Source organism: Cognataquiflexum aquatile (genome assembly GCF_003316845.1).
Classification (GTDB): Bacteria; Bacteroidota; Bacteroidia; order Cytophagales; family Cyclobacteriaceae; genus Cognataquiflexum; species Cognataquiflexum aquatile.
The window spans coordinates 692056-749726 of record NZ_QMIK01000001.1; the positions used below are offsets into that span (position 1 = coordinate 692056).

The following is a 57671-nucleotide window of genomic DNA, read 5'->3' on the forward strand; positions in this document are numbered from 1 at the left end:
TAGAATCCTGCGAAGAGCGCCGTGATTTTTGGATCATGCTTAGGGCCATTGCCGGAGTTTCCGATACCAAAGAACTTCCTAAAGAAGATGTGGAAAGCAAAGTCCGCGCTGAAGTAGTCAGCAGGATTGCAAGAGGCTTGATGAAAATGGCCGGAGATGACGGCGCAGGTATCATGGACTTGGTACAGGAAGAACCAAAGGCAAATGTCAATGGCGCTCCAAAAGCTGCTGCCACAGGTGACGCTATGGCACCTTGGATCGAAACTGAACTTTGCACTTCCTGCGATGAATGCACCAAGCTCAATCCAAACATATTCGCCTACAACAACGACAAGAAAGCCTTTATCAAAAATCCAGAAGGCGGAAGCTACATGGACCTGGTCAAAGCTGCTGAAAAATGCACTGCAGGTGTAATCCATCCGGGATTGCCTGCTGACAGGAATTTTGCCGATGCTGAAAAATGGGTCAAAAGGGGAGAAAAATTCAACTGATACCGTGCTGAATCTTCAATCACATACCTTCCGACACGGGGTTCATCCCCCGGAAAACAAAGAGGAGACAAATAAATTGCCCATCCGGCAGTTTCCTTTCTCTCCTCTGATCATCCTTCCCATGCAGCAGCATATCGGAGCTCCTTCGCGCATCATTGTGAAGGAAGGCCAGGAAGTGGTGAGGGGGCAACTTTTGGCAGAAGCCAATGGCTATATGTCCGTGCCGGTTCATGCTCCTGTTTCAGGAAAAATCAGAAAAATAGCCAAAGTCCCTGTCATATCCGGACAGATGACAGAAGGCATATACATCGAGACTTTCCACTTTTCGGGACAGGAAGTCATTGAAGGCGCTCCGATAGCCTTTGACAAAGCAAACCCCGAACAAATCCTCAAAGGCATCCAAGACGCCGGGATTGTGGGTTTGGGAGGTGCGGCATTTCCCACCCATGTCAAACTCAAAATCCCGGAAGGAAAGGTCTGCGACCATCTGATCATCAACGGCATCGAATGCGAGCCTTACCTGACCACTGACCACCGTGTCATGCTCGAGCAGGCCAATGATATCTACACAGGTATCCGCTATCTGATCAAAGCCACAGGGGCCAAAGAGGTCATCATTGGCATTGAAGGAAACAAGCAGGATGCTGCAGACCATTTGTCCAAACTCATTCCTGCAGACCTTCCTGTGAGGGTACAGGTAGTTCCTGTCAAATATCCCCAAGGGGCCGAAAAAATGCTGATCACTTCTTTGCTCGGCAAGGAAGTTCCTTCAGGAGGCCTACCGATAGATGTGAAAGCTGTCGTGGTCAACGTGGCCACCACTGCTGAGATTGGCAGGCTGCTGCCGCATGGTCAGGGAATCCAAGAGCGGGTGATTACGATCACCGGTCCGGGAGTGAAGAAAAAAGGCAATTACCTGATCCCCGTCGGAACACCTTTGCGGTATGTTCTCGAGCAGGTCGGCGCAGCCGAAAACATCAGTGAAGTCTATATGGGCGGTCCGATGATGGGCGTTGCTGTTTCCAACCTGGATATTTCCATTGTCAAAGGAACATCAGGTATTGTGGTTTTTGGGGAGGACAATATCCCGAAAACAGAAAAAATATTTCCCTGCATCAAGTGTGGGGCCTGTGTGGATGCCTGTCCCATTTCTTTGAATCCATCGAAATTGGGCATTTTGGCAAAGTCAGAAGGGTATGATACCATGGCCGAGGAATTCCATTTGATGGATTGCTTCGAATGCGGCTCCTGTTCCTTTGTCTGCCCGTCCAATATCCCGCTTGTACAGTATTTCAGGCTGTCCAAAGGGATCATCAGAAAACGCAACGCCGAAAAAACTGCCAAAGCCAATGTTTAGCAAAACCCTACATATCAGCACTTCTCCGCACATCCGACAAGGAATGAGTACGGATATGATCATGCGGAATGTGGTCTATGCCATGATGCCACTTGTCATATTTGCAGTAGTTTCATTTGGTTTGAATGCACTTTTGGTCATCATCACCGCAGTCGCTTCGAGCGTCTTGACAGAACATGCCCTTTGCCGTTGGTCAGGAAAATCCTCTACTGTTTCGGATTGGTCGGCAGTCATCACAGGCATTTTGCTGGGACTGACATTGCCCCCGATCTTTCCGCTTTGGATGACATTCCTCGGAGGGGTCGTTTCGATCGCAATAGGAAAGTTTGTATTTGGAGGATTGGGCAGCAATGCCTTCAATCCGGCTTTGGTCGGAAGGGCTTTTTTACAAGCCGCATTTCCGGTCGCCATCACAACTTGGCATCCCTCCTTTTTGGAAGGAAGATTCTACAGCATTTCAAAGTCAGTAGCCGCTTTCCCGTTTTCTACCCCTGTGGTAGATGGGATTTCGGGAGCTACTCCCCTATCGGCTTTCAAGTTTGACAAAGTCACAGCGGATACAGCAGACCTTGCTTTTGGATTCATCAGCGGATCCTCGGGAGAAACTTCTGCTGTCCTGATCATTCTCGGAGGAATCTATTTGGCAGTAAGGAAAATGATGAACTGGAGAATTCCCGTCGCCATTCTTACTACAGTATTTGTCTTAAGCGGAATACTTTATCTCATTGATAACCAGACCTATCCTTCACCTCAATTCATGCTCTTTTCCGGTGGATTGATGTTGGGTGCGGTCTTTATGGCAACGGATATGGTCGGTTCGCCGATCACTTCAAGAGGTGTGGTTATTTATGGCGCTTTTATCGGACTGATAGTCGTCGTCATACGGATTTGGGGCGGACTTCCCGAAGGTGTGATGTATGCCATCCTACTGGGAAATGCACTTACCCCACACATTGACAACCTGATCAGGCCAAGGGTTTACGGTACCAAAAAGACCAAATCATGAGCGCAAACAAAACCATATCGACCCAACCCAACCCCACCGAAGGCAGCAAGAAAATGCTGATCGCGATGGTAGGCATCGGGGTTATCTGTGCTTTGCTCATTGTCTTGAGTTATGAAGGCACCAAAGAAAGGATCGAAATCCTCAAGGCAGAAGCACTCGAAAAAGCAGTATTCAAAGTTGTGCCGGGGATCTCAAAGACAAGAATTTTTGAATTGACGGCAGAAGGAACATTCGTGCCCTCAGATGGAAAAGACAGGAGCAAGACCCTTGTCTATGCAGGTTATGACGATTCGGATGTCTTCAAAGGTATCGCCATCGAAGCAAGCGGACAGGGCTATGCAGACATCCTCCGTATCCTGTATGGCTATGACCCGGAGACGCAAACTGTGGTAGGATTTTATGTTTTGGAAAGTAAAGAAACGCCGGGATTGGGAGACAAAATCGAAAAGGATGAAACCTTCCTCGCCAATTTCAAAGCACTGACATTGGCACTAGCAGAAGATTTGAGTAAAATTCAAAACCCTGTCGTGCCTGTGAAATCAGGCATGAAGAAAAACCCATGGGAAGTGGAAGGCATCACGGGTGCCACCATTTCGTCCCGTGCCATCGGCAATATCATCGGCGAGAGTTCAGTAAAGATGATCCCACTGATTTATAGCCAAAAAGAGACTTTCAAATCGGCACCAAACCCCGAATCCAAATGACACCAACAAAAATCGCAGACTTGAAAGCTGTTCCCAGCACCACCGATGAATTCATCAAAGGGCTGTGGCGTGAAAATCCTGTCTTTGTGCAGGTTTTGGGGATGTGTCCGACATTGGCAGTTTCCAACTCCGCCATCAACGCACTTGCGATGGGATTGGCCACGGCTTTTGTATTGGTGATGTCAAACATCCTGATCTCCTCGCTCCGCAATTTTATCCCGAAGCAAGTCCGAATGGCCTCTTATATCCTGATTATCGCCACTTTCGTCACGATAGTAGAATATGGCATTCAGGCCATCAGCGTGGAATTACACAAGAATCTTGGGGCATTCATTTCTCTGATCGTCGTCAACTGTATCATCCTGAGCAGGGCTGAAGCCTTTGCCTCCAAAAATACCATCTGGAAATCGGCCATAGATGGCTTGGGAATGGGATTGGGATTTGTACTTGCCTTGTCCTGCCTTGGAGCTGTCCGGGAAATTTTGGGAAATGCCAGCATCTTCGGGATCACGGTTTTACCGGAATCCTTTCAGGAATGGATCATCATGATCCTTCCGGCAGGTGGCTTTTTCACTTTGGCCTTTTGGCTTTTCCTTTTCAATTATTTTAAACTTAAAAAAGCAAAAGCATGAAATCTGAATCCCTTTGGTACATTTTCATCAATGCGAGTCTGATCAACAACTTTGTGCTCGCCTATTTTCTCGGAATCTGTCCCTTTCTCGGAGTTTCGGGAAAAATGGAAACTGCCACAAAAATGGGCGCTGCCGTGACCTTCGTGATGATCATCAGTTCAATCTGTGCTTTTGGTATCAATAAGTTATTGACAGCCATCAATGCGCCTTTTCTATTGCTCATCAGCTACATCGTCGTCATTGCCGCCACTGTTCAGCTGGTGGAAATGGTCATCAAAAAAATGAGTCCGGCGCTCTTTCGTTCCTTGGGGATTTTCCTCCCTTTGATCACGACCAACTGCGCCATATTGGCCGTAGCGCTGTTTCAGACAGCCAAAGGATATAGTTTCTTCGGCAGTCTAGCCTTCGCATTTGGAGGGGGAATTGGTTTTACCCTTGCTCTGATCCTAATGGCGGGAATCAGGGAGCAACTTGATTTTGCCGATGTGCCAAAAGTCGTCAGAGGTACCGTGATCACTTTGCTGATCGCGGGGATCTTGTCATTGACATTTATGGGATTTTCGGGATTGGGATCTTAGGGTTCAGTTAGCTGTATTCAGTTAGTAGTGGTCAGTAAATGGTAAGAAGTAGAAGGTAAAAAGTAAAAGGTAAAAAGGGGGAAGTGGGAAGTAACGAGTGGTCAGTAAATGGTAAGAAGTAAAAGGTAAAAAGTGGGAAGTAAGAAGTGGGAAGTTTGACCGATGTCAGATGACCGATGAAGGTAAGAAGTAGACAGTAAAAAGGACAGTAAGCAAATACAAAAATGGAAACAGTTTGGAGTTTTGTGATCGGGATTTTGGGATTGGTGGGGATGATGCTGCTTTGGGTGTTGGTCCAATCCCATTGGCGAAAAACCTTCTCTGAAAACATCTCAGATGAAGATGTCCTCGCAGAAAGAAGAAGCTGCGGCAATTGTGGCTGTGTGAAGGTGTGTGAGAGGAAGAGTAAACAGTGATCAGTAGGCAGTTTGCAATTTCTCAGTCCTCGGTCGACAGTCGACAGTCCACGGTGATCAGTAAGCAGTTTTCAGTAGGCAGTGGGTAGTATTCAGTGGGCAGTTTTCAGTCCACGGTCCATGGTCGACGGTCGACGGTAGTGTAGTGTTCAGTGGTCAGTTTACTGCGGTCAGTTTACAGTGGTCAGTATTCAGGGGACAGTCGACAGAGAATAATTGAAAGTAGATAAAAAGAATAAGAATTGAAGAAAACGGGCAGTGGACAATGGACTGTCGACCGTTGACAAATAACCATTAACCAAAAAATAAATGACTTTGGTCTGTGGACTATGGACTAACGTCAATAAACCATAATAACGGGCTGTGGACTATGGACTATGGACCGTGGACTTTCATTCAATAAGAGCAAACTAAATAGTAAAAACCAAACTTCTAAATAGCACAACAATGACCTACTTATCAGATCTCAATACAAAAACGCAATACAAAGCCAAAGTCAGGAAAACCAAGCGCCTGACTCCTGCCAATACAGAGGAAATCCGTGAAATCATGCTTGAGGTGGAGGATCCTGAATTCCAATGTCAGGTTGACCAAAGCTTTGGCGTGCTCGTGAAGCATGCCAGCGAATTTGGAAATGAATACCACCACCGCCTCTACTCTGTGGCCGATATTCCTTCCAAAAAAGATGGTAAAACACAACTCACCATGTTGGTCAAAAGATGCTCCTATGTGGATGACTTCAACGGCGAACTGTACCAAGGCGTAGGCTCTAGCTACCTCTGTGATAGGGAAGTTGGCGATTTCATCACCGTGACAGGGCCTTTTGAACTGCCATTCAAAATCCCTGCAGACAAAAATGCCAACCTGATCCTGATCGGAATGGGAACCGGCATTGCACCGTTCAGGGCTTTTGTGAAGCATATTTATGCAGATGTGAAAGACTGGAAAGGAAAGATCCGATTGTTCTACGGCGCAAAAAGCGGTTTGGAACTCCTGTACCTCAATGACAAAGATGGCGACCTGACGAGCTACTATGATGAAGCCACTTTCGAAGCCTTCAGTGCTTTGAGCCCAAGGCCACATTGGGAAGATCCTATCTCCTTGGATGCAGCGATCGAGGAAAGGGCTGAAGAGGTTTTGGAAATGCTCTCCTACAGCAATACCTACATCTACATCGCAGGATATGAAAAAGTCAAAGAAAACCTCAACAAGGCTTTTATCAATATCATGGGTTCAAAGGAAAAGTGGGAAAACAGAAAAGCAGAGCTGATCGCAGGGAAGAAGTGGGCGGAGGTGATCTACTAATGAGGTGAATCTGAAAATGAGTCCACGGTCCACGGTCGACAGACCACAGTGGATTAGTTGAAAGTAGATAATAGATATTAATTGATATTGGATATTAAGGGATATTCTACAGGAAGACAGGAGACGGAAGACGGAAGTTTGGTGGTATTTAGTCCACGGTCAACAGTCAATAGTCCACGGCTGGATTGGCCAAAAGTATATAATAGATACTAATGGATATTGGATATTTATGGATATTAAATAAATGGGGCATCATCCCAAATTCCTTATTCTGAATTAGATATTAATGGATATTGGATATTGATGGATGCTTGATAAGCGAAACTTTCATCTGATATCCCCTATTCTATGCTTCTGACGCTTGATATTAAGAACAAGAATTGAAGTCCAAATGATGCGGCCATGGACCGTGGACTATGGACCGTGGACCTTTTCCCAATAACCATTAACAAATAACCACACACCAAATGACCATCATAACAGCCTTACTCGCACTCGGCGGACTGACGCTTCTCTTGGCACTGATGCTGATCGTGGCCAATACCAAACTCTATGTCTATGAGGATCCAAGGGTAGATGAGGTCGAAAGCATGCTTCCCCACGCCAACTGCGGTGCCTGCGGGTATCCTGGATGCCGGCCTTTTGCGGAAGCCTTGGTCAAAGGAGATATGCTACCAGGAAAATGTACCGTCAGCAGTGAAGATGGCCGAAAAGCCATTGCTTCCTACCTCGGCGTAGATGCAGGTGCGGAAGAAAAACGGGTGGCAAGATTGGCTTGTGCGGGCGGTATCAATGTCGCCGTCAACCGTGCCAAATATGAAGGTCTGTCAAGTTGCCGGGGTGCAGCCCTGATTTCGGGCGGTGGCAAGGGATGTTCCTGGGGTTGTCTCGGACATGGAGACTGCGAGACGGTCTGCGATTTTGATGCGATATCGATGAATGAATTTGGGCTTCCCGTGGTCGACGAAGCCAAGTGTACCGCCTGCGGAGACTGTGTGGAAGTGTGTCCCAAGGACCTTTTTTCACTCCATCCCATCAGCCAAAGGCTTTGGGTGGCCTGCAAAAGTCAGGAAGCAGGCGACGGCGTTCTCGAAGACTGCGAAGTCGGCTGTACCGCCTGCGGCAAATGCGCCATGGATGCACCCGATCTCATTACCATGAAGTACAACCTTCCGGTAATCAACTATTCCGGAAGACATCAGACACAGCTTCCCATCCAACGCTGCCCTACCGGTGCCATCGTATGGTTGGATGAAAAAGCAGGTCCCATCAAAGGCCCCGAAGCCAAAAAGATTATACGGAAGGGGAAATTGAGAATGGGGGAAAGTTGAGTTATTTCATGGTAGATTCGAATTTGTCAATTCGCCATGGTCAGTGTCGTCACTGACCATTTTTATGCCATACTGAGATCACTGTATATTTTAGCACAACTTGTCCTGCTTCTGCATAAGTTCAATTAGATTTTTTTGTGGGCATAGGAAATCGATCCCAAAATTTTACAGCTACTTTTTTTCTTAGCAAAAAAAGTAGCCAAAAAAGCCAAGACGGCGGAATCCTATCCACGCACAAGGCCGGGGCCGGCCCGGTCCGCCGTCATTCCTCCCCGAATTGAACAAATGAGGTTCAGTTTTAATAAGAAAATTCCGAAATTAGTCGGTACGTGCAACGAAACGGATACCCATAATAATTTAAAACAATGGGAAGAATTAAAAAGGAATTATTATGGAAACTAAAGAACAGCTGAAAGACGAGCGGGATAGAATAGTAAAAGGCCTAGAAGAAACCTATAGAAGGCTTATCGAATTTAAAAAGCAAAAGAACAGTCCGATGATTGTGGTTAGGAATGGTAAAATTGTAGCCGTTGACCCAAATGAAATAATGCCAACAGTATTATATAAGCGTAATGGTGGGATTAACGGCTAAAAATAGCGCATTTTATTTTTTAATTCACTTGTCCTTGAGAAGGATGAAAAAGCAGGTCCCATAGCCAAAAAATCATACGGTTATAAATTCTCCCTAACCTCAAGGGCTCATCAGCGTGGCCCCAGAAGTAACTCAAGGGTAACTCAGACACGGAGTATCCCTACCTCAGACACGGAGTATCCCTAGCTAGGACACGGAGTATCGGTAAGGGAAGGGTTACGGAAGGTATACTTAAGTATAGGGGAAGGATAACGTTGCTATAGATGGGGAGAGTCGTTGGGTGGGCTTGAATGATTCTTATTCTCCCCTACCGGTGCCATCTTATGGCTGGATGAAAAAGCAGGTCCAATAAGCCAAAAAAAGCATCCGTAAGGGCAAGCTGAAATTAGGGGAATTTAGGCTCAATTCAAACTGGAAATTTTAAAGTCCTCAATTTTATCCAGAATTAAAGTCTAACTTTAAAGATATGTACTTGTTGAAAACCATCTTTTTTATTTTATGTATCGTAGTGACAATGCCAAAGATCCAGGCACAGCATCACATCAAATTCCCCGATTATACTAAATCTTTACTATTGGAGTCAAAAGTTGATACAACAGCCAATGTTAACTTTGCCGACTTTGATGGCGACGGTCATCTTGATATTCTTTTGGTAAAAGGAAGGCATTGGCCCATAATTGACAAGGTTCTTCTTGGAAACGGGCGGGGTGAAATAAAAAACGCTTATGATCTTAGTGATATAGCAGACCGGTCATATACCGGTGGTGTGGCTGATTTCAATGGGGATGGATTTCAGGATATTGCTGTAAGCAATGATTCCCCAAATCGAAAATTGGTTTACTTCAATGATGGGAAAGGTAATTTTACAATAGGATCTGAATTTGGTCTTCCTAAATGGCCAACACGGAATTTATCCATCGCCGATATCAACAAAGATGGATTGCCTGATATTATTTTGGCAAACAGAGGTAATTCTTCAAGCTCAAATTACATCTGCCTAAACAAAGGAAAAGGACAGTTTGATGCAGATTGTATCTCATTTGCTCCTTATCCTTCCACCACCATAACTCCTTTTGATCTGAATCATGATGGATATATTGATTTGATCGTCCCTCATCGAAACGGTGGTCAGAGTTATGTATATCTTGGAAGTTCGGATATGACTTATTCGGACAACCAACGCATTCCATTTGGAACATCGGATGCAACCATCCGTGTAGCTGCTGCTGAAGATTTTGATGGTGATGGTATACTAGATATCGTAGCTATAGACGAAAACAAAGGAGTAACGCTCTATCTTGGTCAAAGAGGTCAAACTTTTTCTGCAGGTGTTTCTATAGCTGATTCAAAAGTCATTCCCTACGCATTAGCGGTTTCGGATATGAATAATGATGGAAAAATTGATATCATCGTGGGACATGTAGGAGCGCCATCTATAGTGTTTTTTAATGATGGGACAGCTCGAAAATTTACATCCATTCCCTTTGGTGATTCAATGGGTACAGTATATGGATTGGCAGTCGGTGATTTTAATGAAGACGGAATGCCGGACATCGCTGCTGCACGGTCAGAGGCTCCAAGTGTATTATATTTTGGTAACATACTATCAAAATAAAGCTTTAGCCAATTGGGAATTTAGGCCCGATCCAAACTGGAAATTTTATAAATCCTTATTTTTCCCAACGAATTTTTTCAATCCAAATTTAGGTCAATGGATTGGTTTTATAGGTTTTTAGTTATATGTTTAGGGAGGTTAAAACCCTGTATGATTTGGATTAAATAGGTTTATTAAAATTTAAAAACGCTTAAACTAAATAAATGGCAGATAACAGACCAGACTTTTCCAAGTATTTGGCACATTTCACAACCGCAAGAAAGCCTGTTGCTGCTGATAAAGGAAATCCAGCAGTTTCAGTTTCAAAAGGAAAGGATGCTTATCAAAGACTTATATCTATTTTAGATCAAAAAAAAATTGTTGCCTCAAATTTACCTTGGACAGGTAGGCAAGCAGTATGTTTTACAGAATGTCCTTGGTCGAGCCTTATTGATCATTCCAAAGCATATTCGCCTTATGGAATTGGTTTCAGTAAACCTTTCATTTTTGGTACCGGAGGTGGGCCTGCCTATTACGTTCGAAAAGACCATTGGGACAAACAAGAATGGGATAACCATATACAAACTTTTGTTACTCCATTTTGGCCTATCTATAGGACAAAAAAGCAAAAAGATAATATTAAATTTTCTACGGTTGACTATACCCACGAACGTGAATGGAGAGTTCCTCACGACCTCGTCTTTGAATATAACCAGATTGAATTTATAGTTGTGAAAAACTATGAAGACATGGCTAAATTTCCACAAAACCTAAAAGATGCAATTGGACGTGAAAAATTTATAATAATGGAAATTTACACGAATATTGAAAAATTATGGCCTGTTCATAATTTAGGTCAGTGATTAGATAAATACCCCCTAATCGGTGTATTATAGCGATTAATGGTGGGACTGGGTGGTGGTTTGTAATTCCACACCCCTAGGTATAGAATAACGTTTGGTTTGTTTGGACTGGGTGGGATTTGTAATTCCACCCCACTCTGGAATCATTTAAGCATTGAAACCAAAGAATAAGATAAATATTCTCAACAATAGAAATCAGTCTACTTTAAATTAACTGTTCGTTGTTAAAGCGAAACGATTATTTATAAACTCACTTCTACATCCTTTGGATTTTTGTGCTTATTTGGAAAATTAATAATAAGAGATGAAGCCTTTGAAATTGAAGTTTAAAATACAATTACATAATCATGAAAATGAAACCCCCAACCAAATTAAGGGACCAGGGTTTCATCGATTTTTACCCAATGGTAGGTATGATAGAATTGAGTGTAAATTATCAAAACTCAATGGCAAAATATCATTTTGGTTTGAACAGCGAGGTGTTTTGTATGAAAATTTCATTAGGTATGATCCAGAAAAAAAACTTAAAGAAAAGCAAGTTATATCTAGACAAGGGATTCTCGATGGTGGGGAACTTTTTGGCGAATTAGAATTGCTCAATCTTTCGGAAAATGTATATGCAGCACTATCAAATAATAGTTTTGGAAATCATGACTATATATCTTTAGGAAAAAAGGTGGTAAATGAAATTACTGAACATTCAATTCTTTTCATAAACATACTAAGAAATGTTTTCAAACAATATTGGATTAGCGAATTAGAAGTTTGGGATTCTCAATCAAAATCATTAGGAGCTTACTGTAAATGGAATTTGTCTTTGAAATTTTCATTAAACAATGGTAGAACTTGGTCAGAATTTATCCCAGATGCTGAAAAACATATTTTAAAATTTGATTCTCAGATATCATTTAATTATTCAGGTTTTATTTCAAAGAGTGATTGGCTTTTAATTAAAAAACTTTTTCTAGCAGGCTATGAAACCTCGATAGCTTCTGTTTTTATTTCTAAAGCCCACGAAACCTGCCAAAATGGAGATCTTAAAAATGCTTTCATCGGAGCCGTGACAGCTCTTGAGATTGCACTTGAGCAGAAAATTAAAAAAAATCCGAATCTCAGTAAAATAGTTTTAGAAAGTATCCAAAGCTTTAAATCGTTACCTCTAAAAAGTCAGTTTGGAATCTTTGCTTTAGAGCTAAAAAGTTTGGAATCTTCAGAAATCGAAACGTCAATTCAGGCTATCAATATTAGGAATAAAGTTGTCCATGATGGATATGTACCTTTAAAATCAGAGACTTTAATTCTCTATTCACTTTTAACCTCCATATCAAAAATAATTGGTGAACCTGTAACCAAGTTCCCCTCAAATAAAGGTCAAAATGCAATTCAGAGCATTGATAATTGGGAAAAAAAAGATGACCTCTGCTAGGGCTAACATAGCTTCTTGTGCTACCACTTGGTGGATGTCTATAGCTATCGGCATGTAATTCCACCCTAAAGGTGCCATCGTTTGGTTGGATGAAAAAGCAGGCCCCGCCTAGGTGTAATTTAACGTTTGATGCTACGACTGGGTGGGATTTGTAATTCCACCCTTTTATCCTTCCAATTTGTAATTGGATTCAAAAAAGAAAGCTATAATCGAAAAATAATTTTTGGTTAATTGAAATGCAAATTCTTATGCTCAGAACCATCCTAATTCCCGTTGCTTTTTAAATTGAAATATTGATAATTAATCCTCAGATTTTATGATCGAATTAGAGCAATCAATTGAAAATACACTAGAGACTTCTGATTTATCAGAAATAAATATCGATCTAGCTGAAGTAACATTAGATTTATTTTTGAATGATGGTGTTTTAAAAGATTTACCTATTGTTAGCTCAATAATGGGTTTTGTTTAAATGGGGATAAAAACCCAAGAATGGCTATTTTTAAAAAAAATACTAAAATTTTTTACTCAATTAGATTCAACTACAAAAAAAGAAAGGTCAGATTTTATTTCAAAGGTTGAAAGAAATGAGATATATAATAAAAAGGTGGGATTAGCTATCTTGTTAATACTCGATAAGTTGGAAGACCTTGAAAAGCCTGAAATTATTGGAAAGTTGTTTGCAGCTAGTGTAAAAGGTGAAATTGATTACCAAATGTTCTTACGGTTATCTTACCTAGTGCAAAAACTCTTTATTCCTGATTTAAATTATTTGAGGAAAATTAATGAAGGTTCTGAAGTTGATTTTGAGAAGCAAGAAGAACTATATCTATCCGGATTTATGCTTACTTTAGAATCAGATGGGGTAAATTTTGATGGTAGAAGTGACCTGGGTATCAGCCCTTATACAAAGATTCTTTTAAGTATAATTGATAAAAAATAAACATCCACGGTGGATAGATCATTTGATGAAGGATTCGTGAATTTCCAAATCCAAGATCACATTCAGACTTTTTAAGGATTCCAAATTTCTTTTTCAATAGCCCCCAGCCTGCGTGGAAACTCAATGATTGTCCCCTTCTCTGTTTATTTGATAGCTTAAGGGTTCCCGTAATCCAAAAACTGGCTGCCATCAATTTTTTAACGTTAAAACCCAACACAGATCTTCCGCTTTTTACCTATCTTGAACATTTTATTGAATTCCTTCACCTGCACTGCGTTAACATCCCGATCCATTATGCTCAATTCTAAAAGAACAAGAAAGCTAAAATGAAAGAATCTATAAAACAATCAATTAAAGATACAAACATGCATTTTTCAATTGCGTGTTTATATGTTGATGGGGAATGTGACACGCATTTAAGAAAAAACGTGGAACCTGGATACTATTTTTTTAATGAATGGTGTGAGTTAAAAGACGGAAAAGTAAGTCTTTCAGAAATTAGACGTCCCGAAGAGAATTTTTTTGTTAGCAATATTAGTATTCAAGCTATAGTTGGCAAAAATGGAAGTGGAAAGAGTTCTATACTTGAATTAATGTACAGAATAATCAATAATCTTACGTTTCATCTTGTAAAAAAACAGAAAAGACGAGCAGCAGAAGTTTTATATCATATTGAAGGATTAAATGCAGATTTATATTTTGTTAAAGGAAACACACTAGGCTCAATAATTTGCAAAGGTGATTTTATTGGATTTTGTTTTGGCGATTATAAAATTTCATTCGGGAGTAAAAGATCTGATTTTTCAGATTTTACATTTCATGAGAATATTAAAAATGAAGAGCTAATTGAAATAGGCAAAATGTTTTTCTATTCAATAGTAACTAACTATTCCTTGCAATCATTTATAGATTTTGATTATAAAACGGAACGATCTACTAGATTTCAATCAAATGAGAAAAGTGGAATTGACTCTAGTGCAATTTGGATTAATAGTTTATTTCATAAGAACGATGGTTACTTAACTCCAATAGTACTTAATCCTTACAGGCATAATGGTACTATTGATTTAAGAAAAGAATACCAACTTACTAACTCCCGTTTATCGTCAATTCTAATAGAATCTAAACGAAATAAAAGAGAATTTATTGAAGGCTATCAATTAAACAGTATTGAATATAAATATGAGCCTTTAATTATTTTATCAAAGTTTAACTACGAAAAAAATAAGAATATAAATTTGGAGGACCTTATTTTAAAATTTTTAAACCTAGATAAGAGAAGTTTTACATCTATAATATTAAGAGAATATGGTTTGAAATCAAACCCATCAGAAGTTGAACCGCATATTGTTTCTAAGATCTATTTGGTGTACAAAACACTTAGCATTGCGTCTAAATATCCTAGTTTTAGTAGTTTTAATAGATTTGATAATATTAGTAAATTTGAAGATATTGCTGATGATAATGATGAAAGAGATTTAATTGCACTAGTAAAAGAAATAAAAAAATATAAGTCTCATATTACTTTAAAAATTAGACAAACCTTAAAATATCTTGATTGGTCGCATCAAAATCTCAGCACACCACTTCAACCAGATTTTGATTTTACCTATAATGAGTATGTTGAGAGATTGGTTTTAAATAAGCCACTAAAAGGACTTGATGAAATAACTGAACATTTACCGCCACCTTTTTTTAGCTTCAATATAAAATTAGAAAAGACTAACCTAGAAGATGGCAAACCTAATGTACCTATTTTATTCCAAAGAATGAGCTCTGGCGAAAGGCAGTTCATTTATACAATGAGTACTTTTGTTTACCACATCAAAAACATTTTATCAATTCAACAAAGTAACCGTGTTAGATATCGAAGTATAAACTTAATACTTGATGAAGTTGAATTATGCTTTCATCCCGAATACCAAAGGTTGTTTGTTGATAATTTGATAAGGACGATACAACGTCTAAAACTAAATACACATTGTTCATTTAATATTATAATTGCAACTCATTCGCCTTTTGTTTTATCAGATATCCCAATGTGTAATATATTGCACCTCAAAAATGGTATTGTACAAAGTAAAGAACAATTCAAGAATCCATTTGGCGCAAACATTAATGATATTCTTTATCAAAGTTTCTTTTTAGAAAACGGATTTATTGGTGAATATGCGCGAAAAAAAATATTAAAGGTTATTGAACAACTAAATAAACCCCTTCAATCAATAATTAATGAAAAGGAAAATATAAAAGAAACAATTTCATTCGTTGGTGAACCACTTATTCAAAAACAATTACAAAGCTTATACAATGAGAAATTTAATGAGCAAGATGAAAAAGATATTGTTATTGAGAAATTAAGAAAAGAAATTGAACAATTACAAAAAAGATAATGAGAAGAATCTTTATAAGTTCTAATATTTTACAATTAGCAGAAGATTATAAAAATAATCTTTTTAAAAAGAGAAACGCTAACTTTAATAAACCTATTAACAGCGATGGGATTTCTGGCAATTTAATTGAATTGGAACATTTTCTTAGGTTTGATTGTGTTCTTCCATTGTATGCGGATTATGTGCAAACAATAATTGATAATTATTCTGAGATAATTACGCTTCAGCCAAATGATTTTCAAAAATACAACAATGATAATTTCAACTTAACTCAAGAAAATTTAGCCACCACAGTTACTCCACCAGCCGGAAATACAAGATTTGAGAGAAAGCAATTATATGATTTGATTTTGGACGCGATGCGTTATGATGCAGTACGCGACAAAGAGTATCTGTCATACATTAAAAAAATTGGAATTAAATCCTGCATATATTGCAATGCCCAATTTTCAATCACTACAGAAGCAACCAATGGTCGGCTTTCAGGTAAGTATGAACTAGATCATTTTTTCCCAAAATCAAAATATCCTTTTTTGTCAACCTCGTTTTTTAACCTATTACTGTGCTGTTCACATTGCAATAAAAGTAAATCTGATCGGACCGCATTATTTAATCTGTACGTTACCGAATATAATTTAATTGAGCCATTCTCTTTCTCACTAGATAAAAGGTCTATTTTGCGTTATTTACTTACGCAGAACGAAGCAGAATTGGTTATCATATTTAATAGCATAGACTTGAATCTAAAGGAAAACCACGAAGATTTTTTTCATATCACAGAATTATACAGTCAACACAAAGATATTGTTGAAGAAATAATCTGGAAATCTAGAATATATAACAAGAGCTATAAGGATAGTCTTTCTGGTTCCTTCACAAAACTATTTCCAAATACATCAAATTTCAATCGTTTTATTTTAGGTAACTATGATAATCCAAAAGAAATTCATAAACGACCTATGTCAAAATTAGCACAGGATATTGGAAGACAATTAGGTGTAATTTGATAAAGAAAGAACGAGGGCATAACAGCACTTGCCATGCTGGAGAAAATGATGGGAGCGGGATATAAATTACTAGGATGTTTTTTAGGAGGACCATATTTAAGTAATTTTAAATATTTCAACCCCCATCTGAGTGTAGTATAGCGTCTTATGCTACGACTGGGTGGAATTTGCATACCCAGAGTTGGGTGTAGTCAAACTTTTGATGTTACGACCGGGTAAATTCCGTACAGCAGTCGGAAGTAATTCCACCCTTCTCATTTTACTTTTTCCATTCCTCAACTCCCTCAAAATTTCCAACAGAAGCCTCAAAATAGTAACAGTTATTGTCCATTCCCTGCAAATGACGGGTAAATGACGGGTAAAAGCGGCGTCATTTGATTTCATACCGCTCGTTAAACGTGTAACATTGCGATGAGAACAAATTGGTTTGCAACTTCCGGAAAATGGTCGACGACTGACAACATTCCACCAGAAACAACCTATTGACAGCCTTGCCGGCAGGAGCCATTTCCATCGCATCATCAAATTCTCTCAATTGTATCCTTTTAAATAAATTCTGATTTATGAAAATGAAAATAGCAGGTGTAATCATATTGCTTATAATAGCAGCTCTACTCTTTTTGGGTTCACGCACACCCAGCTTATCTGTCAATCACGGGAAAATGGATACCCGCCTATTTTTGGGTGACGGTGCCAACCAACCTCTGATCGTTGCCTTTGGTGGAGGCTCAGGAGGAAACGACTGGGAACGAAATTATTTAAAGGGTAAACGTGATTCTTTAGTTTCACAAGGTTTTGCTGTGCTGGCAATTGGATATTTTAATACAGAAAACTCCCCCGGATCATTGGATCGCATTTCACTCAACGCTATTGCAGATACGATTATGAGTATTGCCGGACGTACCGCACAACTTGACACGGGCCGCATCATACTGATGGGTGCTTCCAAAGGAGGCGAATTGGTGTTGAATCTTGCCAGTCGGTACCCTCGCTTCAAAGGCGTGATTGCACTTTCAACTTCCAATGTAAGTTTTCCCGCCCATACTGTATCTGCAAATACGTCCTCGTGGATGTACAATGACAAGGAAGTAAATTATGTACCTGCTCAGTTCAAAACAATATGGCCTGCTTTAAAGGGAGATTTGCATGGCGCTTTTTCAATGATGTTAGAAGACACAGAGGCAGTTTCCCAAGCTGAAATTGAAGTCGAGAAAATCAACGGACCGATTCTGATTATTTCTGCTGATCAGGATGAGCAATGGCCTGCGACAAAAATGTCTGAACAGCTTGTGGAGCGATTGGGGCGAAAAAACTTTGGACACCCATTTGAGCATATTATAGTAAAGGGTGGGCACATCGAGCCACTCAATCACTTTGATAAGGTATATGCGTTTCTGGATAAGATAAAGTAGATGAATATCAGACTATGAAAAAAATACTCCTTCCTGTTTTAATTACCGTGCTGCTCATGCTCCTATGGGCCGGTATTGTAATTTTTGGCACTATTGACGGTTGGTTTCATCAACCCATCGCCAAATCAAATACATCTCAATCCTTTCTTGAAGCCGTTGATAATGAACTTGATAAACAATTCGTAGGGAATTTTGCAATGGCGATTATGAGCCGTGGAACCGTTGAACAAGAGAAATTTCATTCAGTGGGAAAATCCGTTGACAGAAATTCGGTTTTTCAGGTTTCGTCATTAAGCAAGTGGGTATCTGCTTTTGGAATCATGAAGCTGGTAGAAGATGGTAGGCTTGATTTAGATGCACCCGTAAACAAATTCCTTACAAGATGGCAATTACCACCGGGTAGTTTCAATAACGAAGAAGTGACTGTACGAAGACTGTTAAGTCATACGGCGGGACTTACCGACGGACTCGGCTATTCCGGTTTTGAAGCAGGCAGACCGGTACAATCCATTGAACAATCATTGACCAAAGCAGCCGATGCCGATAAGGGAATCAGTGGAGAAGTACGTGTTGGGATTCAGCCGGGCAGCGAGTTTAAATATTCGGGTGGTGGCTATACAATCCTCCAACTAGTGGTAGAAGAAGTGACCGGACAATCATTTGCTTCTTATATGAAGGAAGCAATATTTGATCCTTTAAATATGCTGCAATCTTCCTATACTTGGGAAGACTCATCAGACTATAAATTGGCAGAGTTTTATAACAGTGATGGAAGCAAAGCGGGGCATTACCGCTATACTTCTCTTGCCGCTACCTCATTGTATACTTCATTATCTGATATGGAATTATTCTTTCAGGCGCACCTTAAAGGTAAAAATAGCGAGCCGCCCGGGAGAAATGTGGTTAAGCCGGAGACCATAGAAAAAATGAGAGAACCTCATGGACAATCAATGGGAGTGGACATTTGGGGTCTGGGAACAGTGCTTTACGCAACCACTGAAGATAACGATTTCATCATAGGCCATGATGGAAAAAGTAATCCACCCATAAATACAGCGATACGATTAAATCCGGAAACAGGAGACGGGATCATCATTCTTGAAACCGGAAATCCTATAGTGGCTACAAAACTTGCCAGTGAGTGGGTATTCTGGAAAACCGGAAAAGTAGATACGTTCCTTTTTCCGATGTTAATAGACGGGATGGTTTGGATGATTACCATAGGATGGGCAATTATATTAGTTGTAACCATTGCCATTGGTATAGTGAGAAGGTTTAAAATGAAATAAGGATGGGTCCCATCTCCCCTGCTGGGTGTAGTATTACTTTTGGTCTGGATTGGGAGGATGCCGATAGCTATCGGTATGTAATCCCACCCTTCTATCCTTCCTTCCACGATAGCAATCGGGATGCAATTGGAATTCTTTCTTATTGTTCCAGCTTCTTGCCTACAACTTTTCAATTCAATTTCCAGCTTTTATTTCAAACCCATAAATGCGGTTTATAGAAATATGATGATAGTCTGAAACCAAATACAACTAAATTTATTACTTTTAGAAGGACTGAAAAAAAGATATTCTAAAAAAACAGCAGGGACTTTTTCAGAGTCTGAAGTAGGTAGCAATTGTAAATGACGACACAGTGAAACAGTCAATAATAATCATCTTGACTTTAGGACTTTTCTCTTGCAATTATGTAGAGAAGAGACAAAAAGCATTTGATGAGACAACAAGCCATAAAGACACTAAAATTCAAACACCCAATGACAGTTTAGTTTATTTCTTAGTAGACGACTATCCAGTTACAGATGAGATGTTAAAGGACAAGACCTTTAACAATTCGACTTACTTAAAACAAGTTGGAGAAGTTTATTCGTTAGAAAAAGCTTGGTTTACAAATGACAGACTGAAACAAACTTTAGTATTTCAGCTTTACACAGACTATCACAGAATGGAAACTTACCATTTTATGAACACTGACATACCAAGAAGCATTGTTGAGAAAATGGAATTAAGCATTGCTGAAGGCAAGTTTAAAAATATGTTTAATTCAGCGACAAGCGAACAAAAGATAAATTCATTTGATGGATTTATAAAATTAAGTGAGAAGATTGACGAAAATTATTTTCGGACACAAAAAGGTATAAAATTAGGTTCAGACAAAGAAGAGCTTATAAAACTGTATGACAAGCCCGACTCGACTTTAACAGAACAAGATTTTGAAGTTCTAAAATGGAGTTTTACCGGTGACTACAATCTGACCGGTGATTTCGCTTCGACAACACCAAATGATTTGAAGAAAAAAATGGTAGCCAAAGACAGTTTTGGGCATATTGTTACAGCTTACTTTAAAGACAATAAATTAGTAGGACAAATTATAGAGAATGACATACCATAAAGAAAAAACAACTGTATACAATGTATTTGCGTCAGACGGGTGTGTCTCGTACTGAAAAAGTTTACAGATTAGGCGACTAATTCATACTTCCCCAAGCTGCAAAACATTAATAAACAAAAAATGAGACTGATGAAAAATATTGGCATTTCTTTAACCTTGTTCTTTTTGAGTTTCAATATTCAAGCTCAAACAAATGATACTATTTGGTTAGATAAAAAGTGGAAAGAATCAATAAGAGATAGTGCAAATTATTATAGAATTACAAAATTTGACTCATTAAGCGAAAGGTTTATTGTAAAAGATTACTACAAAAACGGTGATTTACAAATGCATGGTAGTTATATCTCGCTGTCGCCTAAGGTTATGGATGGTACTTTCACTTGGTACTATCCGGATAAAAAAATTAAACATAGATATGTTGAGGATAAACTTTTTAGAATTATTGAATGGAATTCAAAAGGTGAAGTAATTCGTGATGAAGAAAACAAAACAATGGTGAAAACAGTCGAATATGTTGATGGAGAGCCAATTTATGAAATAAAATTAATCGAATCTGCACCTGAGTTCCCCGGAGGATATGAAGAATTAGTGAAGTTTCTCTCAAAAAATCTTATTTATCCGGAAAAATCGAGAAAAAAGGGAATCCAAGGACAGGTAATTATTAAATTCGTTGTTGATAAAAATGGCGAAATTATTAATGAATCCATTTTTAAAAGTGTTGATCAATTGCTTGACAATGAAGCTTTAAGGGTAGTTAAAAAAATGCCAAAATGGAAGCCCGGAATACAAGATGGTAAACATGTTAATGTTTGGTGTCAATTACCAATTAAATTTACACTATAAAATTACGCTTGTTAATAAATAGTATAGCTAATTCAGATTTCAGCGATTCGCAATTATTTATAATTAATAAATAAAGTCGGGGTTATCAGAAAGTACCCACCTGGTCGTGAAGAAGGCCTGATTTTACGGTTGGGTGGAATTTGCCTACCCGGCACCTGGCCCAAGGCTAATTCCGATAGCTATCGGAACCAAAGGGATCATTTCAAAAAGCCTTGTCCTAACTTTTTTTCTTCCATCCAAGAGCCATCGGGATGCAATTGGAATTACCAAATTCAATCCCCCTCTTATACTTCCAATTAAAAATTGGATTTTTTATCCTGTAACCCGAACATAAAAGAGATTTCGGAAAATTTGAATTACAAATTCAGAAAAAATAAAAAGGTGTAGATAGTACCTACACGTAGCTGTAGAAATAAATCAATGAAACCGGTAAATTTTGAAAGAAGAATTGACTTGAACCTCTGTCTAAGTTTAGCAGTTCTTACCATGCCGCTAATCTTGAAAATCTATATCTTTAAAAATCCGGAGTAAATTTGAAGGATGCAGCTCCGAATACCATTCTCCAAACTATATCACCAAAAAGCCATTAACCCTTTATAGGAATGAAGAGAATATTGAAAATAGTGCTTTGGACCTTGGTCCTACTTCTGGTGGTAACGGGGAGCTTGGCATATTATGTAAGCAGACAGATGGGCAGTTTGGATTCCTTAGAAGACCGCAAGGCAAGGTTCTCCGGGCTGTCGTATTATGATGCAGATGCCGATGCATTTATAAGTCCGGAGACATTGCCTTATTATCCGGAACAGACCACCGGAGGCGATTCAGGTCCTGCGCGGTTTTTTAAAAGATCCCCAAATGCCCCTGAGTTTACGCTACCCAAAAAGACGGTTACCAAATCTGATTTTTCAGAAACCCCTTCGGATTTTGCTGCCTATTGGTTGGGGCACTCGACATTTATCCTGGAACTTGACGGGAAGCGGATCTTATTCGATCCGGTTTTCGAAAATGGAGGTCCCCTACCGTTTATTTTGAGAAGGTTTGATTCCTCTCCCATCAAAAGAGAGGAACTGCCTGAGATTGATATCGTGGTCATCACCCATGACCATTACGATCATTTGGAGGCGGCTACCATCAGATACCTGGCATCTATAAACACAGAATTTATCGTGCCCTTGGGTGTAGGAAGCAGGTTGGAAGGCTGGGGTATTCAGAAAAACAACATCAGCGAGTTGGGTTGGCATGAGGCCAAGACTGTTGGTTCTTTGCAAATCACTGCCCTTCCGGGAATCCACTACACGAGCAGGAGTTTTGATGATAGGAATAAAACCCTTTGGGCTTCTTTTGCCATTAAGGGTGATGAGAAAAACCTTTTTGTAAGTGGCGATACCGGCTACGGCACGCACCTGAAAGACTTAGGAGAAAAATACGGTCCTTTCGACCTGGCTTTTGTGGAAATAGATGGCTGGAACAAAGGATGGCCTTTGACCCACCTTTTTCCTGATCAGGCAGTTCAGTTATGTCAGGATATCAACACCCAAGTTATGTTTCCCATACATTGGGGCGTCTTTGATCTAGCCATGCACCCTTGGGATGAATCCATCAAAATGGTAGCTGAAATGGCGGCAGCTAAAAACCTCCAGTTGGTGACGCCCCTTATGGGTGAAAAAGTCATACCCGGCCTTAGCCCAACAAATCGTTGGTGGGAAATTCCAAAGGGGGGCAGCTAACTGGTCGAAAGGTGATTATGGTGTAGAATTTAATTGGATTCCGAACGCATCTTATCTTCAATATTTTTCAGGTTCAATAAAAATATTTTGTTTAAAGATATATATTTATTGTTTTTCAATAAATATTTATTATGTTTGTGACATCAATTTAAACTTTAACCAAAATGTCAAAAAACAGCAACTTCGTATTCATCGTCCTCCATATAGTAGCTTGGATGATTTTCGTTGGCCTGTGTATAGAGGCCGGCGCATTGATTGTAAATTTTGTTTACAGTCTCTTCAAGCCTGAAATTATCGCTTACCTGTATGAGAAACTGGACTTAAGTGACATGTATGCCCGCAGCAAATGGGCTTATTTCGGAATGTATTCTTTTATCATGGTCATCTCGGTTTTGAAGGCTATCATGTTCTATATCGTGATCAGATTGCTTATGAAGCTTGATCTCTCAAAGCCATTCAGCAGTTTTGTTTCAGAACAGATTACACTGATCAGCTACTTTACTTTTTCCATAGGAATATTGAGTTATATAGCCCGGCAAACGGCTAAAAACCTGCTGCATCGGGGATATGAAATCGACCAACTCGATAGGTTTTGGGTAGACAGTCAGGCTTTTATTTTGATGGCAGCGGTCATCTACGTCATTGCGACGATATTCAAAAAGGGAATTGAATTACAAAACGACCAAGACTTAACCGTATAAACCATGCCGATCATTGTGAATTTGGATGTAATGATGGCAAAGCGGAAAATGTCGCTCAATGAATTGTCAGAAAAAGTGGACCTGACACTTTCCAATCTCTCGATCTTAAAAACCGGGAAAGCGAAAGCCATACGTTTCAGTACTTTGGAAGCAATCTGCCATGCTTTGGACTGCCAACCGGGAGATATTCTGGAATTTGTGGAAGACAAATAAAATGTGACGACAGCAAATCAAAAGAGAATTTATCATCGTTTCGATAAATACTAAATTGAAATGAAAAGAATCATTAAAAATATCATCATTCAACTGGCAAGCAAGCCAAGGATTTTGTTTTTGGTGGATAGCGTGGGGGCATTGCTCACCACGCTTTCCTTGATTGTGGTCTTAAGAACTTTCCATGAATTGATCGGAATGCCCCTGTCGGTGTTGCCTTATCTTTCGATCCTATCTGCCTGTTTTTGTATTTATTCGGCTTCCTGCTTTCTCTTCTTAAAACAGAATTGGGTGCCGTTTATCCGGATAATTGGGATTGCCAATTTGCTCTATTGTGTCTTGACTTTGGGGCTTGTCCTAGTTTATTTTCCGCAGCTTACACCGTTTGGGATTGTGTACTTTTTGGGGGAAATAATGATAGTGGGTGTTCTTGTGTATATCGAACTCCATGTTGCGACGGCAATTAAGAGAAAAAGTGGAAGTCTCTAACAGCTAGACTGTCAATTCCACTTATTCATTTCAGATTTTTTTAAAGCTATCCAATTGCAAAAGTTTTCAGCTTCGGCTTGATAAATAGTGCAGGGATAGAATTGGAAATACCGCCAAAAAATTTATCTTTAAATAAAGAAAAACATCAGCATTCTTATTGATATCGATTCATTTTGAGTGGATATCGATATTTTTTTGTTTCACACATTGTTTCCTCACGATTTTAAAAAGATATCATGGCTGACCAAAAAGATTTAGATTATACCTATACCACTATCGATGAAATCTTCCGCCTCAGCATGGGAGAAACAGGAGATTACAGTGGCGCCAAATACGATGGTGATTTTTCGATGACCTTGGAAGAGGCCCAAAAAGCAAAGCACAAATTTATCGCCGACAGTCTGCATATCAAAAAGGGCAGCAAAGTCCTCGACATGGCCTGTGGTTGGGCGCCTTTTACTAGGTATATCACAGATGAAATAGGTGCGGTAAGCATCGGTTTGACGCTCTCACAGGGTCAGGCAAATGCATGTCAAAAGAATGGATATAATGTTTTGGTGAAAGATTGCCGTTATGTGAAGCCGGAGGACTTTGGGGTTTTTGACGCCATCACCTGTATCGGTGGACTGGAACATTTCTGTTCGGTGGAAGATTGGAAAGCGGGCAAGCAGGAACAGGTATATCGTGACTTTTTCAAAACGGTGTATGATTTGCTGCCTGTTGGGGGAAGGTATTACATGCAGACAATGGTATTCAGCAAGAATATGGTCGATTTTGAAGAAATGGATGTGAATGCAGAAAAAGGTTCTCCGGCCCATGTTATGGCCTTGATGGTAAAACAATTTCCCGGTTCATGGCTTCCCTACGGTCCCGAAATGGTGATCAATTGTGCCCTGCCTGGATTTAAATTGATTTCCAAAAGCAGCGGAAGACTGGATTATATTGAAACCATTACCCAATGGCGCAAAAAATTCAGAAAGTTTCATCCCAAAAAATATTGGCTCTATCTCTCGCTACTCCCGAGGTATTTTACGGATAAAGAATTCAGGCACTTGGTTGAAGTTTTCAAAATAAGTCCAAATAAGGTTTGTTTTGAAAAGGAGGTCATGGATCATTACCGGTTGGTATTTGAAAAAGTGTAGGTTTTTTTTTGAATCTATTTAAGCCCCGAAGTGGGCGAAATAACAATAGCCATGGGCAAGGTGCTTCTCTGAACTTCATACATACCCAAATTTTCATGCACTGTGGCCCATGGTAAAGAATGGGAACGATTAAGGGATTTCGGTCACGAATCTTCTAAAAAGGAGAACTCTCAATACCGAAATGGCTGGGATTAATTTACAAAGTAAGGACTTTTGGATTACAGCCCCGAAGCGGGCGCAATAACAATAGCCATGGGCAAGGTGCTTCATTGAATCCTTTACTTTGGAAAGTCTATTTGCACCGCAGCCCATGGTAAATTTTAAGGGCGATTGGTATTTCGGTCAAGAATCTTCTAAAAAGGAGAATTCTCAATACCGAAATGGCTGGGATTAATTTACCAAGTAAGGCCAATTGGATTACAACCCCGAAGCGGGCGAAATAACAATAGCCATGGGCAAGGTGCTTCTCTGAACTTCATACTCACTCAAATTTTCATGCACCGCAGCCCATGGTTAAGAATGGGAACTATTAAGGAATTTCGGTCACGAATCTTCTAAAAAGGAGAATCTCCAATACCGAAATGACTGGGATTAATTTACAAAGCAAGGACTTTTGGATTAGAGCCCCGAAGCGGGCGCAATAACGGTAGCCATGGGCAAGGTGCTTCTCTGAACTTCATACTTACTCAAATTTTCATGCACCGCGGCCCATGGTAAAGAATGGGAACGATTAAGGAATTTCGGTCACGAATCTTCTAATTAGGGTAATTTACAATACCGAAATGGTAGAAAAATCTTATCGTTCTATTTCCTCAATCAATATGAATAAATGATACATGTCTATTTCTTGTGTCACTTTTTGTCATGATACAAAAAGTAACCAAAAAAATCTAGCGCAATAATCCTCCCCCTACACAAACCCCCGCCGGCCCGGAATTGCGCTTCCTCCCCGCTAGTGTTTCATTATGGGATTTTTTCCAAAGTGTAGGTTTCTGGAAACTATTTCTAAAGATAGTTACAGCCCCGAAGCGGGCGCAATAACAATAGCCATGGGCAAGGTGCTTTACTGAATTTTTTACTTTGGAATGTCTAAATGCACCGTAGCCCATGGTAAGTTTTAAGGGCGATTGGTATTTCGGTCACGAATCTTCTAAGTAGGGTAATTTCATTACCGAAATGGTTAGGATTAATTTACAAAACAAGGACTTTTGGATTACAGCCCCGAAGCGGGCGCAATAACAATAGCTATAGGCAAGGTGCTTCACTGAATCCTGTACTTTGGAAAATCTATTTGCACCGCAGCCCATGGTATGAATTGGAATGATTTGCCCAAATACCCGTCTCAATACCCCACCGCTGACCCATCCTCACTCGACGAATCGGCGGCACCGATATATACTTTTAGCTTGGGATCGTAAGTGATTCCCATCAATACACCTAGGTTATTGACGCCACGGAGTTTGTGTCCCATCTGCTCCAAAGCATTCCGGGTATCGGGGGAAAGAAGGTGTCTTTCATAGACCAACATATCGGGAAGCCATTGGTGGTTGATTTTCATGGCTTCGATGGCTTTGTCGATCCGCATGTTGTATTCCAAGACATTGAGCACTGTTTGAAAAACCGTATTGATGATCGTCCTTCCTCCCGGACTTCCGATGATCAGGTAGGGTTTGCCGTCTTTGGAAACGATGGTTGGCGTCATGCTTGACAACATCCGTTTTTCCGGGGCGATAAGATTGGGATTGGATCCGATCTGTCCACGGCTGTTGGTCACTCCGGCTACGGGGTTGAAATCCCCCATTTCATTGTTGAAGATGAAACCGAGTTTGGAGGAACCCATCCCTACCCCATAGGAATTTTCGAGGGTATAGGTCAGGGAAACGGCATTGCCCTCTTTGTCCACCACCGAAAAGTGAGTTGTACTGCTGCCGTCATAGAGTTGCCCAAACTTGGATGAATCGCTCAATGAAGCCTTATTCATGTCAATATTCTCAAACCGTTTTTTGGCAAATTCCTTGGACATCAACCGATCCAAAGGGATCTCAGGATTGAAATCAGGATCACCAAGATGCTCTGCCCGATCGGCAAAAGCCCTTCGCATCGCTTCAGCTACCAAATGCACATAAGCCGTTGAATTGAATTCTATTTTTTGGAGGTCTGCCTGTTCCATCAGGTTCATCATCTCGATCAGGGCAACTCCACCCGAACTTGGAGGTGGCATGGAATAAATCTCGTAGCTTTTGTAGGTTCCTTTGACAGGTTTGCGCTCAATGGCGGTATATCTTGCCAAATCTTCCTTGGTGATGATCCCTCCTTTTGCTTTCATGTAGGCTTCTATTTCTTCGGCAACTTCACCCTTATAGAATCCATCCTGACCTTTGTCCCGGATCAAAGCTAGGGTATTGGCCAAAGCAGGTTGCGTCCATATTTCCCCCGGTTGGATGATCTCCCCTGCCCCATTGCGGAAATAATTGGTCATGATATCATAGGAATCATCCCAATCTTCCATATCCAAAGCCACTTTGTACAATCCCCAAGTCATGGGGAAACCATTTTTGGCAAGGTCGACAGCAGGCTGCACCAATTCTGCCCAAGGCAATTTTCCGTATTTTTGGTGGGCAAGGTAAAGTCCTGCGACAGTGCCCGGCACGCCTGCTGCTTTTAAGCCATTGTGGTTTGCATTTTCGATAAGGTTACCTGCGGCATCCTGAAACATGTCAGGAGTGGCTTTGAGGGGCGCTTTTTCCCTAAAGTCAAATGTGGTGACATCGCCGTCTGACCTCATAAAAACAATAAAACCTCCCCCACCGATGTTGCCAGCCTCAGGATGGGTCACCGCCAAAGCAAAAGCTGTCGCAATACTCGCATCGATGGCATTCCCCCCCTTTTTCAAAATGTCGATTCCCACTTCCGAAGCAAGGACATTGTCTGAAACGACCATGCCGTTTTTGCCATAGGTCTGGGCATGGAGGTAGAATGGAGTAAAAAAGAGGGAGGCTAAACAGAGGATTGGGAGTATAATGGATTTGAAGTTTTTCATATTTGGGAAAGGCTATTTAGAATTTTCTTGCGCTACAGTTAAAACTCAGTTTCAAGGATAATTGTAACCATTGATTTCAATTTGGGTAAGTCACTTTGGATGATTTCCCAAACAGCAGTCATTTTGATATTAAAATATTCATGAGCAATCATATTTCTGAAAGATTTGACCTTATACCATGGATAGTCATACTTTTCCAGTTTTTTGGATTCAACATAATCGATTGACTCTCCGATTACAATAAATTGCATCAATACCGCGTCTTGCACCAGTCCGTTATCGCAAAAAGTTGTCAGGTTCTCCCCTTCAACATATTTCTCAATTTCTAAAATGGCTTTAAGGATTTGTTCCAACCTCTTTTGACTATCCAAATGCCTATCTTTCATATATCAGCTTTAGATCCTCTTTTACATGTTCGAAAATATAAGGCTTGAAAGAATCGATAAATCCGACGTCAACTTTTCGGTTGATGATTTTTTCTAATTCATGTTGTATTTCCACTAAATCAAAATAGGAAAAAGACTGATCTGCCTGTACAGCAATGTCCACATCGCTTTTGGGTCCATCGTCTTTCCGGGCAAAGGATCCATAAATCCATGCCTTTTCTATTTTTTGAAATTTGCTGATACCATCTTGGATCTTCTTCAATATTTCATTGCGGTCGATTTTTTGAAATGCCGAATATGCAGCCCGCTCCTCCGCCACCTTCAAAGCTTCCAAACCTATCTCCTCATCTGCCACCTCATACAATACCTTGTCAGCCAACCATGCCAACATCAAATCCTTTTCAGGAACATTGAAATAGGCAGCAAGTTTGATCACTAAATCCCTGCTTGGCTTCCTTAATCCGCGCTCGATTTTACTCACAATGGCCTGATCAATATCGAGATAAGCCGCCACAGTGCGAAGAGGTAATTCCTTTTCCTCTCTCAATTTTCTGATGGTTTCTCCGAGGCTTAGCATTTTTTCCTTAATATTTGACAAAAATTATTTTGACTAATTTTGTCAAAAATATATAAAAAATTTAAAAATTCCTCACAGTTATTAACCTATTGTACTTTGTCCAACAACAGTACCGTTTGCAACATTACATTGGCTCCGTATGCCATTTCTTCAGGTGAGGAATATTCTTTGGGATTGTGGCTGATGCCGTCTTTGCTTGGGATAAAGACAAGGCCGATCGGCCCCAATTTACCCATTTCCTGCACGTCATGACCGGCACCGCTTTGCATTTTGATATAGGATATGCCTAGAGATTGTGCTGCCTGCAGCATTTTATCCTGGATTTCCTTGCTGGCGATAGTGGGTGTTGCACCTGGACTAAGGTATTCAAATTTGATTTCGGTTTTGGTTTCTTTGGCGATCTGTGCCGCTCTTTTTTCAATATCCGCAAACATTTTCATGATCTTTTCTGAAGAAAGGTCCCGCATCTGCAGGCTCATTTCGACCTTTCCCGGAATGATATTGGGTGCGCCTGAAGGCACGGAGATTTTGCCCACACTACCTACTTGGGATCCTTCATAGCTATTGACCACTTCATTGACAGCAAGCACAAGTTTGGAGGCCGCTATCAGTGCATCCTGGCGGTCATTCATGGGCGTACTTCCTGCATGGTTGGCCATCCCGGTGACAGTGATGTCCCATTCTTCGATACCAACAATGCCTTCGACAATGGCCACTTCGACCCCGCGGCTTTCCAATACTTTGCTCTGCTCGATATGGATTTCAATAAACGCTGCCAAATCGCCAGGCTTCCGGACTACCTCCCCCAACCTATCCGGATTGCCTCCGATGGCCCTGATTCCTTCCTCCAGTGTCAATCCACTGGAAGACTTTTGGGACAAAGATTCCTTTTTCAAATTACCGGTCAATGCCCTGCTGCCAACCAATCCGCCTTCTTCATTTTGGAAAATAATCACTTCCAAAGGATGGTCAGTAATAATCTTATTTTCATTGAGAACTTCGATGATTTCCAGCGCTGTAATTGAACCGTACGCGCCGTCATAGTTTCCCCCATTGGGCACCATGTCGATATGGGAACCAAAGGCAATGGGTTTTTTGGAAGGATCTTTCCCGGCTCTTTTGCCAATGATATTGCCTGCAAAATCAATGCGCACTTCTAACCCCGCTTTTCGCATCAGGTCCATAAAATAGGCCCTTCCTTCAATATCCCCTTGGCTGTAGGCTACACGATAGTTTTCACCTTTTTCATTTTTCCCAAACTTGGCCAATTCAAAAATTCTTTGTTCAATACGTTTCTCATTGACCTTGACTTGAGCAAATATTGAAAAAGCAAACAAGACCAAAATGATTGTCAGTAATATTGATTTCATACATAAAGAATTTTTCATTTTCCCCTTTTGCTTTTTTGTAGTTTCAATTGAAAATCACCTTTTCAGAATCGTTTGGATATCTCTTGACAATAGGTATTGATTGAACTTCGGGATCTCTTGGTCCATCAATCTTTTATATTGTACCTGAATATCATCAAGCTGTTTCCTGAATTGGCCATAGACTTCCATCTGTTGATTAGTCGGCCTAAAATCTGCCCCAAAACCTCCAACATCACTTGCCAATGCGCTTATCCTTCCATAAAGTTTCATCGGATTACGGAAGGCATCTTCTCTTGCACCGGTCAAGTTTACATCAAACAACATTCCTTCCACTTCCAGGATTTTATCTTCAAGTTCTTTTGCCTTAGAAGCTATTTGTTTATCGTCATTCATCAATGTCAATTGGGCAAGCTCATTGCGGATGATTTCAATCTCATTGATTGCTGTTACCACTTCATTCATTGCCGCATTCAGTTTCAAAGAGAATTCAACTTGTTTTTGAATGTCTTCCATTGTTCCTGCAGTATTTGGGTCCTTGATGACCTTTCCCATCTGACTGAAAGTTTGTCCGTCAACAGTTATCCTGATTTCATATTCTCCGGGAATAACCCGTGGCCCAAACTGTCCGCGATAAAGATCCAAATCCCAAGTAACAAGTGGCCTGAATTCCCTGCCTTCCAATTTTACCCAAGGTTTATCCTGTGGCGCAACCAATAATTTTGGTTGGAGCGTAGGTTCATGACGCAAATCCCACCAAACCCTGTTTACGCCTGAATCTTTTCTACCATTGATGGTTCTGACTTGATTTCCGTCTTTATCAAAAATTTCCACTTTGACGTCTTTTGCCGGATTTTTCAAATAATAATTGATATCCATGCCATATGGGGGATTTGATCCCGTGGTCATGGTTCGGCCTTCCGTTTTGATACCTTGAACTTCCTGAAACCTGTAAGCAGGCCGCTGATCGAAGAGATGTACCTCCTTTGCCAAAACCTCCTGATTCAATTCTTGGATTGACCCAATGTTATCCAAAATATAGAATCCTCTTCCATAGGTACCAATGACCATGTCATTGAATTCCTCTTGGATTGTCAACCAATAAATCGGTACCGGTGGTAGGTTATTCCTAAGTCTGAACCAGGATTTGCCATCGTCCTTTGAAATGTAGAGACCTTTGTCTGTACCTGCATATAACAGACCTTTGACTTTTGGGTCTTCTCGGGTGACATGTACAAAACTTGATTCTGAGCGTTCTATTCCCCCACTGATTTTTTCCCAAGTCTTTCCGTAATCAGATGTTTTAAAAATATAGGGATCAAAGTCTCCCAACTGATGTGCATCGACTGTTACATAGGCCGTACCGGTCTCATGCCGGGATGGCTCAATGCTGGAAATTGTCCCAAGCTCAGGTTTTCCTATTATGTTTTCTGTGACATCTGTCCAGGTTTTGCCGCCGTCTCTGGTCAACTGAACCAAACCATCATTGCTTCCGGTCCAAATGAGTCCGTCTTCAATTTTTGATTCGGCAATGGCAAAAAGAACCGAGGCATCAAAAGTCATGAGGTTATCTGTCGCAATTCCTCCTGAAGACTGCTGATGGGATTTGTCGTTTCGGGTGAGGTCCGGGCTGATGATTTTCCAGCTTTGCCCATAATCTTCTGTCATATGTACAAACTGACTTCCAACATAGACACGTTTGTGGTTATGAGGACTGATAAAAATCGGAAAGGACCAATGCCATCTGTAGCGCATGTCCTTTGGAGCCCAACCATATCCTGCTTCCGGCCAAACGCGAACGTCCCGGGCATGTCCTGTACGCATGTCGTATACCTGCAGTCCACCATCATAGCATCCCGACCAAACTATATGGTTGTCTACAGGGTCAGGGATGGCCCACCCACTCTCACAACCTCCGACAGCCTGCCAGAGTCCAAGCGGAATACTTCCTTGACGGCTATTGCTTGGGCCACGGTAAGAATAGCCATCCTGCCGGTTTCCATAGACATTGTAAGGAATCTGATTATCAGTCCATACATGGTACATTTGGGCATTGGGAAAAACATGCTGTTTGTAAGTTTTCTGTTTGTTCCATGTCACTCCAAGTCCTCCGTCATGTGCGACCAGGATTCGGTCAGGATTTAAAGGATCAACCCAGATATCATGGTTGTCCCCTCCTGCCCTATAGCCTGCGACAGCGAGACTTTTGCCTCCGTCCTTAGAGGTACTGAATTTTACAGAAGCAAAGTAAATTTCATCAGGATCATCTGTGGAAACCCTCAATTTTGTGTAGTAAGGGGCACGCTCATTGATGTCATGATTGATCATGGTCAGTTCCCAAGTATCTCCGCCATCAATCGATTTCCAAAGTTGGGGACTGTCCATTTCAAATAAGGCATAGACCACATTAGGATTGCTGTATGCTAAGGCGACTGAGGTTTTGCCGACAGGATTGTCTTTTCCACCGGGCAATCCCTTTTCTTTCAAGGCCTCCCAGGTAGCTCCTCCATCTTTACTCCTGTAGATTCCGCCTCCTGTACCTCCGCTGTTTAACCCCCATGTTTTGATATCTATTGACCAAAAAGCCGCAAATATAATCTCAGGATTCTGTGGGTTTAATGCCAAATCTACAGCACCGGTATGCTCATCGACAAAAAGTACATTTTCCCAAGTCTTTCCACCATCTGTGGTTTTATAAACTCCCCTGTCCTTTTGTGGACCATAGGTATGGCCCAAAGCTGCTACATAGACGATATCCGGATTTCTGGGATGTACCACAATCTGTCCGATACGTGATGTTTCTTTCAGACCCATGTGTTGGAAACTTTTGCCGGCATCAGTGGATTTATAGATCCCATTTCCCATCGCATGGGCCGGACGGATGAGGAAAGTTTCCCCTGTTCCTGCCCATACCTGATTGGGATCCGAAGGTGCCAATGCCAATGCTGAAACAGAAGATATATCCTGGTCATCAAAAATAGACCGCCATGTTGTCCCCCCATCTTCTGTTTTGAAAAGACCCCCTGAAGCCATACCGACATACATGACCATGAGGTTGTTTGGTTCGCCGACAGCAGCAATGGTACGGTTACCATCAGGTCCTATAAATCTGAAATCAAGCTGATTTAAATACTCGGCATGATTGGTCTGCTGCGCAATACCAAGAGTAGGTAAAAGGAGAAAACAAATGAGAAAATGTTTAAAACTATTCATTTTTGATACTTTCATTTTATAAATTCGAACACATGAGAATTTTAATTTGATCTGGGTCAAAGGATTGAATATACCTGAATTTGAATTAAAAGTAAGAACCGTATCCTATATTTAGATATCATTCTTTGGTTAAACCGAAGATCATTTTTAATCCTTCAAATGGTAAGAATTTCTACAGGACAAACTCAAAAGTAGCTCAACCACCATTTATCCTTATTGCTCTGCTTATAGCTGTCAAACTTTTTGCAAAGAGGAAATAACACCAGAATCACTGAAATCCAGACAACATATACTACCCAAAGCGGAAACCCGTAGCCGGGAATCGGATTTTCGATTGCTCCCCATGCCGCCAAAACCATGTTGATCTCCCATTCAAAACCCGTAAGCATCGCCAATCCGATAGCAATCAGATGAATCAGATAAATGTGGATGATATAGAAAAAAAACGGAACCCTACCGAAGGTGCAGATAAAATCCACAAGCTTTCCTTTCCACTTTTCCGAATTGGCCAAAAGGAGTAGTGTCCCTCCCAAAGTCATCAAGAGAAACAATAGTGAAGGAGGGTATTTGGTGGGATTCAGGAATGAAACCAGATCCTGACTGGGTCTATCATACTGCTGAAACAGGACAGGATCTCCATATACATTGGTCCACCTCAGCACTACAAAAAGAATAATGGCACTTATCCCGATCAAATTAAATGTCTGTCTCCTTTTTGAACTGTCCACTGACTTGTCGTAAAAGTCACCGAAGCAAAACCCAAGCGACATCACTGCAATCCAAGGTATGATCGGATATCCCACCACAAACATTAGGTTTTCTGAAAGCATGAAAATATTGAGTTTGTGAAATAATGCCCAAGCAATTGAGTTGTCCAAACTGATAGGATCAAGAAGGTTATGTCCAAAAATGAGGATAAGGCTAAAAATCAAAATGACTTTGCGGGGTAAGTAAACCAAACCCGCCAAGACGATCATGCTGATTCCCAATGACCAGATGACCTGTAAAAGAATGATTCCAAAACTTAGATCAAAAAGCCACCCAAAATTGATCACGGTAAGCTCAATAAATACAAGCCAAAGTCCCCTTTTGAGGAGAAATCCCGACAATTCGTTTTTTGGTTTTCTCTTGCCGATCATAAATGCAGAAAGTCCTGCGAGAAAACTGAAAGCAGGCGCACAGAAATGCGTGACCCATCTGGTGAAGAAAATGGCCAAAGTTGTTTGTTCAGGATCCGCCGGGTCAAATAGGAAAGCGGAGGCATGGACATAATCCCGCACATGGTCCAATGCCATGATGAGCATCGCCAAACCTTTGACAAGATCAATAGAGGAAATTCTTTGGTTGGGGTTGGAAATTGTGGTCATCGGGGATTGTAAGTGACATCAAAAGACAGGTGAATTTTGGATTTTTGGCAACAAAGTGGTGCCGGATTATTTCTTATTCCACTGCAAAATGACTTCTGTAATCAATAGCGGAATGACCCAAGAAACCCAGCCCAAAGTCGGACCCCTTTCCACGAAAGTTCCCAACTCGATAATAGAAGGCATGGCGGCCAGCCATCTGAATATCACAAAAGCAAAAGTCACCACATAGCTCCGGATCATCCATTCCTTATGCTGCTGGATTCTCTTTCTTTTGATGGAAATAAATGCCATTGCAGCGGTACAAAACCATGCAAAAGCCAGCATTTGAAGTGCAAAGGCCCAGGTCCAGTGAATAGCCAAGGCTGTGGTCCAGGCTAGAGAAGTGGAACTGATGGTTCCGATCAGAATTGCTGTCAAATACAACTTTCCCATCCATCTGTGAACCTTCAGGTACCTGTTCCTAAACCCTGCCCAGAACTGAAAGGGTCCCAATACCAGAGCTAGCAAACCGCCTGTGATATGTCCGACCAAAGGCCACTTCATTCCCCAAAATCTGCCATAGACTTTCTCATCCAATCCGAAATAGGGTAAGGCGTCATTTAAAACAAATTTTCCGGCGAAAATGATAAGAAAACCCCAAGCCAACAGCATCAGCCAGGCTTTAGGTTTATTGGGGACGAGGGTGAGGGTTTTGGCCATATGATTTTTGCGATTTGGTATTCTCCCAAAAAGACTTGGGCAGTTTAGGATATAATTCCCTACTTGTTGATTTTATTGTTTTTGGATTTAAAAGATGGAATGGAATCGTGGGTTCACTTAGGTTGATTAACGGGGTAAAGTCAGAAACCTGAAAGGTTCTATTTTAAAGCATCATGTAATTTTTTTGTATCCACATACTGTTGAAAAGCCACCACTTTCCCGTCTTTCAAAGTCCAGAAATGCGCCACTTGGGCATTGTAGTAATTTCCATTCTTGCCTTTGGCATCATAGCGTAAAGTGGCCAATACCTTGTCATTGAGCATCCCGTGAAGTTCAATATCCTTCAAGTTGAAATATTCATGCTCCTGCATTATCCGGCCAAAAACGCCATTCAGGACCGCCTCAGGTCCTATGTAAGGATTCCCCTCTGCGTAGGAATTACTTTCTGCTTCGTTCCAAACTATTTTGGAATCCATACTACCGAGAACTGTCGGGATATCACCGACAGCAAATGCTTTGTAAAGTCCATCTATGATAGACATGTTCGTATTTGCCATTTTTATATTGTTTTTAAGGGTTAACTATTGAGTTTTTTGTTTTATAAATTGCATCATTTATGCACTTCCAATTCAATTTCAATCAAAAATTCGGATAAGGCCAAGCCTTTAATTTCTAGCCAAGAACCTGTCGGAAACTGCTTAGTATAGATTGAATTCCGGTAACCTGCATGCTCCAAGAAGGCCGGCATATCTGTGGTAAAAACATTTTCAACTACCACATCCTCGAATGTACATCCATAGTGCTTCAGGACTTTGTCCAAATCGGAGTAGCAATTTTTCATCTGTTGGAGAAAATCACCCACTGCCGTCGGCCCACCTTCATCATCCATGCTGACTGCGCCGGATACTTTGATGCTGTTTCCAATCTTTACGGCATGGGAATATCCGTAGGCTTTTTCTACCTCAGGTCGGAGGCAGAAATACTCGGGCTTTTCTGATGACATGGATATTGTTTTGGTTTTAGCTTAGAATCTACCTTTTGATATTTGGATGTAAAAACCATCAAGGACGAAGCATTACTAATTCTGTCCCAATCGATGGATTTATTTCCCCAATAAAAAAAAAGGGCTTCGGCAAAAAGGAAATCCCTCAATGCCTCTGCCCAATTTTTATCAACTATTTTGTGAATAACTCAGATGGTTTCCCAATTTCCAATTTGGAATACTTTCTGACTTTTTTTATTTACTCGGTCTACTGATGTCTTTATCAAGCGTGTAGATATAGTTCCAGGTATTTTGAAGTGAGGACCGAAAGGCTGCCTGAAGTTCATCCCTTTTGGCCTTTCCTGCGCTTTTTTCAACCGTTTGCCAAACTGCCTCCTGAATTATGTCCATGGCAGCATAATCTTTATATGGCATCACATGGTGAAAACTTGGACTTTCTGGTCCCCCAGTCTGCCATTGATACCAATAACCGCGAGTGGCTAGTCCTGCACTTTTACGAATTGCTTCCACTTCTTTTACTACTTCCATCAGCTTGTGTCCGTTTTGGGGATCCAGGTCATAGAAACTCACCCTGATCATATCTTCTGTAAGTGGGGTTTCTCTGCTGATTCCGAGCTGGAAACGGGTCACGTGCGAAGTTGCTTTCTCCACATGGGGATTGATCAGCGTCCGGGCAAGGTCTTGGCAACTTTTTCCTGACTCATCGGTTTTGTCCATTTCAGCCCAGTTGGCCATATCTGAAGCAAGTACAAAGACACTTCCTTCTCCCTGCTGTCTTTGCCACATCCTCCAAGTCCAGTCCCCTTTGTTTTGCAAATAACAGGCTTTCCATGCCTTGATGCCTTCCCTAAACTGCATTTCATGCCCAGGCTTGATGGTAAATTCAGTTACATTCATTAAGGGACCGAGCGGTTCGGTTTGGGCGATTGAGGCAGACAAGAATGCCCAGTTAAGGACTATTCCCATTGACAGGATGATTACATAATTCATTCTTTTTTTCATGGATATTTTGGTTAAGGTGGTTTTAACTATTTTTTAATTGATTAAAAATCATGATTCAATGTCAATTAATTTTATCTCTTTTCAGAAGCGTTTAGGACGAACATATCCCAAAATTGTCCCAATACATTGATTCATTTTCCCGCAATGAAAAAATAACCTGAATACTTTCCTTCGAATACCATATTGGCCTTTTGGTTTTTTTGGAGCCACTTTGGTTTAGAAATGAAGGGAAAGAGTTAAAAAAAAACTGAGCGGATATTGCAACATACCCGCTCAGTTTTAAGAATTAATGGAGAAATTACTGACTGAAATTAATTTTGTGCCGGACCGTTATTACTGATATCCCTTACGCAGATATACTTTCCATCGCGCTTTTCCCAGATCGCCATATAGTTACCTGAGGAAACAACTTTACCTGAAGCGTCTTTACGGGTGGTTTGGCCCACTTCAGTGATTGTGTTTTCATCCCCAAAAACATCTAGGACTTCGTAAGTAACCGTATGGCCTGCAGGTCTTTTAGCCATGCCTGACTCAAGTTCTTTTTGAATGGCAGCTTTACCTACCGCTACGGGGCTACCAGTTCCCATACTTACTGCATCGTCACTGTAGAAAGCAAGCAAAGCAGAAACATCACCTGCATTATCAGCGGCAGCCCAAGCAGTTTCCAATGCTTGGATTTCAGCTTTGATGGCAGCCATATCGGGCTCAGCGGCAACTGTCGGTGCCATTTCTTCCGGAGCAGCCGCTTCTTCAGGAGCGGGTGAGCTACAGGCAACACTAAATAGAGCGAGGGCGACACAGGCTATTGCTGTGCGAAAATAGTTTTTCATGGTTATTTTGGTTGTTGTTTAGTGCCTACTTTGGTCGGTTTTCGGCTTTCCCGTTTTTTGTTTTTTGAATCCTTAAGATCAATTAGCCATAACGCTCATTTATCGTGGCAAATAGTCTAAGCATGACTACCCAATTCTTTTTTAAATGGCGGTTTTTGCAGATAACTTAACCGTCTCCACACCCATTCCATCGGCCCAAAATGGAAATATTTGAGCCATATCGGACTTAGTATCATTTGAAATATCCAGATGGAAAAAACCACATATAGCAATTCGAAACGCTCAAGTTTTCCAAACAAGCCGAATCCAACTCCTGTAAAAACAAACATGCAAATGACAGAATGCATCAGGTAATTTGTGAGCGCCATTTTGCCGACAGCGGCCAAACTGTGCTTTAGCCATCCCAGTATCGGAATCTTGGAAAACATCATGATCATTCCGATATGACCCATAGCCACAGGAACACGTCCGAGATCGTAGGTCATATTGGTTTTTGAAAATCCGAGATAAGAAAAGTCACTTTCAATGATTGAGCTGATTTCATAGAAGTTGACCAAGAACCCAACTCCATATCCAAACAAAACCATAAGACTATAAAATCCATAGGGTTTTTCACCCGAAAGGACCCTCCATTTAAACAGCGCCATTCCCAACAGCATCATGGGCAAGATGTCCCAAAGATCATATCTGTAGGGGAAAAAAGTATTGAAAAAAGTATTGATCGGTGCCAAATAAATGACCACATCGACATATCCTTTCCGCATACTTTCATGTTCAAAATCGATAAATTCCTGAGAACGCTCATACTGCTTTTGCTCCCACCGGCTTACCGCATCTTTCATTGGTTTGGTGAGCGGTGTTCCTTGGTCTTTATATGTTTCAGCCAAAGCCACTTGCTCTATCATGGCCACATCCTTACGATAATCAACATAACTCCAGAGAGAGCCAATGGAAAATAAAAAGACAGCAATCAGGACAAGGTATCTGGAACTGATTTTTCTAAAAGAATATACAAAAAAACCCATTAGGGCATATTCGTAAAGAATCTCACCTCTCCATAACAATAAATATCCATGGACCAAACCAAAAAACAACAGCCAAAGCAGTCTTCGGAAATAGATATCCGCTGCCTTGATACCTGCATTTTTTTTCTCAAACCTATCCAAAAGAATATACATCCCAACACCAAATAGAAGAGAAAACAAGGCACGCATCGTACCTTCAAAAAATAGGTTTGAGGCTATCCAGGCGCCAAGATTCCAACCTTCTGCCCCACCTGAAACAGTGGGGTCATTGTATGCCCCGGAAAGGCCAAATCCATTGATATTCATCAATAGGATTCCGCAAAGGACAATGCCGCGCATGACATCCAAGGAAGTGACGCGCTCCGACAATTCAATGGGCGCTAGGCCTCCATCAATGTTTATATCTTTCATAAAATTCGGTTCCGTAAGTATTTAAAATAAAAAAAGGACAACCGGGGTATATGCAACTATTGGTCGATTCATTGCATCCCCCCGATTATCCCATTTAAGGGATTCAGACCTTATGTCTGAATCTACCTCGATCGTTCAAAAAAGGGTCACTCTCAACAAAAAATATAAATTAATCATGGCTTATAAATTGGAATCAGACGCTTTACTTTTCTGAAGGGGACTTTGGCTAGCAATCAGCTTCGTCCTGACATCTCATGTATTCCAACCTGAGTTGGTTTATTTTCCCTAAGGGGGTATTTAGGTATTGGTGGTTATTCATTTTCTTAAGCTTACCTGCCATATCAAGAATTAATTCTCTCTTTATTCTAAGACGCAACCAATTAAAGCGTGATACTGAAAAAAAAGAAATGACCTAGGACGAACGACCGTTTATATTGTCCGAATGCCATCTAAAAATTTCCGAATGAAAAACAGGGAAATAATATTCGGGGATTTTGGCTGAATTGACCTATTTAAAATATTATATTTCAGAGATGAAAAAAATATTTTCCCTTTTGTTTTTTTTGATCACTCTCCATGTAGAGGCTCAGCTATATTATAAAAACGGGAAAATAGAGTATCTACAGGTTTTTGTCGATACGGATGATTTTGGGGCTGATTACCTAGACCGCCTTGAAGCCGGTCTCAAAGAAATCAAAGTGGATACGCTTAAAATCAAAGTCATAAATGACTTGGGGTATTTTTACCACACAAGAAATCTTAAGAAATCATTGTCAATCATCAATCAGGGACTTGAGGAGGCAAGGCGGATGAGTGACAAATATTGGGAAGGAAAACTTCAGGTTTCCCAAGGGGCCATTTTATTGAGACAGGATGAGTTGGATTGGGCAGAGATTGTACTCAAAAGTGCGATCGATAAAATCCCTGAAGAAGAAAGTTGGCTGCTTTACACCAACTTGGGTTATGTTTTTGAAAGAAGGGGAAACCTTGGGGAAGCTTTTGAATATGCCGCCAAAACATTGAAAATAGGAGAAAAATACAGGGATGAAAAGGCGATTGCCATGGCTTATTCAGATATGAGCAATCTTTTTTGGAAACAGAAAAAATATGAAATCGGCCTGGAATATGGATTGAAGTCTTTGGAGATTTTTGAAAAAAGAAACCTGAAAGACCTTGATTATGATTTTACACTTCATGTGGTGGGCAACAATCTGATTGAGCTCCAGAGGTATGATGAAGCCCGCGGATATTTTATGAAATCAATCGCTATAGGAGAGAAATATGGATTTTACAACAACCTGAGCGATACCTACATTGCGCTATCGGATCTATACAATAAGTCCGGAGATTATCTTGAAGCTGAAAAATCAGGATTGGAAGCTTTGAAATATGCCGAATTATTGGAAAATGATTTTATGATCATGCGGTCCTTGCTTTCTTTGGGAAAATCCAACAACAGCATCGGCCATTTTCCCCATGCCATTGAGTTTTTGGAAAAAAGCATTCTTGTCGCTTCGAATGACTTCGGAGACAAATATTACCTCGGGCTTGTATACAATGAACTGAGCAAGGCCTATGAAGGGGATAAAAAGTTTGCCAAAGCCTTGGAAGCCAACAGAAAGTATGATGAACTCAAACAAAGTGTTTTCACCACCGAGGCGGATCAGAGGATTTCCCAATTGCAGACCGAAATGGATGTCTCCCAAAAAGAGCACACCATCAACCTGCAGCAGGCAAGGTTAGAAAAACATAAAATCCTTCAGACCTTCATCCTGATACTTTCCGGACTTTTGGTTGTCATCTTAGCCATTCTTTTTATCGTAATGAGGCGACGCAAAAATTATAACCTGCTTTTGGAAAAACAGAATCTTGAGAAGGAGTATTTATTGAAAGAAATCCACCATCGGGTAAAAAACAACCTAGAGACAATTTCCAGCCTCTTGGCCCTACAGACCGCCAAGATAGAAAATAAAGAATTTCTAAGTATCATGGAACAAACCCAAAACAGGGTTCACAGCATAGGATTGATCCATCAGAAACTGTATCAGGGCAAAGACATCAAATCAATAGAAATGAGGGATTTTTTCCTGACTTTGGGTGAGTACATCATTGATACCTTCAATGCCTCAAACCGAATTGAGCTTTATTGCGAAATGGAACCCTTGGGTTTGGATATAGATCGGGCAATTCCTATCGGATTGATTGTCAATGAATTGCTATCAAACTCCCTCAAGTATGCTTTTCCAAATGGAAACCATGGAAGGATCAACATCGCTTTATCTGAAAAAAATTCTCACCTCATTCTTCATTTTTCCGACAACGGAATAGGTATTGGAGAAAAACCGGAAATCCGTGGATCGGGATTCGGCACCCAATTGATCAATCTGCTGACCCAGCAGCTTGATGGAAAAATGACTTTATTTACCAATTCAGGAACAGAAATCTTCTTTGAATTCCAAACCCAAAAAGCAGCATGAGCCATACCACCCGAATTTTAATTGTAGAAGATGACATGATTATAGCAGCCAACATTGGCTTGCAACTCAGCAATCTGGGATATGAAGTGACCGGACTGGAATCAAGAGGAGAAGAAGCAGTGCACCATGCTTTGGAAAACAAACCGGACATCATTTTGATGGACATACAGTTAAAGGGCAAAATGAGTGGCATTGATGCCGCTAAAGCCATCAAAAAGTTAATCGACATTCCCGTGATTTACCTGACAGCCAATGTGGATGATGCGAGTTTCACCAAGGCAAAAGAAACACATCCTTTTGCATTTATCTCAAAACCATTCAAGAAACTCGATCTTGAAAGAACCATCGCCTTGGTAGAGGAAAAAATCAAAGAGAAAAATCAGGAGATCCTTTCCACTGAAAATTCATTCGAATACCAGGGGGACAGGATTTTTATCCGAAACCAAAATAAACTAGTCAAAGTCTTGTTGGATGAAATCCTTTACATCGAGGCCGAAAGGAACTATTGTAATATATATCTTACTAACCTCACTTATTTGATTGTCAGTCCATTAAACAAACTTTGTGAAAAAATGGACCAAAAAAATTTCATCAGAATCCACAGGTCCTACGTAGTCAATTTCTCAAAACTTGATGCAGTCGCTGATTCACATGTGGAAATTCAGGGTAAATTGATTCCTGTGGGAAAACAGTTTAAAGAAGACCTGCACCGATTATTGAATAAGGTTTAAGAAAATCACTTTTTATCCTGCTGCCAAAATCCCCCCGTCTATAGTAAAAGCACTTCCAGTAATCCAGGATGAGTCGTCACTCGCGAGAAAAAGAGCAAGTTTAGAAACGTCTGCCGGCAAGCCTAATCTTTTGAGCAAAGTAGCTTTTCCTGCATTGGCAACTGCTTGGGCGGGGTCAGGAAATGCAATAGCAGAAGCATGGATAAAAGGCGTATCTACAGGACCGGGGCACATGGTATTGACACGGACTGTGGGACCATAATCCACTGCAACCTGTCTGGCCAATGCCAATAAAGCTGCTTTGGAAGCACAGTAGGCGGGATGGTTTGGGAAAGATTTATAGGCGGCAATCGAAGAATTGACCACCACAGTGGCAGATGGCCTTTTGAGCATTTCAGGCAAGGCAAATTTCAAAAGATAAAAGACCGAATCCACATTGGTTCTGAATGTGATGTCCCAATCTGAGGGCTCCAATTCCGTCACGGAACCCAAACCAAGCATTCCGGCATTGGCCACCAAGCCATCCAATTGTCCAAATGACTTTATTGCCAATTCGACCAACTGCTTATTGTAATCCTTTTCACCGACATCCCCGGCTAAAAATTCAGCCTTTCCACCATTTTCCTCTATTCCTTCTGATAAAATCTTTCCTTTGGATTCATCCCTCCCACTCAGGACCAGGTTTGCACCTTCTTTTGCAAAATCCAAAGCAAGGGCCCTGCCCATTCCGCTTGTAGCCCCTGTGATGATAAATGTTTTTTGGTGGAATTTCATGGCTTAATTCCTTTGTCTGATGTTTGAAAAACTAAATCAAAAATATGCGGGATTTTGCTTCTTTATCAACCACCAAAATAAATTATAATTTTATATCCATAGTATCTGTATTAAATTCTGAAATTTCTTAGCTTTAAAAAGCTTTGACTTTTTTGGAGAAAAAAGAAAAGGTGAATTCAAACCCATTTTAACCATGAAGCCTACCAATACCAAAGACCCTGAATACTACCATAAAGTAGTAGATTGCCAATACGCCTGCCCCGCCCATACCCCGGTTCCGGAATATATCCGGCTTATCGCTGCCGAAAAATTCACTGAAGCCTACATGGTCAACTGGGAATCCAATGTTTTTCCGGGTGTACTCGGAAGAACCTGTGACCGACCCTGCGAACCGGCTTGCCGGAGGGTAAGGGTCGAAGAGGAACCTGTTGCCATCTGCAGACTCAAAAGAGTCGCTGCAGACAACAAAGGCGATGTCAAACAGCACATGCCGCAAGGTCCATTTCCATCCAATGGAAAAAAAATCGCCCTGATCGGCGGCGGTCCTGCATCGCTTACGGTGGCGAGGGATCTGGCTCCATTGGGCTATGAAATCCACCTTTTTGATGAGCAGAAAGCAGGCGGAGGAATGATGCGCAGTCAGATTCCGTCTTTCAGGCTTCCCGAAGAAGTGCTCAATGAAGAAGTCAATTTTATCCTTGATCTTGGGATCCATACCCAATTTATGACCTATGTCAAAAGCCTCAAAGAAGTACTCGGAGGAGGATATGATGCGGTTTTTGTTGGGACAGGTGCACCAAAAGGCAGAGACTTACCAAAATTGCCCGGAAGAAAAGAAGCTGATAAAAATATCCATATAGGGATCGAATGGTTGGCTGGAGTGGCATTTGAACATATCAAATCCATTTCCCAAAAAGTCATCGTTCTTGGAGGTGGCAATACCGCAATGGACTGCTGCAGAACCTCCAGAAGGTTGGGAGGTAAAGAGGTGAAAGTAGTCGTCCGAAGCCCATTTGATGAAATGAAGGCCTCCCCTTGGGAAAAAGAAGATGCCCTCCATGAGGACATCAATATTATTGATAACCATGTTCCGCTGAGTTTTGAAGTCAAAGACGGTAAACTCATCGGGATGAAATTCCAGAAGGTAAAACCTGTCTATGATGAAAACGGCAAAAGACAACTTCTTCCAACGGAAGAAGACGATGTTTTCATTGAAGCCGATGAAGTGCTGATCGCAATAGGCCAGGAAAACAGTTTCCCTTGGATAGAAAGAAACATAGGACTGGAATTTGACCAATGGGGAATGCCTGTAGTGGACGAGCGCACATTTCAATCCACCAACCCCAAAGTATTCTTTGGCGGTGACTCCGCCTTCGGACCAAAAAATGTCATCACAGCCGTTGCCCATGGCCATCATGCCGCAGTATCGATCCACCTTTTTTGTGAAGGATTGGATGTGCATGACAGACCTTCTCCCTACACTAACCTTGTCAGCCAAAAGATGGGAATCCATGAGTGGATTTATGACAGCAGTGTAGCAATTGACCAAAGGCATATTGTACCCCAAGCCAAGAAATCCCAAACCCTCAAAGACAGAAAAAAAGAAGTCGAATTGGGGTTTGACATCGCAACCGCATATAAAGAAACCCAAAGATGCCTCAACTGTGACGTGCAGACCGTTTTTACAGAGGACAGGTGCATAGAATGTGATGCCTGTATGGACGTATGTCCAACTTCCTGTATTACTTTCACTGTCAATGCAGAAGAATCCGACCTTAGGCAGAATCTCCTGGTTCCTGCAGAAAATCTTACACAGGATTTATTGGTTTCCAAAGAGCTGAAAACAGGACGTGTTATGGTCAAGGATGAAGATGTATGCCTACACTGTGGACTTTGTGCAGAAAGGTGCCCAACCTCCGCATGGGATATGCAAAAATTCCTATACTCCACGACCAAAGCCAATCAAATGATCACCCCTTTTCCATCAATAGAAAAATGATCCACGCCATCAATGATTTCATAGTCCGGTTTGCCAACGTGAATGGTACCGGATCTGCTAGTGCCAATTTCCTTTTTGCCAAAGCAATTTTTAGGATGGGAATACCTGTCACTCCAAAAAATATATTCCCTTCCAATATTCAGGGACTTCCTACCTGGTATGAAGTCCGTGTGAGTGAAAAGGGGTATTTAGGGAGAAGAGAAGGCATTGACATTTTGGTCTCTGTCAATCCCCAAAGTATGGCACAAGATGTAAAAAGTGTCAAACCAGGAGGATTCTTTATGTACGACAGTACCAAAAGACTTACTCCTCCCTACATCAGGGAAGACATCCATTACCTTGGGGTGCCGATGATGGAAATGTCCAATGAGGCCTTTTCTGACCCGAGAAAAAGGCAACTCTTGAAAAACATCATTTATGTTGGCGCGCTGGCCCAGCTATTGGATATGGATTTCCAAGAACTAGAAAAACTCATCGGCGAGCAGTTTGAAGGCAAGCCACAATTGATAGAAGCCAACCTCCAAGCCTTAAAATTAGGAATGGACTATGTGAAGGTCAATTTTGATTACCCCTTGATGTTTAGGCTGGAAAGAAGAAACCTGATTAAGGACAAAATCCTGGTAGATGGCAACACCGCGTGTGGCCTTGGAGCGGTCTACGGAGGTGCCACCGTCATGGCTTGGTATCCGATCACGCCTTCCACTTCGGTGGCGGAGGCGTTTGAACATTATTGTGAAGAATACAGGACCGATCCTGACTCAGGCGAAAAAAGATTTGCCATCATCCAAGCCGAGGATGAACTCGCTGCCATGGGGATGGTTATCGGTGCCAATTGGAACGGTGCCCGGGGATTTACTGCTACCAGCGGTCCGGGAGTCTCCTTGATGAATGAGTTCCTGGGTTTGGCTTACTTTGCCGAGGTACCTGCTGTCCTCATAGATGTCCAAAGAACCGGACCCAGTACAGGCATGCCCACTAGAACACAACAATCGGACATTCTACTTGCTGCCTATGCTTCCCATGGGGATACCAAACATGTCTTGGTTTTCCCCGCTACTCCGCATGAATGTTTTGAGTTGACAGCAGAAAGTTTTGACCTCGCCGAGCGCCTGCAGACACCGATCATGGTAATGACAGATCTGGACCTTGGCATGAATGACCACATCAGTGAACCGTTTCATTGGGATCAAAAAAGAAAGTACGACAGGGGAAAAGTACTCAATGCGGAGGAATTGGAGCATATTGGCCGATTTGGAAGATATCTGGATGTGGATGGTGACGGCATTCCTTACAGGACCTATCCGGGCACGCATCCTACCAAAGGCTCCTTCTTTACCAGAGGAACTTCACGGGATGAATACGCTGCCTATACCGAAGATGGTGCTGCATACAAAAGAAACATGGACCGATTGATGGTCAAATGGGAAACGGCGAAGAAAGTCGTTCCGAAAGCCCATTTGTACCAAAAGGAAAACAAGTCAGAAATCGGGATTTTATTTTATGGAACATCCACTTTTTCGGCAGAGGAAGCTAAAGACATTTTGGAAGAAAATGGAATCATAGTAGATGCGATCAGAATCAGAGCCTTTCCTTTTGGGGAAGAGGTGGTTCAATTTATCCATTCCCATTCGACTGTTTTTGTCATCGAACAAAACAGGGATGCACAGCTGCGCAGTATGATGATCATGGAACTTGAAACCAATCCGACCAAATTGATCCCCGTTTTGAATTATGATGGTATGCCGATCACGGCTGACGCCATCAAAAACCAAATTTTAAAGCATTTAAACCTAGAAAATACCCAACACCATGAGTTATCTAAAACCGCTCTTTAGACATCCGAAACTTCCGAAAAACAAACTTGGCTACACCCAAAAGGAATATGAGGGCTCACTCTCCACACTCTGTGCAGGATGTGGACACGACAGCATCAGCGCGGCTATCGTGCAGGCTTGCTTTGAAATGTCCGTAGAACCCCATAAAGTAGCCAAAATTTCCGGAATCGGATGTTCATCCAAAACACCTACCTACTTTTTGGGTAATTCACATGGTTTCAATTCCGTACACGGCAGGATGCCTTCAGTCGCTACCGGTGCGAGTATGGCGAATAAGGACATGGTGTATTTTGGGGTTTCAGGGGACGGGGATTCAGCATCTATCGGCATGGGGCAGTTTGTCCATGTCATCCGGCGAAATCTGAATATGGTCTATATCGTGATGAACAACGGCTGCTATGGCCTGACCAAAGGACAGGATTCTGCCACCGCAGACCAAGGTTCGCGGAGCAAAGCCGGTTCCGTCAATCCATTTCAAGCCATCGATCTAGCGAGTTTGGCTATAGAATTGGGAGCAACCTTTGTGGCTCAGAGTTTTAGCGGGGACAAGCAGCAATTGGTTCCGCTCATCAAGGCCGCCATGCACCATAAAGGTTTTGCCTTTCTCAATGTGATTTCTCCTTGTGTGACTTTCAACAACAATCCAGGTTCTACCAAATCTTACGACTATGTGAGGGAACATATTGAAGCCACTTCGACTTTGGACTTTGTTCCGGAAATGCCCGAAATCAAAACCAATTACGAAAAAGGGAAATCCACCAGGGTTGCGATGCACGATGGCACCTTGATCCAACTGAATAAATTGGCAACAGATTGGAATCCCGAGGACAGAGTTTCTGTAGCCAATGCCCTTCAGCATGCAAGAACAAAAAATGAAATCCTGACTGGCTTACTCTATGTCAATACCGAATGGAAAGACCTTCATGGCACATTAAGCACCTGCAGCACACCTTTGAATAAATTGAAAGAAGCTGAGCTATGTCCGGGAACGGAGGCTTTGAATGAGATCAATGCGGGGTATAGGTAAATGAGTATATACGCAACCTCTACATTTCTTGAAGGGAAAATCCTTGGTTTTGGGATGGAAGACCGAAGACAGAAGACGGATGTAACGGGCAATTAGCAATTTTATCAAAAACTATCTAGATAGGCTTGGTATTTAGAAATGCCAATATTATGGGTCTTGGTTGTCTTTTTGAATACATCATTGGATCGGAGGCAGGATATTAGAATGTTGGTAAAAAAGTTACAGCACTGAAGGTGCGAAATACCCTAGAGATGGGTGCAGCCCATCGTAATTGTAGGAAATGTTTGAAGAAAGCCCTGAAGGGGCGAAATATCTCTAAGGACAAGAAAGAAAATGATCCCGCCCTTTCAGGGCTTAAGGGAATTATCGGATGAATTATGGATGGGCTTCACCCATCCCTTTATTATTTTGCCCTTTCAGGGCTAATTTAAATTTGGTTTTAGGTTAGTATTTGGACATTTCTCAATTATGGGACATACCCATCCAACCCACACTGCTGCATAAATTCATTGTTGAATAGTTGCTGTACTTCTTGGGTCATCACCTTGGACCGTTGCTTTTTCCATTGTTGTATCTTTTCATTTCCATAGATATAATTCAAGCGGTTCTTGTCTACGATGCGGTTTAGCTTTCCCCAATGGATGGTATAGGGAATCGCAGCGGCTTCCAAAGATTCCAAAACCGCTTGATAAAACTGATGGTTGACCGCAGCATCAGCACCGTCAAGTTCCATCACTACAGAATGTTTGAACCGGGTAAAGGCAAGGGTTGCGGCATTTCCTTTTACAAACCGAAAAGCTAAAACACCTGCGAGTTTAACATTTTCATTGATTTTTAGGCAAATTTGGATTGCTTTGACCACATCTTTTACATCTAGACAAATAGCTGCACTGAATACTTTTCCCCGGAACCTTGTATTAGTAAATGTCTCAGAGATTGTTCCTGTCAGATCCTCGGGTCTGCTATAGGCTAATCCAAAAAGTGAATTCACGATTTGGGGTACCAAGATTCTATTCAAAAATCCAACCTTGGCCTGAACTTGATCCAAAACCGTTTGAATCAACCCAAGCGTATCATCCCCATAGGTAAATCCCGAGGTCGCATGTTCAATTCTCTTATAATCTTCCCTGTAGGCAACTTTGAACATGGACCTCATGTACACCCCTTTTTCAGGATCGTTAAATGCGAAATCATGGGGATTGACTGCCAACTCAAAATGATAAAGGTGCCTTTGCGGATCGTTCCATGTGTATTTGAGGTGGTGCTGTATTTTTGAAAAATCCATCTTGGTGACAGCTTCGGTCATGGCATTGTCAAATGGCACTCTCTGCATTTTTTGCTCCAAAAGGAATTTGTCCTCCACCTCCACCAAGACTCCATGAATAATCCCAAAACTCCCAAAACTCACCAAAATAGCATTGAAAAGTTCATCTTCTATGATCGTCTCTGCTCCTAATTTCATATGAAAAGCATCGGAAGTAATCCGTCTCGAAGCCCTCTCTACGTAAATATGCCTGTCAGGACCGGTAATGACGTGCATGCCAACAACCATTTCGGGCAAAGCACCCTTAAATACAGCTGCCCCATGGGTTCCCGTGGAAAAGGCACCCGCAATGGTTTGGCCATTGCTTCCGCCACTCACCATCAGACTTTTGGAAGGTTGTGATTGCTTTTCGAGGTATTCATTGATTTGGATGATGGTATTTCCACACTGCAAAAACTTAAAATTTTCAGGCTTATTGCCTGCATTCAAAAAATCGGGATGGAAATTTTCTTTTCCTAACGCAAATTTATGTCTCAGCCTCTTGGTATTGATAATCGCATCTTCGCTTACTGCCACTTTGCTAAATGACCATCCACTCCCCATTGCGCGGATATTGAGCTGGTTTTCCAAGGCATACTTGATGATCCATTGGAAATTGGCCGTACATTTTTTGTATTGGGAAAACTGGTCAAGGCTTTGGAAAGATGGATCATCCAAGACCATATCAAAGGAAAGGTCTTCATCTAAAGGCTGGGTATAGTTTTGGTGGACATTGGTGAATTCCTTGATTTTCCAAGGAATAACTCCTGCAGGATAGGTCATGGCAAAATGGGTTTAAATTTCTCCCGGAATCGGTACCTCCGGGCAACAAAAATATTCGACAGATTGGGGGACAACAATTCCCAATGTGATGACAGAAATCAGGATATGACCAACATTGGTCTTGACCGTAACTTGGCAAATGGATTTACAGCTTGCATCGGTTTTGACATCTACAGGCTGCCTCAAACCCCAAAAATAAGTGGTTCTGTTTACCTGAACCGGCGCGGGATTATCGGAATCATACTTGGATACAATCCTCAGATTGGCACATGAAGCCAAATAGAAGATTAGACTGAAAAGAATGAGGAAGGAAAAACGCCTGAATTGAAATGACTTGTTCATTTGAGTCCAAAGTTTAAAATGAATACACTCTTTTAAAAAATATATAACACCCTAAAAATCAAGGTAAAAGTTAAAAAAATAAATGGAAAAAGGCAATAGAGAGTTAAAGGTTATTTGGTAAATGGTTATTATGTTGTAATTGTTGTAGTTGTTCTAATGGTTGTAATTGTTATTTCCTTCTCAGCTTCCTAAAGTCATGTTTACATTTTTTATTAATCCTGAATTCAATATTCTAAATTCAAAATTTTCTCGCTTCTTGTCTCTTGCTTTTTTTGTCTCATATCTCAAGTCTCCTGTCTAAATCTCTCACTCACCAATTTCACATGACCCAAATGGTGTCTAGAGTGCCATGCGTACAGTGCAATGGTGGTGGCGAGTGACATTGTTTTTTGGTTGGCAGGATGGTAAAAGGTTTTCTGCAGGTCATAAGCCGATAAAGATTTAATCAAACCTACCCAGCGATAATGCAATCCTTCCAAAATCTTCAAACTTGGTCCAATAGGCATGTCTTTGGCATCAGCCAATTCCGCCCACAAATCTTCATGATAAGGTTTGATGGTTGGGTTATCCTCAGTAAGCGCCAACTTGAACCGGATAAAACTATTCATATGGCTGTCGGCGCAGTGATGCACCACTTGCCTCACGGTCCATCCTTCAGGCCGATAAGGTGTGTCCAATTGTTCTTCGGAAAGTTTATAGGTTTCAGTTTTGAGCAATGAGGGGAATTCTTCTATGATTCCAACCCATTCTTCAAGTTGTTGGGCAGAGATTTCTTTTGGTGCTGAAAATCGGCCTACGGGGAATTTTAATGATTCTATTTCCATTTGGTTTTTGGTTAAATGGTTATTTGGTTAATTGTTATTTGGTTATTTGGTTAATTGTTATTTGGTTAATTGTTTAGAACTTAAAAGGTTAACTGAATTTGAATTCATGGCGTGGACTTGGTATTTAGGACTTTCTCTTAGCTTGGTACTTAGTACTTGATACTTGGTACTACACTCTCGCTTCTCGGCTCTTGCATCTCAATACGGATCCACATCCACCACAAACCTCACTCCTCTAAAGTCCTTATGCACCTGCATTTCTTCCAAAAGTTGGAGCAAATCATGTTTAAATTGCGCTTGGGCATTTCCTGATTTATCCAACTTCGCGATAGATTCGAAAATGTATTGGTTCTTGATTTTTCCGACCAATCCTTTCTCCGGCCCCAACATGATCTTCTTGACATCGATTTCGCCCATCAGGTTATGGAGATGTCTTGCGGCCTTTTCTGCGATTTTATAATCCTTATGCCGGGTCGTGATTTTGATGATTTTGACAAAAGGAGGGTAGAAAAACCGTTGTCGATCCCCCATCTCTTGGATATAAAAATTCTTGTAATCCCCGGAAATCACTTGTCCAAAAATGGCTTCCTCAGGTTTTCGTGTTTGGATGATGACGGCACCTTTTTTGTCCCGCCGTCCAGCCCGGCCTGCCACTTGGGTGATTTGCTGAAAAGCACGCTCCCCGGCCCTAAAGTCCGGAAAATACAAAATCCTGTCTGCATCCATGATCCCTACGACTGTGACCCTGTCAAAGTCCAGGCCCTTGGTAATCATCTGTGTACCGACCAAAATATCAATGTTCCCACTTCCAAATTCTTCCAATAATTGCTGGTATCCGTATTTGCTTCGGGTAGTATCCAAATCCATCCTTGCGATTCTGGCTTCAGGGAAAAGTAAGGAAAGACTTTCTTCAATCCGCTCCGTTCCCAATCCTACCGCTCCCAATTTATTGCTTCCACAGGCAGGACATGCATGCGGAACTTTCTCCTTGAACCCACAATAATGGCAGCGCATTTCCTCCCCAAACTGATGATAAGTCAGGCTGACATCGCAATGTTCACATTCAGGAATCCATCCGCAATCTTCGCAGGCAATATAAGGCGCATAACCGCGCCTGTTCTGGAAAATCAAAACCTGCTCCTGATTGGACAAAGCCTCCTGTATTTTCTCCCTAAGAAGCCGCGTAAAATCAAGCTTCAGCAGGTTTTTCTTTTTGTCCACCAGCATATCCGCCAACTGATACTCGGGAAGTTGTGCCTCTCCATATCTTTTGTCCAAAGCCACATAACCATACTTTTTGGTCCTTGCATTGTAAAAAGACTCAAAGGAAGGCGTCGCCGAACCGAGTAAAGTTTTGGCTTGGTGAATCCAGGAAAGCATGATCGCCGCATCCCTAGCCTGAAATCTCGGTGCCGGATCAAACTGTTTGTAGGATGACTCATGTTCCTCGTCTACTATCACCATTCCCAAACTGTCAAATGGCAAGAAAATCGAAGACCTTGCCCCGATCACAAAAGAGATTTTTCCGCTCAAAACCCCATTCCAAACCTCTACCCTTTCATTGTCTGAATATTTGGAATGGTAAACCCCCATGCTACTCCCAAAAACTTTCCTAAGCCTGCCGACCATGTGGGTGGTAAGGGCAATCTCAGGCAATAGCAACAATACTTGGGAACCACCGGCCAAGACCTCCTTGATCAGGGTAATATATATTTCTGTCTTGCCGCTACCGGTTATTCCATGAAAAAGGACTGCTTTTTTTTCTTCAAATTGGCTTTTTATTTCTCCAAGAGTTTTGCTCTGTAGGTCTGAAAGGACAATTTCTTCTCCATTTCCTTCTTCCTCCTCAAAACGACTGATGATAATTTTGAACTCTTCAAGCACACCGTTTTTGATCAGGGTCTTGAGAGATGATACCGATAGGTTTGCTTCGGTTATTACTTTTTTGTCAAGTCCTTTCTGGTTGAGATCAGGTTGCTTGTACACCGGGATTTCCTGCAGGTATTTGAGTAAGATTTCCTCTTGCTTTGGTTTGTTGGCGATATCGTTGAAAAGGGCTTCCAAGGCTTTCTTGTCTGAAGCATACTCTTTAGAAAGCCTGATTCTTGATTCAACTTTGGGCGTATATTTCTCTTTTAATTGCTCAAAAACCAAAATGGCTTCCTTGATGACCAAGCTTTTGATGATGCTGTGGATTGATTTGAGACCAAGGACATTTTCACATTCCTCATAGGTCATATCATCCTTGGAAGCCAATGCCTGAAGCAAAATTTCCTCCCTATCATCAAGCGGATAGGTTGATGTGTCTGAATCAAAGGTAGGATTGAGTTGGATTTTGCTTTCGCTGCTGAGTTTCAGTCCTGAAGGCAAGGCCGCATTCATCACTTCTCCGATATGGCAGCAATAATACTCCGCCATCCACGCCCAAAAACGGATCTGCAAAGGATTGACCGTAGCGTGGTTGTCAAGAATATCAAGGATGGGTTTAGCTTCGTAAGCTGAAGGCGGCTTTTGGTGGACTTTGCCGATAATACCCGTAAGTACCTTCTTTTTTCCAAACTGAACAATCACCCGAAAACCGATGCCGATCTGTTCGGCCATACTCCGCGGAATTTTGTAGGTAAACATCTTGGGGATGGGTACCGGCAATATGATGTCCGCAAATAAGTTGGATTTGCTGTCTTCCTGCGGGTATAAATCACCAAATAAACTCTCCAAAAGGTGGGTCAGGCTAAAGATGGAAACTGTGCCAAAGCATCGGCAACTTCAGAAACAGGCTTTTGACAAGCCTTATTGAAGCAAACGTAAATTAAGGCATTTCCTTCAGAATCCGCCGTTTTGTATTCCAATAATGGGATATTTTCTGCGACAGTTTCAGACGCAGCAATGACAAAATTGGATGAATTTGAGGCTTGCATCTCCTTGGCTTTCGCTAGTGCCCCTTTGCCCACAATGGCGATTTCTGCCTTTGGCACCAAAGTACTCAGATACAGCGATGCCCAATTGCAAAGAAAACCCGGTTCGGTGACGATCAGCTTCTTCATGGCTCCAAGCATTTTTTCAGAAATCTCAAGATACCTGTCTTCATAAAAATACAAACCCAAATCCTGAAGATTTCTCGCCATCATGGAATTGGAAGCCGGAATGACATTGTCAAACAATTCTTTTTTGTTGGCTATCAGTTTTTCAGCTGTAGGATTGTTGAAAAAGAAAAAACCGTCAGTCTCATCATAAAATTGCTCCAAAACAATCTCTGTCAATTCCTTGGCTGTGTGTAGCCATTTCTGGTCAAAAGTAGCTTTGTACAAGGAGATAAATCCTCTGGTCGCCGCTGCGTAATCTTCCAAAAATCCAGGAGTATATGCTTTCCCGTTTTTGTACGACCGATACAAAATCCCGTCTTGGTACATTTTGTCCAAAATAAAATTTCCATTGGCAAGGGCCAACTTCAATGCTTTCTCCTCTCCTAAGGATAGATAAGCCTGCACGAGTCCCTCCACCATGAGTCCGTTCCAACCACTCAAAACCTTGTCATCCAAACCCGGATAAATCCTTTTATTCCTCACCTCCAACAGCTTGATTTTGATTCGGTTAAGCCTGTTTACATAAGCTGAAACTGAAAGACCTTCTTCCTTGGAAAGTTCTTCATATGATTTTGTCTGGAAAAGGATATTGACTTCATCTTCCCAATTTCCTTTGAATTTGATGTTGTACAATTTCACAAACCAGCGCATATCCTCGCCAAGCAAGCTTTCCAATTCGTCTGACGTCCAAGTGTAAAATTTTCCTTCCACTCCTTCAGAATCCGCATCTTGAGCTGCATAGAAACCTCCATCTTGCTGAAGCATCTCAGCTTCCAACCAAGCAATGGTTTCGGTCACTTTCTCCTTGAAAAGTTCTTCGCCACTTACCTGATAGGCTTTGGCATAAAGCTTCATCAACTGCCCGTTGTCATATAACATCTTCTCGAAGTGCGGTGCAAACCATTCCCCATCCACCGAATACCTGGCAAATCCTCCACGCAAATGATCATAAATCCCACCCATTCCGATCTTGCGAAGTGTAAAAAGTACTTTCTCCGCCAAGGCTTCATCTTTCTTCAGGATTGCATATTCCAACACAAAAGACCAAATGGCCGGCATGGGAAATTTGGGTTTTCTGTTCATTCCACCCCATTCCAAGTCGAACTGATCCTCTAATTTTTTGATGGTATAAGCCAACTCCTCACTTGACAATTCAGTCTTGACAGACTCCAATCCATATTTCTCCAACTCCGACCTGTTGAGGCTCCTACCAAATCCTTCTGCACTTTCAGCGAGTTGGTCAAAATGCTTTTCATACGCATCCGCAATATTGGTGAGTAATGCTTTCCATTGCTTGTTGGGAAAGTAAGTTCCGCCATAAAAAGGCTTTTGGTCCGGCATCAGGAAAACATTGAGCGGCCAACCGCCATTGACGCCCATGACCTGCACCGATTCCATATAAATATTGTCTAGATCAGGCCGCTCCTCACGGTCGATTTTGATACAGACAAAGTGGGCATTCATGATGGCAGCCGTGGCATCGTCTTCAAAACTTTCCTTTTCCATCACGTGGCACCAATGACAAGCCGAATAGCCGATGCTGACTATGATCGGTTTGTTTTCAATTTTAGCCTTCGCTAACGCTTCTTCTCCCCAAGGATACCAATCCACAGGATTGTGGGCATGTTGGAGGAGATAAGGTGATTGGGAGTGGATGAGGCGGTTGGACATTATTTGGTTGTAAGGGTTGTGGTAGTTGGAATGGTTGTGGTAGTTGGAATGGTTGTAGTTGTTGTAATGGTTATAGTTGTTGTAATGGTTTAAAATGTTGTCAGGTTGTCATTGTTGTCGGGTTGTCGGGTTTTCAGATTCGTCATTCTGAGTATTTAATATTTTAAAATGTTCAGAAAAGGAAGGACGATTGGTGTTACGTCATCTTGAATCCGAGGTACGAGGATGAAAGATCTCAGAATAAGGAGACCCTTCGCTACACTCAGGGTGACGAATGAAGGTCAATTAAAGTGAAACGAAGAATCTCCTTGAGTTTGTTTCTCTAAGATTACAAACAAAA

49 protein-coding genes (1 of these 49 running past the window's edge) are annotated in these 57671 nt (G+C 41.4%); 31 read left to right on the forward strand and 18 right to left on the reverse strand.

Annotated features, from left to right (window positions below; genetic code table 11):
- From DQW11_RS02810 to DQW11_RS02940, 26 genes are all read left to right on the forward strand, one after another.
- On the forward strand, positions 1-491 hold the 3' end of the coding sequence (locus DQW11_RS02810) for a 2-oxoacid:acceptor oxidoreductase family protein (RefSeq protein WP_232826660.1). 4453 nt of this gene lie to the left of the window's left edge; 491 of the gene's 4944 nt are visible here — the last part of the coding sequence; its start codon lies beyond the left edge, outside the window; its stop codon occupies positions 489-491.
- 4 nt (positions 492-495) lie between these two features.
- A complete protein-coding gene (rsxC, locus tag DQW11_RS02815; RefSeq protein WP_198669833.1) occupies positions 496-1848 on the forward strand; it encodes an electron transport complex subunit RsxC in 1353 nt (450 codons plus the stop codon).
- The gene (locus DQW11_RS02820; protein ID WP_113922479.1) at positions 1841-2854 is read left to right on the forward strand and encodes an RnfABCDGE type electron transport complex subunit D; all 1014 of its coding nucleotides are present in this window, start codon (positions 1841-1843) and stop codon (positions 2852-2854) included. Before rsxC ends, DQW11_RS02820 begins: the two co-directional genes overlap by 8 nt.
- Positions 2851-3558 carry an FMN-binding protein gene (locus DQW11_RS02825; protein ID WP_113922480.1) on the forward strand — a complete coding sequence of 236 codons (708 nt, stop codon included), beginning with the start codon at positions 2851-2853 and terminating at the stop codon, positions 3556-3558. Before DQW11_RS02820 ends, DQW11_RS02825 begins: the two co-directional genes overlap by 4 nt.
- Entirely contained in the window at positions 3555-4190 is a 636-nt protein-coding gene (gene rsxE, locus DQW11_RS02830; RefSeq protein WP_113922481.1) for an electron transport complex subunit RsxE, read from the forward strand. The genes DQW11_RS02825 and rsxE overlap by 4 nt, the downstream gene beginning before the upstream one ends.
- On the forward strand, positions 4187-4768 hold the full coding sequence (locus DQW11_RS02835; protein ID WP_113922482.1) for an electron transport complex protein RnfA: 582 nt from the start codon (positions 4187-4189) through the stop codon (positions 4766-4768). The genes rsxE and DQW11_RS02835 overlap by 4 nt, the downstream gene beginning before the upstream one ends.
- A 224-nt stretch (positions 4769-4992) precedes the next feature.
- Complete coding sequence (locus tag DQW11_RS22180) at positions 4993-5184, forward strand: hypothetical protein (protein ID WP_157966011.1); 192 nt, start codon at positions 4993-4995, stop codon at positions 5182-5184.
- Positions 5185-5631: 447 nt separating this feature from the next.
- Complete coding sequence (locus DQW11_RS02845) at positions 5632-6489, forward strand: ferredoxin reductase domain-containing protein (protein ID WP_113922484.1); 858 nt, start codon at positions 5632-5634, stop codon at positions 6487-6489.
- A gap of 467 nt (positions 6490-6956) precedes the next feature.
- Positions 6957-7820: an RnfABCDGE type electron transport complex subunit B gene (locus tag DQW11_RS02850; protein WP_113922485.1), complete on the forward strand. Its 864-nt coding sequence runs from the start codon at positions 6957-6959 to the stop codon at positions 7818-7820.
- A gap of 391 nt (positions 7821-8211) precedes the next feature.
- Entirely contained in the window at positions 8212-8412 is a 201-nt protein-coding gene (locus tag DQW11_RS02855) for a hypothetical protein (protein ID WP_113922486.1), read from the forward strand.
- Between the two features lie 514 nt (positions 8413-8926).
- On the forward strand, positions 8927-10027 hold the full coding sequence (locus tag DQW11_RS02860) for an FG-GAP repeat domain-containing protein (protein ID WP_157966012.1): 1101 nt from the start codon (positions 8927-8929) through the stop codon (positions 10025-10027).
- Positions 10028-10230: 203 nt separating this feature from the next.
- On the forward strand, positions 10231-10869 hold the full coding sequence (locus DQW11_RS02865; RefSeq protein ID WP_113922488.1) for an abortive infection system antitoxin AbiGi family protein: 639 nt from the start codon (positions 10231-10233) through the stop codon (positions 10867-10869).
- Positions 10870-11173: 304 nt separating this feature from the next.
- On the forward strand, positions 11174-12295 hold the full coding sequence (locus DQW11_RS02870; RefSeq protein ID WP_113922489.1) for a hypothetical protein: 1122 nt from the start codon (positions 11174-11176) through the stop codon (positions 12293-12295).
- Positions 12296-12611: 316 nt separating this feature from the next.
- Complete coding sequence (locus DQW11_RS22185; protein WP_157966013.1) at positions 12612-12767, forward strand: hypothetical protein; 156 nt, start codon at positions 12612-12614, stop codon at positions 12765-12767.
- Complete coding sequence (locus DQW11_RS02875; protein ID WP_113922490.1) at positions 12768-13238, forward strand: hypothetical protein; 471 nt, start codon at positions 12768-12770, stop codon at positions 13236-13238.
- A gap of 326 nt (positions 13239-13564) precedes the next feature.
- Positions 13565-15631 carry an AAA family ATPase gene (locus DQW11_RS02880; protein ID WP_113922491.1) on the forward strand — a complete coding sequence of 689 codons (2067 nt, stop codon included), beginning with the start codon at positions 13565-13567 and terminating at the stop codon, positions 15629-15631.
- The gene (locus DQW11_RS02885) at positions 15631-16638 is read left to right on the forward strand and encodes an HNH endonuclease domain-containing protein (protein WP_113922492.1); all 1008 of its coding nucleotides are present in this window, start codon (positions 15631-15633) and stop codon (positions 16636-16638) included. Before DQW11_RS02880 ends, DQW11_RS02885 begins: the two co-directional genes overlap by 1 nt.
- 563 nt (positions 16639-17201) lie before the next feature.
- The gene (locus DQW11_RS02895) at positions 17202-18050 is read left to right on the forward strand and encodes an alpha/beta hydrolase family protein (RefSeq protein ID WP_113922494.1); all 849 of its coding nucleotides are present in this window, start codon (positions 17202-17204) and stop codon (positions 18048-18050) included.
- 14 nt (positions 18051-18064) lie between these two features.
- A complete protein-coding gene (locus DQW11_RS02900) occupies positions 18065-19339 on the forward strand; it encodes a serine hydrolase domain-containing protein (protein ID WP_113922495.1) in 1275 nt (424 codons plus the stop codon).
- Between the two features lie 376 nt (positions 19340-19715).
- A complete protein-coding gene (locus tag DQW11_RS02905; RefSeq protein ID WP_157966014.1) occupies positions 19716-20447 on the forward strand; it encodes a hypothetical protein in 732 nt (243 codons plus the stop codon).
- Between the two features lie 129 nt (positions 20448-20576).
- The gene (locus DQW11_RS02910; protein ID WP_157966015.1) at positions 20577-21290 is read left to right on the forward strand and encodes an energy transducer TonB; all 714 of its coding nucleotides are present in this window, start codon (positions 20577-20579) and stop codon (positions 21288-21290) included.
- A gap of 602 nt (positions 21291-21892) precedes the next feature.
- Positions 21893-23017: an MBL fold metallo-hydrolase gene (locus DQW11_RS02920; RefSeq protein ID WP_113922499.1), complete on the forward strand. Its 1125-nt coding sequence runs from the start codon at positions 21893-21895 to the stop codon at positions 23015-23017.
- Between the two features lie 164 nt (positions 23018-23181).
- Positions 23182-23718 (forward strand): DUF2975 domain-containing protein, encoded by a 537-nt coding sequence (locus tag DQW11_RS02925; RefSeq protein ID WP_113922500.1) that lies wholly within the window; start codon positions 23182-23184, stop codon positions 23716-23718.
- A 3-nt stretch (positions 23719-23721) separates the two neighbouring features.
- Positions 23722-23931, forward strand: a complete 210-nt coding sequence (locus tag DQW11_RS02930) for a helix-turn-helix domain-containing protein (RefSeq protein ID WP_113922501.1) — start codon at positions 23722-23724, stop codon at positions 23929-23931.
- 60 nt (positions 23932-23991) lie between these two features.
- Positions 23992-24420, forward strand: coding sequence for a hypothetical protein (locus tag DQW11_RS02935; protein WP_113922502.1), 429 nt, complete (start codon positions 23992-23994; stop codon positions 24418-24420).
- A 236-nt stretch (positions 24421-24656) separates the two neighbouring features.
- Entirely contained in the window at positions 24657-25562 is a 906-nt protein-coding gene (locus tag DQW11_RS02940; protein WP_113922503.1) for a class I SAM-dependent methyltransferase, read from the forward strand.
- 1342 nt (positions 25563-26904) lie between these two features.
- Here DQW11_RS02940 and ggt read toward each other — a convergent pair.
- From ggt to DQW11_RS03000, 12 genes are all read right to left on the reverse strand, one after another.
- Complete coding sequence (gene ggt / locus DQW11_RS02945; RefSeq protein WP_113922504.1) at positions 26905-28602, reverse strand: gamma-glutamyltransferase; 1698 nt, start codon at positions 28600-28602, stop codon at positions 26905-26907.
- Between the two features lie 38 nt (positions 28603-28640).
- Positions 28641-28988: a HepT-like ribonuclease domain-containing protein gene (locus DQW11_RS02950; RefSeq protein ID WP_113922505.1), complete on the reverse strand. Its 348-nt coding sequence runs from the start codon at positions 28986-28988 to the stop codon at positions 28641-28643.
- On the reverse strand, positions 28978-29565 hold the full coding sequence (locus tag DQW11_RS02955) for an XRE family transcriptional regulator (RefSeq protein WP_113922506.1): 588 nt from the start codon (positions 29563-29565) through the stop codon (positions 28978-28980). The genes DQW11_RS02950 and DQW11_RS02955 overlap by 11 nt, the downstream gene beginning before the upstream one ends.
- Positions 29566-29651: 86 nt before the next feature.
- Positions 29652-30935, reverse strand: a complete 1284-nt coding sequence (locus DQW11_RS02960) for a M20 family metallo-hydrolase (protein WP_113923183.1) — start codon at positions 30933-30935, stop codon at positions 29652-29654.
- Between the two features lie 54 nt (positions 30936-30989).
- A complete protein-coding gene (locus tag DQW11_RS02965) occupies positions 30990-34145 on the reverse strand; it encodes a glycosyl hydrolase (RefSeq protein ID WP_113923184.1) in 3156 nt (1051 codons plus the stop codon).
- A 185-nt stretch (positions 34146-34330) separates the two neighbouring features.
- Positions 34331-35512, reverse strand: a complete 1182-nt coding sequence (locus tag DQW11_RS02970; protein WP_113922507.1) for a DUF1624 domain-containing protein — start codon at positions 35510-35512, stop codon at positions 34331-34333.
- A 66-nt stretch (positions 35513-35578) separates the two neighbouring features.
- Complete coding sequence (locus DQW11_RS02975) at positions 35579-36211, reverse strand: DUF2306 domain-containing protein (protein ID WP_113922508.1); 633 nt, start codon at positions 36209-36211, stop codon at positions 35579-35581.
- Between the two features lie 158 nt (positions 36212-36369).
- On the reverse strand, positions 36370-36768 hold the full coding sequence (locus tag DQW11_RS02980) for a nuclear transport factor 2 family protein (protein WP_113922509.1): 399 nt from the start codon (positions 36766-36768) through the stop codon (positions 36370-36372).
- Between the two features lie 53 nt (positions 36769-36821).
- On the reverse strand, positions 36822-37214 hold the full coding sequence (locus DQW11_RS02985) for a RidA family protein (protein WP_113922510.1): 393 nt from the start codon (positions 37212-37214) through the stop codon (positions 36822-36824).
- A 234-nt stretch (positions 37215-37448) separates the two neighbouring features.
- Positions 37449-38216, reverse strand: coding sequence for a hypothetical protein (locus DQW11_RS02990; RefSeq protein ID WP_113922511.1), 768 nt, complete (start codon positions 38214-38216; stop codon positions 37449-37451).
- A 311-nt stretch (positions 38217-38527) separates the two neighbouring features.
- Positions 38528-39046 (reverse strand): YybH family protein, encoded by a 519-nt coding sequence (locus DQW11_RS02995; protein ID WP_113922512.1) that lies wholly within the window; start codon positions 39044-39046, stop codon positions 38528-38530.
- Between the two features lie 116 nt (positions 39047-39162).
- Positions 39163-40482, reverse strand: coding sequence for a DUF418 domain-containing protein (locus DQW11_RS03000; protein WP_232826661.1), 1320 nt, complete (start codon positions 40480-40482; stop codon positions 39163-39165).
- 533 nt (positions 40483-41015) lie between these two features.
- Here DQW11_RS03000 and DQW11_RS03005 point away from each other — a divergent pair.
- Positions 41016-42959 carry a tetratricopeptide repeat-containing sensor histidine kinase gene (locus DQW11_RS03005; RefSeq protein ID WP_113923186.1) on the forward strand — a complete coding sequence of 648 codons (1944 nt, stop codon included), beginning with the start codon at positions 41016-41018 and terminating at the stop codon, positions 42957-42959.
- Complete coding sequence (locus tag DQW11_RS03010; protein ID WP_113922513.1) at positions 42956-43690, forward strand: LytR/AlgR family response regulator transcription factor; 735 nt, start codon at positions 42956-42958, stop codon at positions 43688-43690. The genes DQW11_RS03005 and DQW11_RS03010 overlap by 4 nt, the downstream gene beginning before the upstream one ends.
- Positions 43691-43702: 12 nt before the next feature.
- Here DQW11_RS03010 and DQW11_RS03015 read toward each other — a convergent pair whose 3' ends face one another.
- Entirely contained in the window at positions 43703-44464 is a 762-nt protein-coding gene (locus DQW11_RS03015; RefSeq protein WP_113922514.1) for an SDR family NAD(P)-dependent oxidoreductase, read from the reverse strand.
- 193 nt (positions 44465-44657) lie between these two features.
- Here DQW11_RS03015 and DQW11_RS03020 point away from each other — a divergent pair, with 193 nt between their 5' ends.
- The 3 genes from DQW11_RS03020 to DQW11_RS03030 are packed head-to-tail and all read left to right on the forward strand — an operon-like array spanning position 44658 to position 49325.
- Complete coding sequence (locus DQW11_RS03020) at positions 44658-46463, forward strand: FAD-dependent oxidoreductase (RefSeq protein WP_113922515.1); 1806 nt, start codon at positions 44658-44660, stop codon at positions 46461-46463.
- Positions 46460-48298, forward strand: coding sequence for a 2-oxoacid:acceptor oxidoreductase subunit alpha (locus tag DQW11_RS03025; RefSeq protein WP_113922516.1), 1839 nt, complete (start codon positions 46460-46462; stop codon positions 48296-48298). Before DQW11_RS03020 ends, DQW11_RS03025 begins: the two co-directional genes overlap by 4 nt.
- Positions 48273-49325, forward strand: a complete 1053-nt coding sequence (locus tag DQW11_RS03030) for a 2-oxoacid:ferredoxin oxidoreductase subunit beta (protein WP_113922517.1) — start codon at positions 48273-48275, stop codon at positions 49323-49325. Before DQW11_RS03025 ends, DQW11_RS03030 begins: the two co-directional genes overlap by 26 nt.
- 466 nt (positions 49326-49791) lie before the next feature.
- On the opposite strand, the gene DQW11_RS03035 is transcribed toward DQW11_RS03030, so the two are convergent.
- The 5 genes from DQW11_RS03035 to DQW11_RS03055 all read right to left on the reverse strand — a co-directional run bounded on the left by DQW11_RS03035 (position 49792) and on the right by DQW11_RS03055 (position 57331).
- Positions 49792-51411 (reverse strand): FAD-binding protein, encoded by a 1620-nt coding sequence (locus DQW11_RS03035; protein WP_113922518.1) that lies wholly within the window; start codon positions 51409-51411, stop codon positions 49792-49794.
- A 12-nt stretch (positions 51412-51423) separates the two neighbouring features.
- On the reverse strand, positions 51424-51753 hold the full coding sequence (locus DQW11_RS03040; RefSeq protein ID WP_113922519.1) for a Bor/Iss family lipoprotein: 330 nt from the start codon (positions 51751-51753) through the stop codon (positions 51424-51426).
- Positions 51754-52037: 284 nt separating this feature from the next.
- Positions 52038-52577 (reverse strand): YfiT family bacillithiol transferase, encoded by a 540-nt coding sequence (locus DQW11_RS03045; protein ID WP_113922520.1) that lies wholly within the window; start codon positions 52575-52577, stop codon positions 52038-52040.
- A gap of 198 nt (positions 52578-52775) precedes the next feature.
- Positions 52776-55295, reverse strand: a complete 2520-nt coding sequence (gene priA, locus DQW11_RS03050) for a replication restart helicase PriA (RefSeq protein WP_113922521.1) — start codon at positions 55293-55295, stop codon at positions 52776-52778.
- A gap of 8 nt (positions 55296-55303) precedes the next feature.
- Positions 55304-57331, reverse strand: coding sequence for a thioredoxin domain-containing protein (locus DQW11_RS03055; protein WP_113922522.1), 2028 nt, complete (start codon positions 57329-57331; stop codon positions 55304-55306).
- Positions 57332-57671: the final 340 nt, after the last annotated feature.

Coding starts and splice junctions, on each gene's coding strand:
- DQW11_RS02860 (WP_157966012.1), top strand. CDS start 8,927: ATGCCAAAGATCCAGGCACAGCATCACATCAAATTCCCCGATTATACT.
- DQW11_RS03030 (WP_113922517.1), top strand. CDS start 48,273: ATGAGTTATCTAAAACCGCTCTTTAGACATCCGAAACTTCCGAAAAAC.
- DQW11_RS03025 (WP_113922516.1), top strand. CDS start 46,460: ATGATCCACGCCATCAATGATTTCATAGTCCGGTTTGCCAACGTGAAT.
- DQW11_RS03000 (WP_232826661.1), bottom strand. CDS start 40,482: ATGAAAGATATAAACATTGATGGAGGCCTAGCGCCCATTGAATTGTCG.
- DQW11_RS02960 (WP_113923183.1), bottom strand. CDS start 30,935: ATGAAATCAATATTACTGACAATCATTTTGGTCTTGTTTGCTTTTTCA.
- DQW11_RS02880 (WP_113922491.1), top strand. CDS start 13,565: ATGAAAGAATCTATAAAACAATCAATTAAAGATACAAACATGCATTTT.
- DQW11_RS02885 (WP_113922492.1), top strand. CDS start 15,631: ATGAGAAGAATCTTTATAAGTTCTAATATTTTACAATTAGCAGAAGAT.
- DQW11_RS02845 (WP_113922484.1), top strand. CDS start 5,632: ATGACCTACTTATCAGATCTCAATACAAAAACGCAATACAAAGCCAAA.
- DQW11_RS02855 (WP_113922486.1), top strand. CDS start 8,212: ATGGAAACTAAAGAACAGCTGAAAGACGAGCGGGATAGAATAGTAAAA.
- DQW11_RS02970 (WP_113922507.1), bottom strand. CDS start 35,512: ATGACCACAATTTCCAACCCCAACCAAAGAATTTCCTCTATTGATCTT.
- DQW11_RS02975 (WP_113922508.1), bottom strand. CDS start 36,211: ATGGCCAAAACCCTCACCCTCGTCCCCAATAAACCTAAAGCCTGGCTG.
- DQW11_RS03045 (WP_113922520.1), bottom strand. CDS start 52,577: ATGGAAATAGAATCATTAAAATTCCCCGTAGGCCGATTTTCAGCACCA.
- DQW11_RS02900 (WP_113922495.1), top strand. CDS start 18,065: ATGAAAAAAATACTCCTTCCTGTTTTAATTACCGTGCTGCTCATGCTC.
- DQW11_RS02940 (WP_113922503.1), top strand. CDS start 24,657: ATGGCTGACCAAAAAGATTTAGATTATACCTATACCACTATCGATGAA.
- DQW11_RS03035 (WP_113922518.1), bottom strand. CDS start 51,411: ATGACCTATCCTGCAGGAGTTATTCCTTGGAAAATCAAGGAATTCACC.
- rsxE (WP_113922481.1), top strand. CDS start 3,555: ATGACACCAACAAAAATCGCAGACTTGAAAGCTGTTCCCAGCACCACC.
- DQW11_RS02935 (WP_113922502.1), top strand. CDS start 23,992: ATGAAAAGAATCATTAAAAATATCATCATTCAACTGGCAAGCAAGCCA.
- DQW11_RS02955 (WP_113922506.1), bottom strand. CDS start 29,565: ATGCTAAGCCTCGGAGAAACCATCAGAAAATTGAGAGAGGAAAAGGAA.
- DQW11_RS03010 (WP_113922513.1), top strand. CDS start 42,956: ATGAGCCATACCACCCGAATTTTAATTGTAGAAGATGACATGATTATA.
- DQW11_RS02820 (WP_113922479.1), top strand. CDS start 1,841: ATGTTTAGCAAAACCCTACATATCAGCACTTCTCCGCACATCCGACAA.
- DQW11_RS03005 (WP_113923186.1), top strand. CDS start 41,016: ATGAAAAAAATATTTTCCCTTTTGTTTTTTTTGATCACTCTCCATGTA.
- DQW11_RS02850 (WP_113922485.1), top strand. CDS start 6,957: ATGACCATCATAACAGCCTTACTCGCACTCGGCGGACTGACGCTTCTC.
- DQW11_RS02865 (WP_113922488.1), top strand. CDS start 10,231: ATGGCAGATAACAGACCAGACTTTTCCAAGTATTTGGCACATTTCACA.
- DQW11_RS03020 (WP_113922515.1), top strand. CDS start 44,658: ATGAAGCCTACCAATACCAAAGACCCTGAATACTACCATAAAGTAGTA.
- DQW11_RS02930 (WP_113922501.1), top strand. CDS start 23,722: ATGCCGATCATTGTGAATTTGGATGTAATGATGGCAAAGCGGAAAATG.
- DQW11_RS03055 (WP_113922522.1), bottom strand. CDS start 57,331: ATGTCCAACCGCCTCATCCACTCCCAATCACCTTATCTCCTCCAACAT.
- DQW11_RS02875 (WP_113922490.1), top strand. CDS start 12,768: ATGGGGATAAAAACCCAAGAATGGCTATTTTTAAAAAAAATACTAAAA.
- DQW11_RS22185 (WP_157966013.1), top strand. CDS start 12,612: ATGATCGAATTAGAGCAATCAATTGAAAATACACTAGAGACTTCTGAT.
- DQW11_RS02870 (WP_113922489.1), top strand. CDS start 11,174: ATGAAGCCTTTGAAATTGAAGTTTAAAATACAATTACATAATCATGAA.
- DQW11_RS22180 (WP_157966011.1), top strand. CDS start 4,993: ATGGAAACAGTTTGGAGTTTTGTGATCGGGATTTTGGGATTGGTGGGG.
- DQW11_RS02995 (WP_113922512.1), bottom strand. CDS start 39,046: ATGAAAAACTATTTTCGCACAGCAATAGCCTGTGTCGCCCTCGCTCTA.
- DQW11_RS02835 (WP_113922482.1), top strand. CDS start 4,187: ATGAAATCTGAATCCCTTTGGTACATTTTCATCAATGCGAGTCTGATC.
- DQW11_RS02985 (WP_113922510.1), bottom strand. CDS start 37,214: ATGTCATCAGAAAAGCCCGAGTATTTCTGCCTCCGACCTGAGGTAGAA.
- DQW11_RS02825 (WP_113922480.1), top strand. CDS start 2,851: ATGAGCGCAAACAAAACCATATCGACCCAACCCAACCCCACCGAAGGC.
- DQW11_RS02950 (WP_113922505.1), bottom strand. CDS start 28,988: ATGAAAGATAGGCATTTGGATAGTCAAAAGAGGTTGGAACAAATCCTT.
- DQW11_RS02920 (WP_113922499.1), top strand. CDS start 21,893: ATGAAGAGAATATTGAAAATAGTGCTTTGGACCTTGGTCCTACTTCTG.
- ggt (WP_113922504.1), bottom strand. CDS start 28,602: ATGAAAAACTTCAAATCCATTATACTCCCAATCCTCTGTTTAGCCTCC.
- DQW11_RS02990 (WP_113922511.1), bottom strand. CDS start 38,216: ATGAAAAAAAGAATGAATTATGTAATCATCCTGTCAATGGGAATAGTC.
- DQW11_RS02925 (WP_113922500.1), top strand. CDS start 23,182: ATGTCAAAAAACAGCAACTTCGTATTCATCGTCCTCCATATAGTAGCT.
- DQW11_RS03040 (WP_113922519.1), bottom strand. CDS start 51,753: ATGAACAAGTCATTTCAATTCAGGCGTTTTTCCTTCCTCATTCTTTTC.
- DQW11_RS03015 (WP_113922514.1), bottom strand. CDS start 44,464: ATGAAATTCCACCAAAAAACATTTATCATCACAGGGGCTACAAGCGGA.
- DQW11_RS02965 (WP_113923184.1), bottom strand. CDS start 34,145: ATGAATAGTTTTAAACATTTTCTCATTTGTTTTCTCCTTTTACCTACT.
- DQW11_RS02895 (WP_113922494.1), top strand. CDS start 17,202: ATGAAAATGAAAATAGCAGGTGTAATCATATTGCTTATAATAGCAGCT.
- DQW11_RS02910 (WP_157966015.1), top strand. CDS start 20,577: ATGAAAAATATTGGCATTTCTTTAACCTTGTTCTTTTTGAGTTTCAAT.
- DQW11_RS02980 (WP_113922509.1), bottom strand. CDS start 36,768: ATGGCAAATACGAACATGTCTATCATAGATGGACTTTACAAAGCATTT.